General features: G+C 69.7%; 41 protein-coding genes, 1 pseudogene and 1 CRISPR repeat array (1 of these 43 running past the window's edge). Of the genes and pseudogenes, 24 read left to right on the top strand and 18 right to left on the bottom strand.

Going from position 1 to position 57,671, the window contains the following annotated elements; genetic code table 11:
• The 7 genes from ACZ53K_RS37305 to ACZ53K_RS37275 form a co-directional block, all read left to right on the top strand.
• Positions 1 to 314 carry the 3' portion of a hypothetical protein gene (locus ACZ53K_RS37305; RefSeq protein WP_468845956.1) on the top strand. 46 nt of this gene lie to the left of the window's left edge, so the window shows 314 of its 360 coding nt (coding positions 47-360); the start codon falls outside the window, past its left edge; the stop codon is at positions 312 to 314.
• A gap of 55 nt (positions 315 to 369) precedes the next feature.
• The gene (locus tag ACZ53K_RS37300) at positions 370 to 924 is read left to right on the top strand and encodes an RICIN domain-containing protein (protein WP_468845954.1); all 555 of its coding nucleotides are present in this window, start codon (positions 370 to 372) and stop codon (positions 922 to 924) included.
• A gap of 127 nt (positions 925 to 1,051) precedes the next feature.
• Positions 1,052 to 1,603, top strand: coding sequence for an RICIN domain-containing protein (locus ACZ53K_RS37295; RefSeq protein ID WP_468845951.1), 552 nt, complete (start codon positions 1,052 to 1,054; stop codon positions 1,601 to 1,603).
• Positions 1,604 to 1,951: 348 nt separating this feature from the next.
• Positions 1,952 to 4,519 carry a DUF4118 domain-containing protein gene (locus ACZ53K_RS37290; RefSeq protein WP_468845949.1) on the top strand — a complete coding sequence of 856 codons (2,568 nt, stop codon included), beginning with the start codon at positions 1,952 to 1,954 and terminating at the stop codon, positions 4,517 to 4,519.
• Positions 4,520 to 4,643: 124 nt separating this feature from the next.
• A complete protein-coding gene (locus tag ACZ53K_RS37285) occupies positions 4,644 to 5,327 on the top strand; it encodes a response regulator (RefSeq protein ID WP_468845947.1) in 684 nt (227 codons plus the stop codon).
• Between the two features lie 100 nt (positions 5,328 to 5,427).
• On the top strand, positions 5,428 to 5,826 hold the full coding sequence (locus ACZ53K_RS37280; protein ID WP_073760467.1) for an OB-fold nucleic acid binding domain-containing protein: 399 nt from the start codon (positions 5,428 to 5,430) through the stop codon (positions 5,824 to 5,826).
• Between the two features lie 3 nt (positions 5,827 to 5,829).
• Positions 5,830 to 6,681 (top strand): DUF3159 domain-containing protein, encoded by an 852-nt coding sequence (locus tag ACZ53K_RS37275; protein ID WP_468845944.1) that lies wholly within the window; start codon positions 5,830 to 5,832, stop codon positions 6,679 to 6,681.
• An 84-nt stretch (positions 6,682 to 6,765) separates the two neighbouring features.
• On the opposite strand, the gene ACZ53K_RS37270 is transcribed toward ACZ53K_RS37275, so the two are convergent.
• Positions 6,766 to 7,434: a potassium channel family protein gene (locus ACZ53K_RS37270; protein ID WP_030021240.1), complete on the bottom strand. Its 669-nt coding sequence runs from the start codon at positions 7,432 to 7,434 to the stop codon at positions 6,766 to 6,768.
• On the bottom strand, positions 7,431 to 8,099 hold the full coding sequence (locus ACZ53K_RS37265) for a potassium channel family protein (protein WP_398174995.1): 669 nt from the start codon (positions 8,097 to 8,099) through the stop codon (positions 7,431 to 7,433). Before ACZ53K_RS37265 ends, ACZ53K_RS37270 begins: the two co-directional genes overlap by 4 nt.
• A 380-nt stretch (positions 8,100 to 8,479) precedes the next feature.
• Between ACZ53K_RS37265 and ACZ53K_RS37260 the strand changes: the two genes are divergently transcribed.
• The 7 genes from ACZ53K_RS37260 (at position 8,480) to ACZ53K_RS37230 (ending at position 23,605) form a co-directional block, all read left to right on the top strand.
• Positions 8,480 to 10,507 (top strand): NAD-binding protein, encoded by a 2,028-nt coding sequence (locus tag ACZ53K_RS37260; RefSeq protein ID WP_468845990.1) that lies wholly within the window; start codon positions 8,480 to 8,482, stop codon positions 10,505 to 10,507.
• A 114-nt stretch (positions 10,508 to 10,621) separates the two neighbouring features.
• Entirely contained in the window at positions 10,622 to 11,713 is a 1,092-nt protein-coding gene (locus ACZ53K_RS37255; protein WP_468845941.1) for a PucR family transcriptional regulator, read from the top strand.
• A gap of 189 nt (positions 11,714 to 11,902) precedes the next feature.
• Positions 11,903 to 12,505 (top strand): hypothetical protein, encoded by a 603-nt coding sequence (locus ACZ53K_RS37250; protein ID WP_468845939.1) that lies wholly within the window; start codon positions 11,903 to 11,905, stop codon positions 12,503 to 12,505.
• 95 nt (positions 12,506 to 12,600) lie between these two features.
• Positions 12,601 to 14,610 carry a flotillin family protein gene (locus ACZ53K_RS37245; RefSeq protein ID WP_468845938.1) on the top strand — a complete coding sequence of 670 codons (2,010 nt, stop codon included), beginning with the start codon at positions 12,601 to 12,603 and terminating at the stop codon, positions 14,608 to 14,610.
• Positions 14,611 to 14,834: 224 nt separating this feature from the next.
• Entirely contained in the window at positions 14,835 to 19,817 is a 4,983-nt protein-coding gene (locus tag ACZ53K_RS37240) for a DNA repair ATPase (RefSeq protein ID WP_468845935.1), read from the top strand.
• 271 nt (positions 19,818 to 20,088) lie between these two features.
• Positions 20,089 to 22,140, top strand: coding sequence for an APC family permease (locus tag ACZ53K_RS37235; RefSeq protein ID WP_468845933.1), 2,052 nt, complete (start codon positions 20,089 to 20,091; stop codon positions 22,138 to 22,140).
• A gap of 136 nt (positions 22,141 to 22,276) precedes the next feature.
• Positions 22,277 to 23,605: a class I SAM-dependent RNA methyltransferase gene (locus tag ACZ53K_RS37230; RefSeq protein ID WP_468845931.1), complete on the top strand. Its 1,329-nt coding sequence runs from the start codon at positions 22,277 to 22,279 to the stop codon at positions 23,603 to 23,605.
• A gap of 476 nt (positions 23,606 to 24,081) precedes the next feature.
• Here the strand turns inward: ACZ53K_RS37230 and ACZ53K_RS37225 are convergent, their stop codons facing one another.
• From ACZ53K_RS37225 to ACZ53K_RS37215, 3 genes are all read right to left on the bottom strand, one after another.
• On the bottom strand, positions 24,082 to 24,879 hold the full coding sequence (locus ACZ53K_RS37225) for a transposase (protein WP_468845928.1): 798 nt from the start codon (positions 24,877 to 24,879) through the stop codon (positions 24,082 to 24,084).
• Between the two features lie 404 nt (positions 24,880 to 25,283).
• Positions 25,284 to 25,433: a hypothetical protein gene (locus ACZ53K_RS37220; RefSeq protein ID WP_468845925.1), complete on the bottom strand. Its 150-nt coding sequence runs from the start codon at positions 25,431 to 25,433 to the stop codon at positions 25,284 to 25,286.
• Positions 25,434 to 25,802: 369 nt separating this feature from the next.
• On the bottom strand, positions 25,803 to 26,699 hold the full coding sequence (locus ACZ53K_RS37215; RefSeq protein WP_468845922.1) for a tetratricopeptide repeat protein: 897 nt from the start codon (positions 26,697 to 26,699) through the stop codon (positions 25,803 to 25,805).
• Positions 26,700 to 27,088: 389 nt separating this feature from the next.
• Between ACZ53K_RS37215 and ACZ53K_RS37210 the strand changes: the two genes are divergently transcribed.
• The 6 genes from ACZ53K_RS37210 to ACZ53K_RS37185 all read left to right on the top strand — a co-directional run bounded on the left by ACZ53K_RS37210 (position 27,089) and on the right by ACZ53K_RS37185 (position 36,860).
• Positions 27,089 to 27,592 carry a hypothetical protein gene (locus ACZ53K_RS37210; RefSeq protein ID WP_468845920.1) on the top strand — a complete coding sequence of 168 codons (504 nt, stop codon included), beginning with the start codon at positions 27,089 to 27,091 and terminating at the stop codon, positions 27,590 to 27,592.
• 232 nt (positions 27,593 to 27,824) lie between these two features.
• A complete protein-coding gene (locus ACZ53K_RS37205) occupies positions 27,825 to 31,160 on the top strand; it encodes an ALF repeat-containing protein (RefSeq protein ID WP_468845917.1) in 3,336 nt (1,111 codons plus the stop codon).
• Positions 31,161 to 31,584: 424 nt separating this feature from the next.
• Complete coding sequence (locus tag ACZ53K_RS37200) at positions 31,585 to 33,033, top strand: FG-GAP-like repeat-containing protein (protein ID WP_468845914.1); 1,449 nt, start codon at positions 31,585 to 31,587, stop codon at positions 33,031 to 33,033.
• Positions 33,034 to 33,316: 283 nt separating this feature from the next.
• Positions 33,317 to 35,209, top strand: coding sequence for a DNA/RNA non-specific endonuclease (locus ACZ53K_RS37195; RefSeq protein ID WP_468845911.1), 1,893 nt, complete (start codon positions 33,317 to 33,319; stop codon positions 35,207 to 35,209).
• A gap of 46 nt (positions 35,210 to 35,255) precedes the next feature.
• The gene (locus ACZ53K_RS37190; RefSeq protein WP_468845908.1) at positions 35,256 to 36,305 is read left to right on the top strand and encodes a hypothetical protein; all 1,050 of its coding nucleotides are present in this window, start codon (positions 35,256 to 35,258) and stop codon (positions 36,303 to 36,305) included.
• A gap of 192 nt (positions 36,306 to 36,497) precedes the next feature.
• Positions 36,498 to 36,860 carry a hypothetical protein gene (locus ACZ53K_RS37185; RefSeq protein ID WP_468845906.1) on the top strand — a complete coding sequence of 121 codons (363 nt, stop codon included), beginning with the start codon at positions 36,498 to 36,500 and terminating at the stop codon, positions 36,858 to 36,860.
• Between the two features lie 106 nt (positions 36,861 to 36,966).
• Here the strand turns inward: ACZ53K_RS37185 and ACZ53K_RS37180 are convergent, their stop codons facing one another.
• Both ACZ53K_RS37180 and ACZ53K_RS37175 read right to left on the bottom strand, forming a co-directional pair.
• Positions 36,967 to 37,308 (bottom strand): hypothetical protein, encoded by a 342-nt coding sequence (locus tag ACZ53K_RS37180; protein WP_468845903.1) that lies wholly within the window; start codon positions 37,306 to 37,308, stop codon positions 36,967 to 36,969.
• 285 nt (positions 37,309 to 37,593) lie between these two features.
• Positions 37,594 to 37,986, bottom strand: a complete 393-nt coding sequence (locus ACZ53K_RS37175) for a hypothetical protein (RefSeq protein WP_468845900.1) — start codon at positions 37,984 to 37,986, stop codon at positions 37,594 to 37,596.
• 298 nt (positions 37,987 to 38,284) lie between these two features.
• Here ACZ53K_RS37175 and ACZ53K_RS37170 point away from each other — a divergent pair, with 298 nt between their 5' ends.
• Positions 38,285 to 39,310 (top strand): LAETG motif-containing sortase-dependent surface protein, encoded by a 1,026-nt coding sequence (locus ACZ53K_RS37170; protein ID WP_468845897.1) that lies wholly within the window; start codon positions 38,285 to 38,287, stop codon positions 39,308 to 39,310.
• A gap of 137 nt (positions 39,311 to 39,447) precedes the next feature.
• Here ACZ53K_RS37170 and ACZ53K_RS37165 read toward each other — a convergent pair.
• A pseudogene (locus ACZ53K_RS37165) lies at positions 39,448 to 39,737 on the bottom strand (transposase); the annotation flags it as partial.
• Between ACZ53K_RS37165 and ACZ53K_RS37160 the strand changes: the two are divergent.
• Positions 39,703 to 40,140, top strand: coding sequence for a hypothetical protein (locus ACZ53K_RS37160; RefSeq protein ID WP_468845895.1), 438 nt, complete (start codon positions 39,703 to 39,705; stop codon positions 40,138 to 40,140). The pseudogene ACZ53K_RS37165 and the gene ACZ53K_RS37160 overlap by 35 nt on opposite strands.
• Here ACZ53K_RS37160 and ACZ53K_RS37155 read toward each other — a convergent pair.
• The 3 genes from ACZ53K_RS37155 to ACZ53K_RS37145 form a co-directional block, all read right to left on the bottom strand.
• The gene (locus tag ACZ53K_RS37155; protein WP_468845892.1) at positions 40,082 to 40,870 is read right to left on the bottom strand and encodes a hypothetical protein; all 789 of its coding nucleotides are present in this window, start codon (positions 40,868 to 40,870) and stop codon (positions 40,082 to 40,084) included. The genes ACZ53K_RS37160 and ACZ53K_RS37155 overlap by 59 nt on opposite strands.
• Before the next feature lie 277 nt (positions 40,871 to 41,147).
• Positions 41,148 to 41,414, bottom strand: a complete 267-nt coding sequence (locus ACZ53K_RS37150) for a hypothetical protein (RefSeq protein ID WP_468845889.1) — start codon at positions 41,412 to 41,414, stop codon at positions 41,148 to 41,150.
• Between the two features lie 564 nt (positions 41,415 to 41,978).
• Positions 41,979 to 42,812, bottom strand: coding sequence for a hypothetical protein (locus ACZ53K_RS37145; RefSeq protein WP_468845886.1), 834 nt, complete (start codon positions 42,810 to 42,812; stop codon positions 41,979 to 41,981).
• A 479-nt stretch (positions 42,813 to 43,291) separates the two neighbouring features.
• Between ACZ53K_RS37145 and ACZ53K_RS37140 the strand changes: the two genes are divergently transcribed.
• Together ACZ53K_RS37140 and ACZ53K_RS37135 are read left to right on the top strand one after the other, a co-directional pair.
• The gene (locus ACZ53K_RS37140; protein ID WP_468845883.1) at positions 43,292 to 43,741 is read left to right on the top strand and encodes a hypothetical protein; all 450 of its coding nucleotides are present in this window, start codon (positions 43,292 to 43,294) and stop codon (positions 43,739 to 43,741) included.
• A gap of 802 nt (positions 43,742 to 44,543) precedes the next feature.
• Entirely contained in the window at positions 44,544 to 45,437 is an 894-nt protein-coding gene (locus ACZ53K_RS37135; RefSeq protein WP_468845880.1) for a DUF5655 domain-containing protein, read from the top strand.
• 169 nt (positions 45,438 to 45,606) lie between these two features.
• On the opposite strand, the gene cas3 is transcribed toward ACZ53K_RS37135, so the two are convergent.
• The 7 genes from cas3 to ACZ53K_RS37100 all read right to left on the bottom strand — a co-directional run bounded on the left by cas3 (position 45,607) and on the right by ACZ53K_RS37100 (position 57,152).
• Positions 45,607 to 48,375 carry a CRISPR-associated helicase Cas3' gene (cas3, locus tag ACZ53K_RS37130; protein ID WP_468845877.1) on the bottom strand — a complete coding sequence of 923 codons (2,769 nt, stop codon included), beginning with the start codon at positions 48,373 to 48,375 and terminating at the stop codon, positions 45,607 to 45,609.
• 1,707 nt (positions 48,376 to 50,082) lie between these two features.
• A CRISPR array of direct repeats spans positions 50,083 to 50,722; the repeat unit is 29 nt; unit sequence CGGTTGATACCTGCGCGTGCGGGTCAGCC.
• Positions 50,723 to 50,811: 89 nt separating this feature from the next.
• Positions 50,812 to 51,510, bottom strand: coding sequence for a type I-E CRISPR-associated protein Cas6/Cse3/CasE (gene cas6e / locus ACZ53K_RS37125; RefSeq protein WP_468845874.1), 699 nt, complete (start codon positions 51,508 to 51,510; stop codon positions 50,812 to 50,814).
• 38 nt (positions 51,511 to 51,548) lie between these two features.
• On the bottom strand, positions 51,549 to 52,283 hold the full coding sequence (gene cas5e, locus ACZ53K_RS37120) for a type I-E CRISPR-associated protein Cas5/CasD (RefSeq protein ID WP_468845871.1): 735 nt from the start codon (positions 52,281 to 52,283) through the stop codon (positions 51,549 to 51,551).
• Positions 52,280 to 53,446 (bottom strand): type I-E CRISPR-associated protein Cas7/Cse4/CasC, encoded by a 1,167-nt coding sequence (cas7e, locus tag ACZ53K_RS37115; RefSeq protein WP_468845868.1) that lies wholly within the window; start codon positions 53,444 to 53,446, stop codon positions 52,280 to 52,282. Before cas7e ends, cas5e begins: the two co-directional genes overlap by 4 nt.
• Positions 53,443 to 53,973 carry a type I-E CRISPR-associated protein Cse2/CasB gene (casB, locus tag ACZ53K_RS37110; protein ID WP_468845866.1) on the bottom strand — a complete coding sequence of 177 codons (531 nt, stop codon included), beginning with the start codon at positions 53,971 to 53,973 and terminating at the stop codon, positions 53,443 to 53,445. The genes cas7e and casB overlap by 4 nt, the downstream gene beginning before the upstream one ends.
• A 74-nt stretch (positions 53,974 to 54,047) precedes the next feature.
• Positions 54,048 to 55,616 carry a type I-E CRISPR-associated protein Cse1/CasA gene (gene casA, locus ACZ53K_RS37105; protein WP_468845863.1) on the bottom strand — a complete coding sequence of 523 codons (1,569 nt, stop codon included), beginning with the start codon at positions 55,614 to 55,616 and terminating at the stop codon, positions 54,048 to 54,050.
• An 897-nt stretch (positions 55,617 to 56,513) separates the two neighbouring features.
• Entirely contained in the window at positions 56,514 to 57,152 is a 639-nt protein-coding gene (locus ACZ53K_RS37100) for a ScbR family autoregulator-binding transcription factor (protein ID WP_468845860.1), read from the bottom strand.
• Positions 57,153 to 57,671: the final 519 nt, after the last annotated feature.

Here is a 57,671-nt window from a genome sequence, read left to right as displayed (position 1 = left end):
GGCTGTCGGTCGGTGCCGAGACCGGTGACGAGCAGTGGACCGACGCCGCGTCCCTCTCGCGCCTCGACCCGAGCGCGGACGTCCTCCTGCTCGGTGACCATGACTTCGTACGCGAACTGATCCGCCTCGCCCCCGCTGACGCTCACGGGATGGGGCTGTTCGAGGCCGCCCGGGGGCCGGGAACAGCCGTGTCCCGGCGGACCGGCAGCCATTCCGCGCTGCGCGGCCGGTATGCCCGCCAGACCGGCCGCGTCACCGCCAAGGACTTCGCCCGCGACGCGACGTGGAAGACCTCCACCCCGCTCGCCCGCTGACCACTGCCGCTGAACTCACCCACGCCACTGACTGAGGAAGAAGATGAACCCCACCATGTCTCGGAGCATCCGAGCCGCGCTGGCCATTGCCGGCAGCGTCGCCGCGCTGGCCGGCGGTGTGACCACCGCCCACGCGGACCAGGCCACGCCCCGCGCCGCCGCCTCCGCGCCCACCTTCGTGCAGCTGCAGGTCGCGCACAGCGGCAAGTGCCTCACCATCGACAAGGGCAGCTTCGCCAACGGTGCCAACGCGGTGCAGCAGACCTGCGCCGACGACCTGGACAACCAGGTCTTCGAGCTGGTGCCCACCGGGTCGGCCAGCTTCGAGGTGCGGGCCCGCCACAGCGGCAAGTGCCTCGAAGTGGAGAACAGTGGCCAGCAGGCCGGTGCCAACGTCCAGCAGTGGTGGTGCACCGGAAATCCCCAGATGCGCTGGGAGATGAACATGGTCGACATGACCAAGGGGCTCTACGAACTGCGTCCCACGCATGTTTCTGACCGCTGCCTGGACATCGACCACGCCAAGACGAACGACGGCGCGAACGCACAGCAGTACCCCTGCAACGGGACCAACGCCCAGCAGTGGCGCATCCTGCCGGTAAAGGCCTGAAGGCCCCACCGGTATTCCTGAAACGCGCAGAGCCGGTCGTCTCGGAAATCGGCTCTGCAGCGCCAGGCAGAGCATCATGCCCGGCTGTCGCGGGCAACAACGACTATCAAAGGATACGGATTCCACGATGTCTCGGACCATTCGAGCCACGCTGGCCATAGCCGGCAGCGTCGCCGCGCTGGCCGGCGGCGTGACCACCGCCCACGCAGAGACTGCCTCCCCCCGGCTTGCCGCCGCCGACGAGGGAACGGTCGTGCAGTTGAAGGTGGCGCACAGCGGCAAATGCCTGGACCTCGACCACGCGAAGAAGGAGAACGGCGCGGGGGTCCGGCAGAACACCTGCGACGGGACCATCGCCCAGCAGTGGCGTGCGGTTCCCGTCGCGAATTCCGCCTTTGAACTGCGGGCCGTGGCCAGTGGGAAGTGCCTTGAGGTCGAGAACAGCGGCAAGCAGGTCGGTGCCCGTATCCAGCAGTGGACGTGCAGCGGCGGCCCCAACATGCAGTGGCGGTTCTTCCTCGTCGACCCGGTGAAGCATCTCTTCCAGCTGCGTCCCATGCACGTCGAGAAGCGCTGCCTGGACATCGACGACGCCAAGATGACGGACGGCGCGAAGGCCCAGCAGTGGTACTGCAACCAGACCGATGCCCAGCTCTGGCAGTTCGAGCCGGTCAAGTGAGTTTCCGCCGCCTGACGTGCGAAGGCGGCGGACCCACGTCGTGAGTCGTCAAGGGACAGTGCCGTACGGACGGCACTGTCCTTTTTCGTGTCTTCTTTCGCTCGCCGGCCACCGCTCGGCCCATTGGAAGCCTGCGTGCAGCGGCACGCCACGGCCACCGCGCACGGTGTCCCCGGCCGGTGCCGTCCTCCGGGCGGCGCCGGCGCGGCCGTCCCCGTACCCCGTATCAGAGTCCCGTAAAGACCTGCCCCGAAGCCGTCACCTGCGGCTTTTGTGAGGGTGTGGGGTCGGTAGGGTCGGCTCAGGTCCAGCCCGGTGGGGGCGGCCTTCACGTAAGACAATGGGGCCATGGCACGCGGCAAGCTACGGATCTATCTCGGCGCTGCACCGGGCGTCGGCAAGACGTACTCGATGCTGTCCGAGGCGCACCGGAGGGTGGAGCGCGGTACGGACGTCGTGGTGGCGTTCGTCGAGCACCACGGCCGGCCCCGTACGGAGGTCATGCTCCACGGTCTGGAGCAGACCGGGCGTGCGGAGCTGGAGTACCGGGGCTCGGCCTTCACCGAGATGGACGTGGACGCGGTGCTGCGCCGTGATCCGGCCGTGGCGCTGGTCGACGAGCTGGCGCACACGAATGTGCCCGGCTCGCGCAACACCAAGCGCTGGCAGGACGTCGAGGAGCTGCTGGAGGCCGGGATCGACGTGATCTCGACGGTCAACATCCAGCACCTCGAATCGCTCGGTGACGTCGTCGAGTCGATAACGGGTGTGCGGCAGCGGGAGACCGTACCGGACGAGATCGTCCGCCGGGCGGACCAGATCGAGCTGGTCGACATGTCGCCCGAGGCGATCCGGCGCCGGATGGCGCACGGCAACATCTACAAGCCGGACAAGGTGGACGCCGCCCTGTCGAATTACTTCCGGCCGGGCAATCTGACCGCACTGCGGGAGCTCGCGTTGTTGTGGGTGGCCGACCGGGTGGACGAATATCTCCAGCAGTACCGCTCCGAGCACAGCGTGTCCAAGATCTGGGCGGGGCGGGAGCGCATCGTCGTCGGTCTCACCGGCGGCCCCGAGGGGCGGACGCTCATCCGTCGCGCCTCCCGGATGGCGGCCAAGGGGTCGGGCAGCGAGGTCCTCGCCGTCTACATCGCACGCAGCGACGGGCTGACGTCCGCCTCGCCCAAGGAACTCGCGGTGCAGCGCACCCTTGTCGAGGACCTCGGCGGGACGTTCCACCACGTCATCGGCGATGACATACCGAACGCGCTGCTGGAGTTCGCCCGCGGGGTCAACGCCACCCAGATCGTGCTGGGCTCCAGCCGCCGCAAGACCTGGCAGTACATCTTCGGGCCGGGCGTGGGCGCCACCGTCGCCCGGGACTCCGGGTCCGACCTCGACGTCCATATCGTCACGCACGACGAGGTCGCCAAGGGGCGCGGCCTGCCGGTGGCGCGCGGCGCCCGGCTCGGGCGGACCCGGATCATCGCCGGCTGGCTGGTCGGCGTCGTCGCGCCGGTGCTGCTGTCGTTGCTGCTCACCGCCATCGACAACGGCCCGGGGCTGGCCAACGACGTCCTGCTCTTCCTCTTCCTGACCGTCGCCGCCGCACTGCTCGGCGGGCTGATGCCGGCGCTCGCCGCGGCCGCCGTCGGCTCGGTGCTGCTGAATTTCTACTTCACCCCGCCCACCCACTCGATCACCATCGCCGATCCCAAGAACATCGTCGCCATCCTGATCTTCTTCGCGGTCGGCGTCTCGGTCGCCTCCGTCGTCGACCTGGCGGCCCGCCGTACCCACCAGGCGGCGCGGCTGCGCGCCGAGTCGGAGATCCTCTCCTTCCTGGCGGGCAGTGTGCTGCGCGGTGAGACGACGCTGGACGCGCTGCTGGAACGGGTACGGGAGACGTTCGGCATGGACTCGGTCGCGCTGCTGGAGCGGGCCGGCGACGTCGAGCCGTGGACCTGCGCGGGCCGCGTCGGCGGCACCGGGGACGGCGCTCCGGAGGCCAGGCCGCTGCAGCGGCCCGAGGACGCGGATGTGGACATGCCGGTCGGCGACCACATGGCGCTGGCGCTGACCGGCCGGGTGCTGCCCGCCGAGGACCGCCGGGTGCTGGCCGCCTTCGCCGCGCAGGCCGCCGTCGTACTGGACCGCCAGCGGCTGGTCGGCGAGGCCGAGCGGGCCCGTGAGCTGGCCGAGGGCAACCGTATCCGTACGGCACTGCTGGCCGCCGTCAGCCACGATCTGCGGACGCCGCTGGCGAGCATCAAGGCGTCGGTGACCTCGCTGCGCTCCGACGACGTCGCCTGGTCCGAGGAGGACGAGGCGGAGCTGCTGGAGGGCATCGAGGCGGGCGCCGACCGGCTGGACCACCTGGTGGGCAACCTGCTGGACATGTCCCGCCTGCAGACCGGTACGGTCACCCCGCTGATCCGTGAGATCGACCTGGACGAGGTGGTGCCGATGGCGCTCGGCGGCGTCCCCGAGGGCAGCGTCACCCTGGACATTCCCGAGGAGCTGCCGATCGTCGCCGTGGACCCGGGGCTGCTGGAGCGTTCCGTCGCCAATCTGGTGGAGAACGGCGTCAAGTACAGCCCGGAGGGTGAGCGCGTCCTGGTCTCCGCCAGCGCTCTCGGCGACCGCGTCGAGCTGCGGATCGCGGACCGCGGCCCCGGCGTGCCGGACAGCGCCAAGGACCGCATATTCGAGCCCTTCCAGCGGTACGGGGACGCCCCGCGCGGCGCGGGCGTGGGCCTGGGCCTCGCCGTCGCCCGGGGCTTCGCCGAGGCGATGGGCGGCACGCTCGCCGCCGAGGACACCCCCGGCGGCGGCATGACCATGGTGCTCACGCTGTGTGCCGCGCCCGGCGGGCCGCCGGTGCGGCCCGATCTCCCGGCCCAGGCGACGACGTGAGCGCGCGTCCCGCCGCCCTGGGAGCGGCCCCGCGCGGGACGCCGCCCGGCCCCCTGGAGCCGCCTTCCAGCCGACACCCCGCGGGCGCGGCCCGGCGGGTTTCCCCACCACGAGGAGAACGACAGTGAACCGGGTGCTTGTGGTCGATGACGAGCCGCAGATCGTACGGGCCCTCGTGATCAACCTGAAGGCGCGCAAGTACGAGGTCGACGCCGCCCCCGACGGGGCCACCGCCCTCAAGCTGGCCGCGGCCCGCCACCCCGACGTGATCGTCCTGGACCTCGGGCTGCCCGACATGGACGGCGTGGAGGTGATCAAGGGGCTGCGCGGCTGGACCCGGGTGCCGATCCTGGTGCTCTCCGCCCGGCAGACCTCCGACGAGAAGGTCGAGGCGCTGGACGCCGGGGCGGACGACTATGTCACCAAGCCGTTCGGGATGGACGAGCTGCTGGCCCGGCTGCGGGCCGCGGTGCGCCGTGCGGAGCCGACCGGGCCCACCGAGGACGAGGTGGTCGTGGAGACCGACGGCTTCACCGTCGATCTCGCCGCCAAGAAGGTCAACCGGGACGGCCGGGACGTACGCCTTACGCCGACCGAGTGGCATCTGCTGGAAGTCCTGGTCCGCAATACGGGACGTCTCGTCAGTCAGAAGCAGCTCCTCCAGGAGGTCTGGGGGCCCTCGTACGGCACCGAGACCAACTACCTGCGGGTCTACATGGCACAGCTGCGCCGCAAACTGGAGAGCGATCCCTCGCACCCCCGGCACTTCGTCACCGAGCCCGGTATGGGCTACCGCTTCGAGCAGTGAGAGCCCGGCGCCCGCTCCGGCCGCCGCCCCGGGGCAACCGGGCGGTGCGGCGTCGTGCGCGGCCGTGATCCAGGGCCCCGGGCACCGGTACGCTGGCCTCATGAGCGCTGGGACCCGATCCGAGAAGCCGGCAGGCCGTTTCCGCCGGATGCTCGACAGGCTGTCCTCCTCCGAGGAGGAGCTGGAGTCCGCCGAGCTGCAGCAGGATGCGCAGAACACGGGCTGCACCCGCATCTGCGACTGCGACGACCGGCAGATAGTCAAGGTCACCGGCACCCTGCGGCATGTGACGCTGCGGCCGCGCGCTGGTGTGCCCGCCCTGGAGGCGGAACTGTTCGACGGCTCCGCCGCACTGGACGTGGTGTGGCTCGGCCGGCGTGCCATCACCGGCATAGAGCCGGGCCGCAAGCTCATCGCCTCGGGCCGGATCTCCATGAGCCATGGACGCCGGGTGCTGTTCAATCCGAAATACGAACTCCGACCACTCGGACAGGAGTAGCCGGTGACGTCTGACGACCGACCGAACCGAACCACCGGACCGGCCCACGGGCCGGCCCAGGAGCAGGACGCCGCGCCGGACGGCAGAGCCGTCACCGAAGCCGCCCTGTTCGAGGCCTTCGGCGGCGTGCGCGGCATGGTCGAGACCGTGCTGCCCGGCCTGCTGTTCGTCACGATCTACACGGTCAACAAGGACCTGCACAGCTCCGCGATCGCCGCGCTCGCGGTCTCGCTGGTGCTGGCCGTGGCCCGCCTGGTGCGCAAGGACACCGTCAAGCACGCCTTCGGCGGCGTCTTCGGGGTGGCCTTCGGTGTGGTCTTCGCGATGATGACCGGCAACGCCAAGGACTTCTACCTGCCCGGGATGCTCTACACCCTGGGCCTGGCGGTCGCCTACATCGTCACCACGCTGGCCGGCGCGCCGCTGATCGGTCTGATCCTGGGGCCGGTGTTCAAGGAGAACCTCTCCTGGCGCACCCGCAATCCGGGCCGCAAGAAGGCGTACGCCAAGGCCAGCTACGCCTGGGGCGCGATCCTGCTCGCCAAGTGCGCGATCCTCTTCCCGCTGTACTGGTGGGCGGACACCACGCATCTGGGCTGGGTGCTGATCGCGCTGAAGATCCCGCCGTTCCTGCTGGCGGTCTGGCTGACCTGGCTGTTCCTGGCCAAGGCGCCGGCGCCCATCGACGTCTTCGCGGAGATGGAGGCCAAGGAGAAGGCGGAGGAAGAGGCGAAGGCCGCGCGAGAGGGCGAGAACGGCGTCCTGGACGGGGTGGCCGGCGACCTCGCCAAGGACATCACGCCGCAGGCACTGGCCGCCGAGCAGCGCGACCGGACGCCGCAGCACCGCCGCTGACGCCGGACCGTACGCACGCCGAAGGGCCCGGGAACCGCTTGGTTCCCGGGCCCTTCGCCGTCAGGTGGTGTCACCCGCCCGCGGTCACGCCTCGCGGCGTACCGACAGCAGGTCCTCCAGCTGCTCCTCGCGCGACTGGGCGGCGACGAACAGCAGCTCGTCCCCGGCCTCCAGCGCGTCCTCCTTGTTGGGGGTGAGCACCCGGTTGCCGCGGATGATCGTGACCAGGGAGGTGTCCTCCGGCCACTCGACGTCCCCGACCCGGGTGCCGGCCAGCGCCGCCTCCGGGGGCAGCGTCAGCTCGACGAGGTTGGCGTCGCCGTGGCTGAAGCGCAGCAGCCGTACGAGATCGCCGACGCTCACCGCCTCCTCGACCAGGGCCGACATCAGGCGCGGGGTGGAGACGGCGACATCCACGCCCCAGGCCTCGTTGAACAGCCACTCGTTCTTGGGGTTGTTCACGCGGGCCACCACCCGCGGCACGCCGTACTCGGTCTTGGCGAGCAGCGAGACGACGAGGTTGACCTTGTCGTCGCCGGTCGCCGCGATGACGACGTTGCAGCGCTGCAGCGCGGCCTCGTCCAGCGAGGTGATCTCGCAGGCGTCGGCCAGCAGCCACTCCGCCAGCGGCACCCGCTCGACCGAGATCGCCGTCGGCGCCTTGTCGATGAGCAGGATTTCGTGCCCGTTCTCCAGCAGCTCGCCCGCGATGGACCGGCCCACCGCGCCCGCGCCCGCGATCGCGACCCTCATGCGTGCGCCTCCTCGGGCCCTTCGGCGAACACCGCTTCCACCTTCTCGACCTCGTCGGTCCGCATCATCACGTGGACCAGGTCGCCTTCCTGCAGCACGGTCTGCGAGGTCGGCAGCATCGCCTCACCCAGCCGGGTGAGGAAGGCGACGCGTACGCCGGTCTCCTCCTGCAGCCTGCTGATCTTGTGGCCCACCCAGGACGGCGAGGTGTGCACCTCGGCGAGCTGGACGCCGCCGCTCGGGTCGCGCCACAGCGGCTCGGCCCCGGAGGGCAGCAGCCGGCGCAGCATCTGGTCGGCGGTCCAGCGCACGGTGGCGACCGTCGGGATGCCCAGGCGCTGGTAGACCTCGGCGCGGCGCGGGTCGTAGATCCGGGCCGCGACGTTCTCCACGCCGAACATCTCGCGGGCCACCCGGGCCGCGATGATGTTGGAGTTGTCGCCGCTGCTGACGGCGGCGAAGGCGCCCGCCTCCTCGATTCCGGCTTCGCGCAGGGTGTCCTGGTCGAAGCCGACCCCGGTGACCCGGCGGCCGCCGAAGCCGGAGCCCAGACGGCGGAAGGCGGTCGGGTCCTGGTCGACCACCGCGATCGTATGACCCTGGCTCTCCAGGGTCTGTGCGAGCGCGGAACCCACCCGCCCGCACCCCATGATGACGATGTGCATCGGCCCCTACCTCGCACCTTTCCCTGTGCTGTGACGCCGGCTGCTTCGACCTGGCGTGTTCGGCGACCACGCTACCTGGCGTGGGGACCGCTGCATCCACGCAGTTCGCCCGCACGGCCGTCCCGGGCGTTAAGAACGCGACAAGAGAGCATAAGGGGAGGGTAAGTTTCCTTGCGGTACGGCCGGGAATCTGGTCGCCTCTCAAGAGGCGGGGTGTTGTGTGGCGGGCGCGCCCGGCCCGTCCCGGACCGGCCCCCTTCGCCCTGGTCCGCGGCCGGCGACCGGCCGTGGCCGGGTGCGCCGGGCCCGCTCCGTGCGGCACGCTGAGCACCGTGTCCACCGTGCCTCAGCAGCCCCAACAGGGCCCGCCCGCCCCACATATGGTCGTCTGTGGCGACGACGCCCTCGCGCGTCGCCTCGCCGCTGAACTCAAGGACGTCTACCGGGAGCGGGTGACGCTCGTCATCCCCTCCGCCAGAGAACCGCACCGCCCCCGCATCCCGCCGCCGGCCGGCGCCCTGGGGCGGGCCCAGGCCCTGCTGGGGCGGGTCTCGGCCGCCATGGTGCGTACGCCGACCGGCACGCCCGACGCGCCCGGCGCCGAAACCGGGGGTGCCGAGGAGCCGCCCGACGAGCCCATACGGGTCCTGGAGGCGGCGGAGGCCGACGACGACACGCTGGCCGAGGCCGGGATCGGCGCGGCGGGCGCGCTCGCGCTGGTGTACGACGATGACGAGACCAACATCCACGCCGCGCTGCGTGCCCGGCGGCTCAATCCGCGGCTGCGGCTGGTGATCCGGCTCTACAACCGCAAACTCGGCCAGTATCTGGAACAGTTGCTGGACCAGGCGGCGGCGGTCGGCGCACCGGACGCCGAGGGGGCCGACGCGTCCACCACGGTCCTGTCCGACGCCGACACCGTGGCGCCGGCGCTGGCGGCCACCGCCGTGGCGGGCACCAGCAAGGTCATCGAGGCCGACGGGCTGCTGCTGCGCGCCGTGGAGCGCGGCGCCGCCCGGCAGGGCCCGGCCGCCGCCTCCGGACTGTGCCCGCTCGCCGTCCTGTCGGCGACGGCGGACGTGGCCGCGGATTCCCCGGACGCGCCGGGCGGGGACGGACCGTCCGCCGACGACGGACCCGACCTCCTCCCCGACGAGGCCACCGCGGCGGCCGCCGCCGGGCGCGGCACCGTCGTCCTGGAGACCATCACCTACCAGGGCCGCCAGTCGCGCCCCGGCAGCCGGAACGACCGGGGACGCACGCAGCGGCGCGGCGGCGCGGGCGTCCGGTGGGGGCTGGGCAGTCTGCGCGGCCGGGGCGTGCCGCTGGGCTCCTTCTTCTCCCGCAGGCTGCGCTGGTCACTGGCCGGCGTCGTCGGTGCCGTCCTCGCGCTGGCCGTCGCCTCCTCCCTGACCACCGGCGACTCCCCGCTGCACGCGATGTACCTCTCGCTCCTCGACCTCTTCGCCATCAACGAACCGGCCATCGGCGAGCCGGTCTCGCGCAAGGTGCTGCAACTGCTGTCCGGTCTCACCGGTTTGCTGCTGCTGCCCGTCCTGGTGGCCGCCGCGCTGGAAGGGCTGGGCACCTTCCGTAATGCCACCGCGCTGCGCCGTCCGCCGCGTGGGCTGTCCGGGCACGTCGTGCTGCTGGGGCTCGGGAAGGTCGGTACGCGCGTACTGACCCAGCTGCATGAGCTGGGCACCCCGGTGGTGTGTGTGGAAGCGGACCCCGAAGCGCGCGGCATCGCACTGGCGCGTCGGCTGCGAGTGCCGACCGTGGTGGGGGACGTCACCCACGAAGGCGTACTGGAAGCCGCGAAAATCCAGCGCGCGCACGCCCTGCTCGCCCTGACCAGCGACGACACCACCAATCTGGAAGCGGCCCTCTACGCCCGCTCGGTCAAGCCCCAGCTGCGGGTGACACTGCGCCTGTTCGACGACCGCTTCGCCACCGCCGTCTACCGCACGCTGCGGGCCGCCCATCCCCGCGCGCGGACCCGCAGCCGCAGCGTCAGCTTCCTGGCCGCGCCCGCCTTCGCCGGAGCGATGATGGGCCGCCAGATCATCGGCGCCATCCCCGTCGAGCGGCGGGTCCTGCTCGTCGCCCGGGTCGAGGTGCGCGGCCACGCCGCCCTGGAGGGCCACACGATCGCCGACGTGTTCCGGCCCGGCCTGCTGCGCGTGCTGGCCGTGGACACCTCAGCGCCCGACGGCCCGCCGGACGCCGCGCCCGGCCCTGCACAGGAGGCGCCGGAACGCGGCCGCGCCCGGCTCGTACAGGAGCTGGGGGATGGGTACGCACTGCGGCCCCAGGACCGTGTCCTGCTCGTGGCCACCCGGGAGGGGCTGGGCGGGCTGGTCTCCCGGCACGCGCGCACGGCGGGGGCGGTCCGGCAGGAGGCGTAGGGCGCCCGGCCCGCGCTTTCCGGGGCGCCGGGTCCGGCAGGATGGACGGTGCCCCGAGAGCCGGGGCGGTGCACGGCGCGGTGGCAGGGAGTACGGACGGTGAAGGACGGCGGGATGTCCCCGGAGTATCTGGAGGGGTACGCCACCCTCCTCGCCGAGGTGTCCGACACCGGGCGGCTGCCCCGGCGCGCGGAGCTGGACGCGCTGCGGGAACTGGGGGAGCGGGCCGCCGAGTCGGGGCACGGGCTGCGGGAACTGGTCGGCCTCTTCCTGGGGGAGACACGCCGGGTGTGGGGCACGCTGCCCGGGGTGGCGCGGGCCGCAGGCGCGGCGGAGCGGGCCCGTACCGGTGACGCCGTGCTGGGCGCGGTGGACGCCGCCATCGCCGCGTTCGGCGAAGGGCACGAGCGTGCGCAGCGGCTCGCCGTACGCCAGGAGGAGGCCGCCCGGCGGGAGTTCGTCGACGACCTGCTGTACGGGCGCAGTGATCTGGGGCGGCTGGCCGAGCGGGCGGAACGCTTCGGGCTGCGGCTCGCCCACGAGCACGCCGTCGCGGTCGCCGAGGGCGACGAGCCGTTCGACGACATCCATCCGGTCGCCCGCCGGGTCGAACGCGAACTGCTCGGCCGGTTCGGCGACCGCGACGTACTGATCACCACCAAGGAGGGCCGGCTGGTCTGCGTCGGCGCGAGCCGCGAACGTACGGTGCTGGACGCCTTCGCCACGTACGCGCGCTGGCCCGACGTGGGCCGGCCCGGCGCGCGGCGGGTCGCCATCGGCCGGGTGCACTCCGGCGCGGGCGGGGTGGTGCACTCGTACGAGGAGGCGCTGGGCGCGCTGGAACTGGCCGAGCAGCTGGAGCTGGACGAACCGGTGCTGCGCGCCGCCGACCTGCTGGTCTTTCCGGTACTGCTGCGCGACCGTGCCGCCATGGCCGATCTCGTCCGTTCCGTCCTCGGGCCGCTGACCCAGTCGCGCGGCGGCGCCGGGCCGCTGCTGGAGACGATCGGGGCGCTCGCGGCGTCCGGGTACGTGAACGCCGAGGCCGCCCGCCGCCTGAAGGTGAGTGTGCGCACCCTGTCGTACCGCCTGGCGCGCATCAAGTTCCTGACCGGTTACGACCCGGCGGACGGCCTGCAGCGCTTCACGCTGGAGACGGCGGCGATGGGCGCGCGGCTGCTGGGCTGGCCGGACAAGCCGCTGTAGGACGCGGAAAGGGTGGAATCCGGCCGGTTCCCCTACCGTCCGGCCACCCTTGGAAGCAAGACCGTGTCCCGTTAACAGGTGATTAGGAACGCATAAAGATTGCCGGGATCCGGCAATGTGCGACTCCCTGCGGCCCTGCCACGATCTGGGAACCGGCAGAAACACACGCGAACGGGGGGACGGACAGCCATGGGTGACCTTGGAGCGTTCACACGAGCCGCACTCGCCTTCCCGGCCGTGTTCTTCACCTTCGCGCTGCTGGTGGTGGCCGCGTACTGGCTGCTGGTGCTGATCGGCGGGGCAGGCGTCGACATCCTCGACGGGGGTGAGGGTGTCGACGGCGGCTCCGCCGGCACCGCCGGACTGCCCGTGACGGTCACCCTCTCGCTCGGCGTGCTGATCGCCTGGGCCGTGTCCCTGGCCGCTGCCGCGCTGACCGGGAACGTACCGCTGCGCGCCGCCGCACTGGCGCTCGCGCTGTGCGCGGCCTGGGCCGGCACCCGCGTCGCGACGCGCCTGGCCCGCCGCCTGCTGCCTCCTGAACGGGTCGCCTCCCGCGACGACTTCGTCGGCCGGGTGTGCGTCATCCGCACCGGCCGGGTCTCGTCCGGCTTCGGCCAGGCCGAGGTACGGGCCGACGACGGCTCCACGGCCATCGTCCAGGTCCGTACGGAGGAGACCGGCCTCGCCGCCGGCAGCAGTGCGCTGATCTTCGACTACGACGCCGAAGGCGAGTTCTTCCGGGTCGCGCCCTTCGACGCCGCCCTGGACCCGTACGGCACGGGCGCCTGAGCGCCGAACGACCACCGACCGGAGCGCGCCGCGCCCGCCGCGTGCGCCGCCGCGCCCGTCGAACTCCCCGACACACCGCAGGGACTGATGTACCGATGGATGCCATCACCGTAGGAATCGGCGTGACCGTCGCCGTGGCCGTACTGATCGTGCTCGTCACGGTCCTCGCCCTCACCCGCCTCTACCGCAAGGTCCACCAGGGCCAGGCGCTGATCGTCTCCAAGTACCGCAAGGTCGATGTGACCTTCACCGGCTCGGTGGTGCTGCCGGTGCTGCACAAGGCCGAGGTGATGGACATCTCGGTGAAGACCATCGAGATCGGCCGTACCGGCCACGAGGGCCTGATCTGCCGGGACAACATCCGCGCCGACATCCGCATCGCGTTCTTCGTACGGGTCAACAAGACCCGCGAGGACGTGGTCAAGGTCGCCCAGGCCATCGGCACCGAGCGCGCCAGCGACGTCGGCACGCTCCAGGAACTCTTCAACGCCAAGTTCTCCGAAGCTCTCAAGACCGTCGGCAAGCAGCTGGACTTCCAGGATCTCTACACCAAGCGCGACGAGTTCCGGGACCGGATCATCGCCGTCATCGGCACCGACCTCAACGGCTACAGCCTGGAGGATGCGGCGATCGACTACCTGGAGCAGACACCGCTGGAGCAGCTCGACTCCGCCAACATCCTCGACGCCCAGGGCATCCGCAAGATCACCGAGCTGACCGCGATCGAGCACGTCCGCACCAACGAGTACCGGCGCCACGAGGAGAAGGAGATCACCCGGCAGAACGTCGACGCCCGGGAAGCCGTCCTGGAGCTGGAGCGCCGGCAGGCCGACGCGGAGATCCGCCAGCAGCGCGAGATCGCCACCGTACGCGCCAAGGAAGAGGCCGAGACGGCCCGCGTCCAGGCCGAGGAGCGGCTGCGCTCGCACTCCGCGCACCTGAAGACCGAGGAGGCGCTCGGCATTCAGAACGAAAACCGCGAACGCGAGGTCGCGGTGGCGCAGAAGAACCGCGAACGCGTCATCGCCATCGAGAACGAGCGCATCGAGAAGGACCGCCTCCTGGAGGTCATCGCCCGCGAACGGGAGACCCAGCTGACGAGGATCGCCGCCGACAAGGAGGTCGAGGCCGAGAAGCGGGAGATCGCGGACGTCGTACGGGAGCGGATCGCGGTCGAGAAGACCGTCGCCGCCCAGGAGGAGGAGATCAAGAAACTCCGTACCGTCGAGGAGGCGGAGCGCGAGCGGCAGTCGCTGGTCATCCGCGCCGAGGCCGAGGCGCAGCAGCGGCTGGTCAAGGACATCAAGGCGGCCGAGGCCGCCGAGCAGGCCGCGGCCCACCGCGCCGCCGAGGCGCTGACGCTGGCCGAGGGCCGGCGCAAGGCCGCCGACCTGGACGCCCAGGCCAAGATCCGGCTCGCCGAGGGCACCCAGGCCGAGGCGGCGGCCGCCGGACTGGCCGAGGTGAAGGTACGGGAGAGGAACGCGGCGGCCGTCGAGAAGGCCGGCCGGGCCGAGGCGGAGGCGGCCGAGGCGCTGCTCAAGGCCGAGGCGGCCGGACTCACCGAGAAGGCTGCGGCGATGGCGGCGCTGGACGCGGCGAGCCGGGAGCACGAGGAGTACCGGCTGCGCGTCGCGGCCGACAAGGAGGTCCGCCTCGCGGGCCTGGACACCCAGCGGCAGATCGCCGAGGTGCAGGCGAAGGTGCTGGCCACCGGCCTGGAGAACGCGAAGATCGACATCGTCGGCGGGGAGAGCGTCTTCTTCGACCGGCTGGCCGGCTCGATCGGCGCGGCCAAGGGGCTGGACGCCCTGGTCGAGCGCTCCGAGACGGTCCGTACGGCCGCCGGCCCCTGGCTGGACAAGAACGGGTCCACCTTCACCAAGGACCTGACCACGATGCTCGGCGGACTCGGCGCGGCCGGGCTGCGCGACCTGACCCTGGCCGGAGCCCTGACCAAGCTCATCGACCGGGGCGGCCCGCAGTCCGGGCAGCTCCAGAGCCTGCTGGACGCCGCGCACGCCAACGGCCTCGCGGACACCCGGATCGCCGAGGCGGTCACGGGACCGTCCCCGGCCAACGGCGCGGCGGTGGCGGCGAAGTAGCCGCCGCCCGGGGCGGGTCGGGTCGCGGGGGAGTGCTTCCGGGGGATGCACTCGCCACCGCGTCCCGACCCGCGGCGGGGACAACGGTTGCCTACGGGACGGACCCAGCCCGTACGCAGCCACGACACAGAAGTGACCACTGGTGGACGGCGAGCGCGCGCAGGCGGGCGCGGGGCCGGGCGGGCCGGGAAATGGTCCGCGCGCAGGGACAGGAGAGGCATCTCGTGCAGAACGACCTCGTGACGGAGACCGGTGGCCGGGACGGACACGGCCCCGACGGCACGCCGCAGCAGGACACCGCGCACGGCACGGAACTCGCCGACGGTACGTACGAGCTGCTGCGCGACCGCCTCGCCGGTGCCGCCGCCGACCTCGCCGACCGGGCCCGTACCCTCAACGCCCGCCGCGTCGACACCTTCGGCGGCACGGAACTCGCCCTGCTCGGCACCGACGGCCTGCACACCGCCGACGCCGCCGTGATCCGGGACATCGCGCAGGTCGGCGGGCTGCTGCTGACCGGCCGCAACGGCCGCCCAGAGCCCGGCGCGCCCGCGACCACCGTCCCCGACGTCTTCACCCTGTACCGCCTCCACGCCACCGGCGACGCCGTACGCCTGGAACCGGCGGAGCCCGGCACCCTGCCCGGCCTTCTCGACGACCCCCGCTTCCAGCGGGACTTCGAGGAGCTGTACCGCTACTACCGCCAGGCCCGGCTGCTGCGGCTGTACCGCACCGGCGCCCTGCTGCTCGCCGTCTTCCGTACCGGCGAACGGCTCGACGACATCCGCGTACTGCGCTGGAAGATCACCACGTCGGGGGACGGCGCGCCCGTCTACCTCGACGCCAAGGGCGAACGCGACCACACCGCCCCGCCCTCCCACGACTTCACCTGGACCCCGGCCATCCGCGAGGACCACGTACCCGGCCGCTGCCCGCTCCTGTCCGTCCAGGGCGAGGTCTTCCTCTCGACCGCCGGCGGCTCGCTCACCCTGAGAGCCGAGGCCGACACCGAGACGGACGACGAAGGCCTCTACTCGGAGCCGGTGGACGAGCCCCTGCAGTCCCTCGCCGACGCCGAGGTCGCCCACGCCCGCGTCGGGCCGCTGGTCCTGCTGCGCGTCCGCCCGTACAACGAGACCGCCGACCGCTACCTGGTCTTCAACACCCGCACCCGCGACGTACGCCGGATCGACGCGATCGGGCAGGCGTGCCGGGCCCTTCCCGAGGACCAGGGCATCGTCTTCCCCGGCGGCCACTACCTCACCAACGGCACCGCAAGGACCTTCGACACCGACACCACCGGCCTCGCTTTCGACCGCGAACACCGCTCCCCGAACGGTGAGGACGTCCTCTACGCGTTCCACGACCGCGCCGAAGGCCGCACCCTGCTCCTCCCGTACAACATCGTCCGCGAGGAGGCCGCCACCCCGCTGACCGCGTACGGCCACGCACTCCTCGACGACGGCACCCTGGCCGTACTGCGCGGCTCCCGCGAGCCGGCCCGCGTCCACCCCGTCCAGGTCTGGCGCACCCCCTTCACCTCCGACGCGTACACCGCCGCACAGCCGGCCGCGGGCGGCCCGCTGGCCCGGATCGGCAACGCCGAGCTGGTACGCGGCGTGTCCGACGCGCTCTCGGTCGCCCGGATGGCCACCGACATGGCCCCGGCCGGCCCGGTGTTCGAGGCCATCGCCGCCGCGGCCGCCCGGGTCGCGGACCGCCACCACTGGCTCGGCGAAACCGCACTCGGCGCGCTCGGCGAGCCGCTGGAAGCCGTACGGGCCGCCGCTGTACAGGTCGTCGAGGAGTTCGCGCGCGTCACCGAACTGCGCCGCCAGGCCGCCACCGCACTGGAGGAGGCAGCGGACCGCACCACCGCCCTGATCCGGCGGGTCCGCGGCGAACAGCCCGCGAACGCCGACGCCTGGGTACGCAACCTCACCGCCCTCCGCCACGCCCAAGGCCGCCTGGAAACCCTGCGGGAAACCCGGCACATCGACCCGGACCGTCTCGCGGAACTCTCCGCGGACGTCGCCGACGCCCTGGCCGCCGCCGGACGCCGGGCCATCGCCTTCCTCAGCGGCGAGGACGCCTTCACCGCCACTCACCGCGCCGTCGCGGAGCTGACCGACGAAGCCGCCGCGGTGGCCACCGCCGCGGACGCCGAACCGCTCGCCGCGCGCATCGACGAACAGGCCGAAGGACTGCGCGTCGTCACCGAGATCGCCGGCACCCTCGACCTCGCGGACACGACCGTACGGACCGCCATCCTGACCCGCGCCGGAGAAGTGCTCGGCGCCGTCAACCGCGCCCGCGCCACCCTGGACACCCGGCGCCGCGACCTGCTCGACGCAGAGGGACGCGAGGAGTTCGCGGCCCAGTTCGCGCTGCTCGGACAGGCCGTCTCGGGCGCACTGGCCGCGGCCGGAACCCCCGAGGAATGCGACGACGAACTCGGCCGCCTGCTCCTGCAACTGGAAAACCTCGAAGCGCGCTTCGGCACGTCCGACGCCCACCTGGAGCGGATCACCGCCCAGCGCGAGGAGATCCACGACGCGTTCTCCGCACGCAAACAGGCCCAGCTCGACGCGCGCGCCCGGCACACCGAACAGCTCACCGGATCCGCCGAACGCGTCCTCGCCACCGTCGTCCGCAGGGCCGCCGCCCTCACCACCCCCGACGAACTCAACGCCTTCTTCGCCGCCGACCCGCTCGTCACCAAGGTGCACGCCACCACCGGCGAACTGCGCGACCTCGGCGACGGCGTACGCGCCGACGAACTCGACGGACGCCTGCGCGCCGCACGCCAGGAAGCCGCCCGCGCCCTGCGCGACCGCACCGACCTCTACGACACCACCGGCACCATCCGGCTCGGCCGCCACCGCTTCGCCGTCAACACCCAGCCCGTCGACCTCACCCTGGTCCCGCACGGCGACCACCTCGCGTACGCCGTCACCGGCACCGACTACCGCGCGCCCGTCCACGACGCACGGCTGCTGGCCCACCGCGCCTTCTGGGACCAGCCGCTGGTCTCCGAATCGCCGCAGGTCTACCGGGCGGAGCACCTGGCGGCGCTGATCCTGGCGGGGGCCGAGGAAGGCGCGGGCACACGGAGTGCCGACGCGCCGATTCCGGGCCTCGCCGCGCTCCGGGAGGCGGCCGCCACCGACACGCTCCTCCCGCTCGTCCGCCAGGTGGCCGAGACCCGTTACGACGAGGGGTACGACCGGGGCGTCCACGACCACGACGCCGCCGCGATCCTCGCCGCACTCCTCCGCCTGCACACCGCCGCCGGACCGCTCCGCTACCCGTCGCACCTGCGCGCGGCCGCACAGCTCTTCTGGGCGTACGGCACCGACGACCGCACCCGCGCGCTGTGGACCACCCGCGCCCACTCCCTGGCGCGCGCCCGGTCGGCCTTCGGGCCACCGGCGGCGTGGGGCGCGCTCGCCGCGGAGCTGGGCGGGGCGGCGTACGAATTCCTCCGGGAGGCGGGCGTGGAACTCGCCGGAGAGACGGCCGGCCCGTCGTCGCCCCTCGGCGACTACCTGATGGCCGAGCTGGCCGAACCGTCCGGGCTGACCGAACCGGCCGCCGATCGCCCCCGCTTCGCCACCAGCGCCGCCGCCCGCGACCTGCTGGCCGGATTCCGGGAGGCCCTCGGCGGGCCGGACGCGCCCGCGGTCAAGGAACTCGCCGAAGACCTGCGCGCCCTCGACGGGGACCTGGCCGCCCGCCACCAGCTCGTCACCGCCTGGCTCGGCGCGTACGCCGAGGCGCGCGGCACCGCGCCGGACGCGCTGCCCGAAGCCGTCGCGATCGAGGTGTGCGGCCCGGCCCTGGGCCGCCGGGAGCTGACCGCGCCCACTGGCGACGCCGTACGCGGCCTGCTCGGCAGCCACCCGCGGATCGCCGCGGGCGGCACCCTGCCCGTACGGCTGGACGAGCTGCTCGCCCGGACCGAGGCGTTCCGCCGCGTCCGCGTTCCGGCGCACCGCGCCTACACCCACCGCCGCGCCGAGCTCCTCACCGCCGAACGCGACCGGCTCCGCCTGGACGCGTACCGCCCCCGGGTCATGTCCGGCTTCGTCCGCAACGGTCTCATCGACGAGGTCTACCTGCCGCTGATCGGCGACAACTTCGCCAAACAGCTGGGCACGAGTACGGGGCCGGGCGCCGCGGGGGAGCAGCGCCGTACCGACAGCCAGGGCCTGCTCCTGCTGCTGTCGCCGCCGGGCTACGGCAAGACGACACTCATGGAGTACGTGGCGGCCCGCCTCGGCCTCCTCCTGGTGAAGGTGGACGGCCCGGCCCTCGGCCACCGCACCACCTCCCTGGACCCGGCCGCCGCCCCCGACGCCGCCGCCCGCCGTGAGGTCGAGAAGATCTCCTTCGCGCTGGAGGCGGGCAGCAACGTCCTCCTCCACCTCGACGACATCCAGCACACCTCGCCCGAGCTGCTCCAGAAGTTCATCCCGCTGTGCGACGCCCAGCGGCGGATGGACGGCGTACGGGACGGCGAGGCTCGCACGTACGACCTGCGCGGCAAGCGCTTCGCGGTGTGCATGGCGGGCAACCCGTACACCGAGTCGGGCCGGCGCTTCCGGCTGCCGGACATGCTCGCCAACCGCGCGGACGTGTGGAACCTCGGCGACGTCCTCAGCGGCAAGGAGGCCCTGTTCGCCCACTCGCACATCGAGAACGCGCTGCCGGCCAACCCGGTCCTCGCCCCGCTCGCCGCCCGCGACCGCGCCGACCTCGGGCTGCTGGTCCGGATGGCGGAGGGCGACGACTCCGTACGCGCCGACCGGCTCGCCCACCCCTACGGCACGGCCGAGCTGCGCGAGATCGTCTCCGTACTGCGCGGACTGCTCCAGGTGCGCGAGGTGGCGCTGACCGTCAACCGCGCGTACATCGCCTCCGCCGCACAGGCGGACGCGACCCGCACCGAGCCGCCGTTCCTCCTCCAGGGGTCGTACCGCAACACCAACAAGATGACGGCGCGCCTCATCCCCGTGATGAACGACACCGAGCTGGCGTCGCTCGTCGACGATCACTACCGCGGCGAGGCACAGACCCTCACCACCGGTGCCGAGGCCAACCTCCTGAAGCTGGCCGAGCTGCGCGGCCGCCTCGGCCCCGGGCAGGCGCGGCGCTGGGCCGAAGTGAAAGAGATGTGGAGATCGCGGCCGGCCGGGACGGCGTGAACCGGTGTCGGTCACCCGGCCCGTTAAGAAACCGTAGAAATCCCGGGGCGCCGGACGCCGCTCTTTGCGAAGTCATGGAAAACCCGCGGCGTTAAGAAGGCGTAGGGAAGAAGAAGGAGCCGGGGAGCGTCGGCCCGTGTTGTGCAGGGACGATGAAAGCGCTGGTGGCCACAGCGCCCCCGGAATTCGGTCCGGGCATACGGACCCATCGCCGCCGCCCGCTCGGGTGGCGGGTGGGCGACCACCTTGACGAAGGCTTAGCATCCTCTGCGTGTCCAAACTGACCGACGTGCCCAAACGGATCCTTATCGGGCGCGCACTGCGCAGCGACAAGCTCGGCGAGACCCTTCTCCCCAAGCGCATCGCGCTCCCCGTGTTCGCCTCCGACCCGCTGTCGTCCGTGGCCTATGCCCCGGGCGAGGTACTGCTCGTCCTGTCCGTCGCGGGCGTGTCGGCGTACCACTTCAGCCCCTGGATCGCGCTCGCGGTCGTGGTGCTGATGTTCACGGTCGTGGCGTCCTACCGGCAGAATGTGCACGCCTACCCGAGCGGCGGCGGTGACTACGAGGTCGCCAACACCAATCTCGGACCCAAGGCCGGCCTCACCGTCGCCAGCGCCCTGCTGGTCGACTACGTCCTGACCGTCGCCGTCTCCATCTCCTCCGGAGTGGAGAATCTGGGCTCGGCGATCCCGTTCGTCACCGAACACAAGACGCTCTGCGCCATCGTCATGATCGCGCTGCTGACGGTGATGAACCTGCGCGGCGTCAAGGAGTCGGGCAAGCTCTTCGCGATCCCGACGTACATCTTCGTCGCCGGCGTCTTCATCATGATCATCTGGGGTGTGGTGCGCGGCGCGGTCATGGGCGACACCATGAAGGCGCCCACCGCCGACTTCACCATCCACGCCGAACAGGGCGGCCTCGCCGGCTTCGCCCTCGTCTTCCTCCTGCTGCGCGCCTTCTCCTCCGGCTGTGCCGCGCTCACCGGCGTCGAGGCGATCTCCAACGGCGTCCCCGCCTTCCGCAAGCCCAAGTCGAAGAACGCCGCCACCACCCTGGCGCTGATGGGCGGCCTGGCCGTCACCATGTTCTGCGGCATCATCGGCCTGGCCATGGCCACCGACGTGAAAATGGCGGAGACCCCGGCCAAGGACCTGCTGCACAACGGCGTCCCGGTCGGCTCCGGCTACGTCCAGAACCCGGTCATCTCGCAGGTCGCCGCCGCGGTCTTCGGCGACGGCACGTTCTTCTTCGTGGTGCTCGCCGCCGCCACCGCCCTGGTCCTCTTCCTCGCCGCGAACACCGCGTACAACGGCTTCCCGCTGCTCGGCTCGATCCTCGCCCAGGACCGCTACCTGCCGCGCCAGCTGCACACCCGCGGCGACCGGCTGGCCTTCTCCAACGGCATCGTGCTGCTGGCCGGCGCGGCCATGATCCTCGTCTACCTCTACGGCGCGGACTCCACCCGCCTGATCCAGCTCTACATCGTCGGCGTCTTCGTCTCCTTCACGCTCAGCCAGATCGGCATGGTCCGGCACTGGAACCGACACCTGCTGGCCGAGAAGGACCCGGCCAAGCGCCGCCGGATGCACCGCTCGCGGGCGATCAACGCCTTCGGCGCCTCCCTCACCGGCCTGGTGCTCGTCGTCGTCCTGCTGACGAAGTTCAGCCACGGCGCGTGGGTCGCCGTCCTCGGCATGGTCATCTTCTACGCCACCATGAGCGCGATCCGCCGCCACTACGACCGGGTCGCCGAGGAGATCGCCGCCGAGGACGTACCGGGTGACGAGGCGGTCCGCCCGTCCCGCGTCCACTCGATCGTCCTCGTCTCCAAGGTCCACAAGCCCACTCTCCGAGCCCTCAGCTACGCCAAGCTGATGCGCTCGGGCACCCTCGAAGCGGTCAGCGTCGACGTGGACCCCGCCGAGACCAAGGCCCTCAAGGCCGAGTGGGAACGCCGCAACCTCGACGTACCCCTGAAGGTCCTGGCCTCCCCTTACCGTGAGATCACCCGCCCCATCATCGATTACGTCAAATCCCTGCGCCGCGAGAGCCCGCGCGACGCCGTCTCCGTCTACATCCCCGAGTACGTCGTAGGCCACTGGTACGAACACCTCCTCCACAACCAGAGCGCCCTGCGCCTCAAGGGCCGCCTGCTCTTCACGCCCGGCGTGATGGTGACCTCGGTCCCGTGGCAGCTCGACTCCTCCGAAGCCGCCAAGAAGCGCGCCCGCAAGCGCGCCGAATGGAACGCGCCGGGCGCGGTGCGCCGCGGCCCGGTCGCCCAGCCGAAGAAGGAAAAGGCGGCCACGCGGAAGTAAGCGGACCTCCGGGAGCTCGGCCGGGCCCGGCCCGCCACCCGGCGGGTTCGGGCCCGGCCGCTTTGCCCCGTAGACTTGCAGGTCGGCATCCGCCGTCCCGCCCTCTTCCACGTCCCACCCCAGGAGCCCTCCCACCATGCAGACAGAACCCAAGAAGTCGCTGGTAGGCGAGGAGTACGAGGTCGAGGTCGGCCCCGTCGCGCACGGCGGCCACTGCATCGCCCGAACGGACGAAGGCCAGGTCCTCTTCGTACGGCACACCCTCCCCGGCGAACGCGTCATCGCCCGAGTCACCGACGGAGACGAGGGCGACCGGTTCCTCCGCACCGACGCCGTCGAGATCCTCACCCCCTCCAAGGACCGCGTCGAGGCCCCCTGCCCCTTCTCCGGCCCCGGCAAGTGCGGCGGCTGCGACTGGCAGCACGCCGCCCCCGGCGCCCAGCGCCGCCTCAAGGCCGAAGTGATCACCGAACAGCTGTCCCGCCTGGCCGGCCTCACCCCCGAGGAAGCCCGCTGGGACGGCACCGTCGAACCGGCCCCCGGCGACAAGGTCCCCAAGGGCGAGGTCCCGGCCTGGCGCACCCGAGTCCAGTACGCCACCGACCCCGAGGGGCGCGTGGGCCTGCGCAAACACCGCTCCCACGACATCCAGCCCATCGACCACTGCCTGATCGCGGCACCGGGCGTCTCCGAACTCGGCATCGAAAAGCGCGACTGGCCCCAGATCGCCACCGTCGAGGCCATCGCCGCCACCGGCTCCAACGACCGCCAGGTCGTCCTGACCCCCCGCCCCGGCGGCCGCCTCCCCATCGTCGAACTCGACCAGCCCGTCTCGGTCCTCCGCGTCCACGAGAAGGACGGCGGCGTGCACCGCGTCCACGGCCGCCCCTTCGTCCGCGAACGCGCCGCCGACCGCACCTGGCGCGTCGGCAACGGCGGCTTCTGGCAGGTCCACCCCAAGGCCGCCGACCTCCTGGTCGAGGCCGTCATGCAGGGCCTGATGCCGAAGAAGGGCGACATGGCCCTCGACCTCTACTGCGGCGTCGGCCTCTTCGCGGGGGCACTGGCCGACCGCGTCGGCGAAAAGGGCGCCGTCCTCGGCATCGAATCCAGCAAGCGCGCGGCAGAAGACGCCCGCCACAACCTCCAGGACCTCGACCGCGTCCGCATCGAACACGGCAAGGTCGAGCAGATTTTGCCGCGCACGGGAATCTCGGACGTGGATCTGATCGTCCTGGATCCTCCGCGCGCGGGCGCCGGCAAATCCACCGTCACCCACCTCGCTTCACTGGGAGCCCGCCGCATCGCTTACGTCGCGTGTGACCCGGCTGCCCTGGCCCGCGACGTGAAGTACTTCGCGGGGGAGGGATATGTGCCGCGGAGGATGCGGGCGTTTGATTTGTTTCCGGTTACGCATCATGTGGAGTGCGTTGTCATCCTCGAGAGGGCGGTAAAGGGCTCCTGACCTGCGATTTTGTGTGTGCGCATTATGTGCGGTGTGGGCGTTACGGGCGAAATCTTGACGCTGAAATGACGCTCGTGACGCTCATTTGACGCTCGTCCTGATTGGGCGTCAGGCTCTGCTTGCTGCTGGTCAGGCGGTCTGCCGACTGCGCGGACATGGCGGGTTGCCGGGAAAGGTGTGGATTCAGACAGCCTTGATGGTGTGGGCGACCTCGGCGGGTTCTGGCCGTACGCGGTCATTCGCGTTGGCTCGTCGCGTCGGGGGGACAGGCTGCCTCGTCACCGAGTCGACACCGCCAACACCGCGCGCGGCAGACGGTCGCTTTTGAACAGATGATCAGTACTCGGAAGTCAATCGGTTCATCCCCGGCCGTACAGAGTTGGGCTCCTCCACCAGCCGCCCGATCGGCAACCACGCCGGTTCTTCCCCGGCCGTGCGGGGTGCCGCATAGCTCATAGCTAACCCGCTGTGCGGGTTTAGTCAGTGACGAGTTGCGCGAAGCACAGTGGTGGAAGTCCGGTGCGCTGGCACAGCAGTACGGCGATGGTGTGGCTGAGGAGTTTGCGCTGCCAGTCCACACGTCGGCGCCTGCGGGTCAGGGCGTGTGGCAGGGGTGCGGCTGTGCGCGGCTTGCCGTGCGGTGGCGCGGGGAGATCCAGCCCGTGGGCGTGGAGCTGGGCGACCAGGGCCGATCCGCCGTAGGCGCTGTCGGCCAGGGCCCAGCCCTGCGCGCCGCGCAGCAGGTAGGGTGCCACCGCCTGGTCAGCAGTGCTTGCCGGGGTGAGCCTGCCGTCGACGATGACGCCGGGCCAGCAGATCCGCAGGTGGGCGCGTAATCCCAGGAAGGTCTGCTTGGCGGTCTCGTCGCGGCCGAAGGCGGCTACCTCGTGCAGGCGGCGGTAGCGGTAGGCGCGGCCGCAGCGGCAGATCGGGATGGGCGTACTGTCCAGGATGGACAGCAGCGGGTCACAGCCCACCTGTGCCAGCAGATGCAGGCGCAGCTCCGTCTTGACCCGCCACAGGTTCGCCGCCTGGCGCACGAACGTGGTGCGATGGATCCGACGCAGACCGGGAAACCACTCACTCCACCAGCGGCGGAAGTGGTCATACAGACCGGAATCGGTGTCGATGCCGAAGAACTCGCCGACGCACTCGATGGTCAGTACCTCGCTGTCAGCGAGTATCGGACGCGGGCCACGGCGGCGCAGCCGCCGGTCGTGCAGCCAGTCGTCGGCGAAGCAGAACACTTCGACGACGAAGGTCGTAGCATCCATGGCGAGACCCTCGTGCGAGCAGTGACAGCCAATCACCTGCAGCGTACGAGGGTCTCGCGCATGCTCACCCGAACCCGCACACCGGGTTAGCTACGTCGGACTTGGATCGGGTCATCCCCGGACGCACGGGGTGGCTGGCGGCGGCAACTTCGGAAAGGTGTGCTGCACCGGTTCATCCCTACACGCGCAGGGCGGACGCCGGGGATGGCGGTAGAAAGGTTTGGGGGACCGGTTCACCCCCGGACGTGCGAGGTGGCCATTGCCACGACGGGCGAGCACAAGGCCGAATCCGGTTCATCCCCGGACGTCTTTTGGAGGGCTCGCGCAAGGGAGGAGGGATCGGTTCATCCCCGGCCACGCGCGGCGGACGCAGACAAAGTCAGTAACGCCGCCAACTTGACGGTCTACCGTGAAGCTTCCGACGCCTGGCCAGGGCGGTCGGCCAGCACCGAACCGCCTTCGGCGAGACGCGGGACGGCGGAGATCAGCATGGCCGGGAGCTGTGGCAGGTCCTCGAAGACCTCGCCCTCCCGAACGGGCCGGGAGAAGCGCACCCCCCTGCGGGTGCTTCTGGACGAGCACTGGAACAGCCGTATCGAGTCCGGTAGGCGTTCGCCAAGGCACAGTGCCTGGCCGCGGCCGATCACGCACGGATATGCACAACGCCCTACGCAGGAAGTCGCGTTCACGTAGCCTGACGCCCAGGCAGCAGCGAGTCCTGACTTCCTCACTCCCTCGCTCCTAAGCAGTTCCGTCAGGTGGAGATGAGGAGGCAGTGCATGACCGGTAATCACCGGTGTGATTGAGAGTCGTTGCTGTCGAGGCTGCGAAGGACCAGCCGCTGGTTACCGGTAGTCCGTTAATCCCTGCTACTGCCGGGTGTAACGGACTACCGGTAATACCTGGGGCTCATCGCACACCGGTCATGATTCGAAGCCATGGCTGTCGCCGTCGTCAATGCGACCGAGCAGTGCGCGGGCCTCCGCGACGCGAAAGTGGTGCATGCCGAAGGCTGCCAGGGCCGCATCGTAGGCAGCCGTGGCACAGGCACGGGCCTCGCTCTTGCGGCCCAGCCCCAGAAGGGCTGTGGCCTCGATCAGTCCGGCCGCGCCGCTCCCGGAATTGCCCGGGCCGTCAGGCGCATTCCGGCGCAGTTCCTTCGCATGCGCCACCTCGGTGAGAGCCTCATCGTGGCGTCTCTGACCGTTCAGGCTGCGCGCCAGACCAAGCCGCAGAACCCCCTGGAGCTCTCCCGTGACGCGGGGGTCGGCGAGGGGCCCGTATCTGAACGCGCGCAACGCGAGCGTTTCGGAGGCGAGAGCCTCGGCTTCCGCGTAGTGTTCCTGCGCGTTGAGAACGTGGATCAGGCCGTGCCGAGCGGTACCGGCCAGGATTGTCAAGCCCGGGTCCGCGTCGCGGCCGCGATCCACGATGCGGGCGACGGCTGCGCACTCCGTCTCGGCTTCGGCATACCGGGCGACCAAGGCCAGTGCGTGGGCGCGCTGCACGCGCAGGTTCAAGGTGTCGAAGTCGTCGGCGCCGAAGGCTTCGACGAAGACCGGCAGCACCGCGTCATACTCCGCAAGGGCCTCAGCGTGGCGGCCCTGGGAGTTCATCGCATTCGCGGCCAGACACAACGCCAGCGCCGAACCCACCTTGTCGCGCCGCCGGGACCGGGCCTCGGCAAGGGACCGGGCCTCGGCCTCCGCCTCGGCGTGACGTCCGGCCCGATCCATGGCCTGGGCCGGGGCCAGGGCCGAGCGGGAACGTTGCCTTTGCCGCTGCGCACCGTCTCGGCGGCGCCATCGCAGGAGATTCATGACTCAAATCATAGGAAGGCCGCGAACGCCTCTCCGACGGGCCATGCGTCAGGCACTCACCGAGCAGCGCTTCAACTGCGCCGCCGAGTGCCGGCACCAGCTGCGCCAAGAAACGGTGGTCGGCTGGACAAGCCGAGGACGCACTTGCGGAGATTTCACGAATCTTTTAACGCCAGAGCCTACAACCATATCCAACGGTGGCATGAATCACAGCAGAAATGACCGTTTTGCGCGTTATGTCATGCATTACTGGATGGATCTTCTTTTGATGTTCATTGATACTCATTGGCCGGTAATCACCCTGCGAGTCTGCGGGTGCCGGCTCGCAGGGTGACGCGCCCCGCGCGGGCGAGCCCGCAGCAACTCGACAAGATTTCAGAAAGAGAACAATGCGCCGACTGGCCCGAATTGGGTTGCTGAGTGGTTTCGTCTTCGCGCTTGCGTTGTACTTCCTGCAGGCCGTCCCGGGGGTATCCCGCGCCGAAGCCAACGGGCAGGCCACAGCAGATGACATGCCGTATGCAGTCGAGGACCTCAACTACCCGAACGCCGACAAGGTTTTCGCCGAAACGGGAATCAAGCTGAAGCGGGGGGACGGGCACATCACACTGGCATCCTGTGGAAGCGAGCAGGGGCTCCTGGAAGTCTGGTCCCGGAAGAACAATAAGGTCTGCTTCCGTGCCACGGGGAACTCCGGCTACCTGACCCTGGAAATCCCGAAGGTCTTTGCCTTCAAGGGAAATGATTACCAGACCACTGTCGACATGACCGTCGCCGAAACCGGTGAGGAGAAGTCGTTCAACGTCAGGAAGAATGCGTGGACGCCAGTAGGGGAGACAGCGGACAACGTCGGCGACGCACACACACTGGTCGAAATCTCGACTAAGAAATAAGGCGCACCTCGCTCCCCCGGTGGCGCACTGCTGAAATCGCCGATTGCCCAGCGTGCGCTTCCCTGTTCCGTGTGCGGTGACGGCGCTTTCGGAGAGAACCACCCGGCCGCTGACTGCCTTTCCGGCAACCGCTGCAAACAGTTGTTGTCACCGGGCCCTGCCAATGTCCGACGGCAGAGCCGGGGGATGCTCCTTCTTCCTTTCTGACGACCATGACTAGACAAGGTTTTTCGTGCAGACAACGTTCTGGAATCGTCGTCGCTTCGCCGCCGCTCTAGCGGCCACTGCGGCTGCCTCGTCGACGCCCCTGCTGTTCACAACCCCGGCCCGGGCCGCCAGCGCTCCCGGGGACGCGACTCCCCTGGCCCTGCCGGACACGGACCGGGCGAAGGTGGTCAAGGCATGGGTAACGGGCGGCAAGGCGGTCAAGGAGGCCGCCGCCTACGCCCTCAGCGGCACCGACAACGACATCACCGTATTTCTCACCGAGGAGTTGCCCAAGGCGACGCTGGAGGACAATCGAGTCGCCGTTCTCACCTACCTCGCCCACGGCGGGAAGGGGACGCGTCGGGACGCGGACAAGGCCCTGGAGGACGGTGACGATGCCATCGCCGCCTTCGTGAAAGACGGATACCGTTCGTCCATCATGGAAGACATGCGGGTCTCGACCCTTACCGTGATGAACACCGGCGGCACCGCCGTCCAGCGGGAGGGCAATGCCGCGCTGAACGCCGAGACGGAACAGGCTCTGGAGAAGTTCCTCACCGTCGGCCAGTACGAGGCCCGGCTGGAAGACATGCGTGTGGAGATCACCCGCAGTCTCAAGACTGCCGGCCCCGAGGTGACGAAGTATGCGAACCGTGCACTGAGCGGCACTGCGGATGACGTCCAGTGGTATCTGGACACCGGCCAGCACATCGCACGGGCCAGGGACCAGGAAGCCGCCACGATCGATCAGCTTCTCGCCATCGTGACGCACGAGGCCAAGACCGCCCGGCAAAAGACCGACCTGGCAGTGGAAGCTTCCCAACGGGCCACCACCGCTGCCAACAAGGCCAAGGCAGCGGCCGAGGAGGCCAAGCTGCAGGCGGAGGCGGCAAAAGACAACGTGAAGCTGTCGGCCGACGCTGCCCGCAAGGCCGCCGCCGCAGCAAGCGGCGCCGCCTCCGCTGCCCGGACCGCCATCAGTGCGTCCAACGCCGCCGTCACCGCCTCGCGCCGGGCCTCCCTGGCCGCCACCGCCGCCTCGCAGGCGGCGGCCGCAGCCGGGTCCGCTGCGTCGCGCGCCTATAACGCTGCGATCGCCGCGTCCAAGGACGCCTCGAAGACCAGCCGGGCCAAGGACGCTGCTGTCGCCGCCCGCGATGCGGCGGCCAAGGCACGCGATTCAGCTGCCGCCGCTGAGCAGGCGGCCATCGCCTCGGACCAGGCGGCCAGCGCCGGCGCTTCGGCTGCGTCTGCTGCGCGCAATGCCTCCGCCGCCGCCAACGCCTCCGCCCAGGCAGCCTCCTCGGCGGGTGTGGCCCAGTCCAAGGCGGCTGTGGCCAAGCGGCAGGCCGCGATCGCCTCAGCTGCCGCGGACCAGGCCACCAGCGCCGCCTCCCGGGCCCAGGCCCTGGCCAGCGCCGCAGCGACGAACGCCCGCACCGCCCACAAGGCAGCCAACGCCGCCGCCGAGCACGCGGAGAAGGCCGCTGACGCAGCCGACGAGGCGGTCAAGTACGCCGGGCAGGCGGTCGATTTCGCCAACAAGTCCACCATGTACGCCGAAGCAGCTGTCAAGGCAGCCAACGCCGCCACCCAGGCCGTCGAGGAAGCCGTCAAGGTGGAGCGGAAGGCCCGTGAGGCGGAGATGGCCCGCCTGGAGGAGGACCGCAAGCAAGGGATGCAGGAGGCCGCAGCCCTCGCGAAGATCGACGCTGCCGACCGCGCGGCCGCTGCGAGCAAGCGCACCCAGGAGCAGCAGACCGACCAGGCCACCAAGGACCTCATCGCCAAGGCCGAACAGGCACTCGCACGCGACGATCTCGGGGTCGCCGCCACGCTCGGCCGCAAGGCGGCCGTGGCGCTGCTGGACGCCAAGGGAAGCTGGACCCGTGAGGCCGCCCGCTTCGCCCTGTCCGGGAGCGACGACGATGTCCTGTCCTGGATCGACGTCGACCGGCCGGTCGCTGCCGCCCAGGATGACCGAGAAATCACACTGTTCATGGCGCAGGTTTCCGAGCCTGCTGTCGCGAGTGCGGCGGCAAACGCGCTGGCTGGCGACCGCCCCACGGGTGACTTCAACACCTCTGGTGTGATCAGGGCGCGGGAGATGGAAAACCGCGTCAACATCGTCCGCATCTTGTCCACCAAGACTGGCAAGGCGGTCACCGCCGCGTGCAACAACGCACTCGACACCGACACACCGGAAGCCCTGCAGAAGTTTTTCGACGTCGACCTTCCTGCCGCGGTCGAGGAGGACGACGCTGTCACCACCGTGACGATCCTGGCCCGCGGCGGCGCCTACTCCAGGGCATACGCCGACGTTGCCGCGGAAGGACCGGCGTGGATGCGCCGGAAGTTCGTCGACTCCATCCAGCACCTCGCCGCGCAGCTCGACTACGACTCCCTGTGCCATGAGGCCGCCATGAAGGCGTCCATCGCCACGGCAGCCAAGATCGCCCAGGATGCCCAGCGGGACGCAGCGCTGGCCAACCAGGTTGCCAAGGAAGCCCGCGGCAAGGCCGCCGAGGCCCAGCAGTGGGCCCAGAAGGCGATCGACTCGGCCAACAAAGCCCGCGACTACGCCGACGAAGCCAAGAAGAACGCCAAGGATGCCGACAAGTCGGCCGCCGACGCGAAAGCCTCGGCGGACAAGGCCCAGGACGCGGCCGCCACCGCCCGCAGCGCCTCCCGCTCGGCGAACTACTCGGCGAACCGCGCCGTCGACGCCGCTCGCCGCGCTCTTGCTTCCTCCTACAGCGCCAGCACTTCCGCGGCCAACGCGCGTCAGTCCGCGACCGCCGCCGGCCGGGACGCGAAGGACGCCGCTGCCGCTGCCAGCCAGGCCCGTAAGACGGCTGCCGACATGCGGACAGCTGAACTGAAGAAGGCCGCCCAGGAGGCTGCCCGGCAGTCACAGAAGGACCGGGACAACAAACACAACCCCTCCGACTCCGGGAGCAACGACAAGGTCAACCCGCAGGGGACCGAATCCGGTAAGAAGGACTGGTGGAAGGACCCCAAGTGGTGGGCCGACACCGCCGACACGGTGAGTGTGGCAGCAGGGCTCCTCGGCGCCGGATTCGCGGTCGCCTGCGTGTTCTGGCCGGCAGCGCCGATCCTCGGCAGCATCTCTGCCATCTGCTTCGGCATCTCGGGCATCGCCGCGGGCGTCAGCGCCATCGCCACCGGAATGGAGTACGGCTTCACGAGCGGGGAATTCGTCACTGCCATCGGTCGCCAAGCACTGAGTTTTGCGACGCGCGGCGCAGGAAAGGCGGTTTCCGCTGTGAAGCCGGTTATCCACAAGGTCGAAGAAGTAGCCGGAGACGCCATATCCACCATCACCAAGATTTTCGCCTAGCAATGAAATAAAAGGAAGACATCAGGTAAGGTCCACCGGCGGGGTCTCATTCCTATTTCCGTGAACGGCAGGCGCACACCGGAAAGCTCAGGCAGCACTTTGCCCGTGTAGTGAGCGTGCGAGTTCCACGGGAAGGCCATTCTTCGGAATAATCCCCGCCGGTGGCAGTGCTGGATGCCGACCCCTGGCCATGGAACGGGCAGATCGCCCCAGAGGTTACGGAACACCCTGACTCTTGCAAGACAGTATCGGAGCGCAGCTCTGCACCTTCGAACCGACTTGCGCAATCCCCCTACCGAATTTTTGACCACTCTTAAACAGGAACATCGCCATGCTTACCAGACGCTCTCGCGTCGGCCTTGCCGCATTCAGTGCCGCCGCCGCCATCACCGCCACCCTGACAACTGCTCCCATCGCTAATGCCGTGGTAGGCACAGTCGCCAAGGACGATGCCTCCCCCGCCGCGGCGAACCTCAACATCGGCGGCACCCGCAACTGCTCGGCCGTGCTCATCGATGAGCAGTGGCTGCTCACCGCCGCCAGCTGCTTCGCCGACAACCCCGCCCAGAGTCTCAAGATATCCGCGGGCGCGCCGAAGCTGAAGACCACCGCCACCATCGGCCGCACCGACCTGACGCAGAGCGGCGGCAGCATCACGGACGTCGTCGCTCTAGTCCCCCGCGGGGACCGTGACCTGGTCATGGCCAAGCTTGCCAGCCCGGTTACCGGCATCGCCCCCGCATCTGTCGGTACCGCTACCCCGCGTCAGGGTGAGGGTCTGACGGTCAGCGGCTACGGCCGTACCAAGGACCAGTGGGTGCCCGACCGCCTGCACAGCACGCAGTTCTCCCTGCAGACACTGCAGGACACCTCGGCCGGCATCGCCGGCACCTCGGACGGCGCCGCGATCTGCGCCGGCGACACCGGCGGCCCCGTTCTGCGCAAGCACGACGGCGGCTATGAGCTCGCCGGGGTCAGCAGCCGTTCCCGGCAGGGCGGTTGCTTTGGCCACGAGGACGAGAAGCGCACCGACGCCGTCATCACCCGCACCGACGACATCGCCGACTGGATCCAGACGGTACGTCTGACGACGAAGTTCCACAACGTCAGCGACGTGCTCACCTCCGCCGACTTCAACGGCGACGGCCGCACCGATGTCGCCGCGGTGATGACCGACGGCAACCTGCACGCCTTCTACGCCAAGCCGGACGGCACCCTGCAGTACGGCCGCGAACTGTGGACCCACGACGGCACCTGGGGCAGCTACCAGCAGCTCATCGGCGGCGACTTCAACGGCGACGGCCAGGGCGACATCATCGCCCGCCGCGACGACGGCCAGATGTTCCTCTACGCCAGTAAGGCCGACGGCACGCTGTCCCCGCGCGTCCCGGCCTGGTACGACGCGTCCTGGAAGACGATGCGGCAGATCGTGCGCTTCCGCGCCGACACTTCCGGGCGCGACGGCCTGGCCGCCATCTGGGGCGACGGCTCGCTGCACGCCTACACCACCAAGGCTGACGGCACCCTCAGCGGGGCCAAGCGCGACCTGTGGCATGACAAGTCCTGGGACGGCATGCGCATCCTGTCCAGCGGCGACTTCAATACCGACGGCAAGGACGACATCGTCGCCACCGACCCCGACGGCGGCTTCCGCCTCTACACCGGCAACGCCCAGGGCACCGTCACCCGCGCCCCCGACCTGTGGCACGACAAGTCCTGGAGCAGCATGCGCGCCCTGCTCGGCGGCGACTTCAACGGCGACGGCAAGGCCGACATCGCCGCCCGCTGGGGCGACCGCAGCCTGCACCTCTACCTCGGTGACGGCAAGGGCTCCCTGGCGGCCGGGCCCGCCATGTGGCCCACCGCCTCCTGACCGGGCGGAGTACCTGCGTCTCGTGGTGAGCGCCGGCTTTTGCAGCCGGGCGCTCACCACATGAGCAACGTCCGCTTCTCCACAAGGCCACGGACATGTGAGGCCGTGAGTCTTCGGCGCTTTCCCGTCCACTGCTGTGCGGGCGCGCCGCATATCCGGTGTGTCCGTTGCCCCTCCACCAAGACAGAAGACAAAGAAGAGAGACCTGACGAACGTGCAGATACGTCCCATAGACGCAGCTCGAAGACGTGCCCGGTCGACCGTACTCGCCGTACTGACCACGGTGACGCTGGGGCTCACCACGACTGGCATGGCCCCGGTGCAGCAGGCCGTGGACGAGAAGCCGCAGCAGGTCGGCGAGGTGAACTGGACGGGCCGGTCCGACACTCCGGCCCCCGTCACCGAAACCAGCGCCTTCCCGAAGGAATCCGCAGCACACTGCGAGCCCACGAAGACAGGCTCAAAGGAGCGTCTTGCGGGCGCCGTTAAGGCATGTGTGAGCGTCAGCCCCGCCTCGTCACGGATCGCCTCGTCACGGACCGCCTCCGTACGGACCGCCTCCGTACGGCCGCTCGTCGGCGGCAGCTGCGACATCACCAATCCCGGCAGCTACTCGTACGAACGCTTCAGATACTGCGTGACCGGGGTGAATGTCCTCTACACCCTGCGCGACAGCGACGGCGCGGAGATCGGGCACGGCACCCTGGAGATCTCCACTGATGCGACACTGCCCGCGAAGGGCAAGACGTGGAACGAGCAGGTCACCGTGAAGATGACCGGTGCGAGCGGAAAGGTCAATGCCCTCAACGCCAAGTTCCGCGCCTCCTGCACGGCCGGCTGCACAGCGACAAAGACCGCGCCCTGGTACGGCGGCGCCCTCACCGTGGGGCAGTCGCACACCGGCTCCGTCGCCTACTCTTCGGCCCCCGCGGCGGGCGCCGTCGCGGAGTTCAACACCTCCTACAAGCTGTACGTGACGTCCCCGGGCGCCACGGTCGTCGACCCGACCGCGGCGTGGGCGAACCCGCGCAAGATCCGCTGTGATGACGCTGTCCGGGACGTCGCGGCCAATCCCACCGCATCACCGGGCTGCGTCATCCCCTCGGTCATGCCCGAGGTGCCGGTCAGCACACGGGGATCGGACCAGGGCGCTGCCGTGGCGGCCTACCTGTGGGCCCAGAAAAACCTCGCCGACCGCTGGGGACGCGATACGCCGTTGACTCGGGCGAAGAGCGGCGTGGCCGACCGTACGAATCGCACCTGTGGAACTGCGTCGTCGAAGCCGTTCGCCGACGCAACGGACCTCATTCCGAGCGACAGCTGTGCCCAGTTCCCCTTTGCGGAGACCAAGGAGGGAGGCGCAGATGGCGCTCAGTGCGCTGAACTCATCCCGAACCCCGGCAACAACGGGTGGGTCATATTCGAGCTCGGCGGCGGTTCGAGCCTGGACTCCTCCAGGCGCTGCGTGCGTGCCCATGTATCGGCCGCCCACAAGAAGTTCGCCGAGGGCCAGCTGCACGACGGCTTCGAAAGTCAGCGGGTCATTGACGCCGAGCAGTTCAAGCTGGGGCTCGCGGCATCGATCGACTCCGCACACGCCGAGTGCCTGGGGGTCTCGCCGAAGGGGGCACGCCCGGCTGGCAACGGGTGGATCTTGAACACCACGGAACCGGTTGTCCACGTCAACAAGACCACCAACCCGCTGGGCCCAGCCGGCACCCGGGCGTCCGCGGCGCAAGCATGTCTGGGGAAGACGATCGGAGCGGGCAGCGCGGCCGGGGGAGACATCACCGGCTGGCAGGATGCGGAACTGTTCGCCCGAGCGAACCAACTTGACGCCGGGCTCTCCCGGTGCCACCTGATAGCCAACATTCTGGGCGGACGGATCTCGAAGAACCTCGTCCCCTGCTGGCAGGTAGGGATGAACACCGGCCCGGGCAGTATGTGGGATTACGAGTCCAAGATTCGTGACGAGGTGGCAAAACTGTCGTTCGGGGAGGACGACGCGATCCTGTACCAGGTAACGCCCAAGTACCTCGACGCCACCAGCACGATTCCCGTGGGAGTTACGATGAGTGCCAAGATCGAACGGGAAGACGGATCGGTGGATCGGTTGTTCCCCGATGTCTACATCCCCAATACCCAGGGCAACGGGCAGTTCAACCTCGGTAACTGATCCGCCCTCTCGCCCTTTTCATGCTGTTCGTCCACCGGGAGCCGGTATGAGCTTCACTACCCCGCCGCGGCCGCTCGACGTTGCCGCGCTCTTCCCTCAACTGGCCCCGCTGGCGCGTACAGCGACCCGGCTGCATCCCCGCCCCGGGTCTCCGTCCGCGCACGACAGTTCCGTCGGCGGGCCGCTCCTGTGGCCCGCCGACGAGCCCTGGCCGTACTGCGCAGGGCCGCACGTCAGGAGCAGCCTGGCGCAGGGAGTCCTCGCCCCGGAGGACGTACGGGTATTGCGGCGCATCCGGGCGGCAGTGGCGAGCCGGCGGAATCTCGGCCGCCAGGCATCCCGGCCTACGCCGGAGGAACTGGCGACCGAGAAGCGAATCTCTGAAGGCCGCCCGTGGCCCGAAGGCCCGGTCGCCATGCTGCCCGTGGCCCAGCTGTACCTTCGTGACATCCCCCAGCTCCGCACGTTCGAGCCGCCCGGGGCAGACCTCCTCCAGGTCCTCTGGTGCCCCTTCGACCATCCGGAGAACCCCAGAACTGCGCTGTTCTGGCGGTCCGCCGCCGAGGTCACCGATGTCCTCGCCGCCGCTCCCGAACCGCCCGTAGTCCAGCTCTCCGACTACCTGCCCGAGCCATGCATGCTCGCACCAGAGCAGGTCACCGAGTACCCGCACCTTCTGGAGCTGCGCAAGGAGGTGCAGAACCAGCTGGGCAACTGGGATACATGGCGGGCAGCAGATTCGGAGGTGGACAGCTCCTACGCATCCGCCCCGAAGGAGTTTTACGCGGAACACCTGTCAGTCGCCCCTGGCTGGAAGGTCGGCGGCTGGAGCCGCTGGGGACTCACCGACCCCATGGCCCGGCGCTGCCCCGAATGCGCCACCGAGATGGATCCGCTGCTGACGATCGCCTCGACCGAATGGAACGCCAGCAGCAAGAGCTGGGCCCCCGAAGAAGAGCGGACCAACCCCACGCCGCTCCTCCCCGGCACCCCTCCGGCGAACTTCACCATGATCACCCTGGCCCGGGGCTACGACCTGCAGCTCCACTCCTGTCCGGCAGCCCCGCACCATCCGCACATTGAGCTGATTCAGTAGGCAAGTCCGACACCCACGAAGGCGCCTCACGCCGGCCGGCCTGGTCGGACGGTCAGCTCAGCGCAGCGCTCGGGTACTGGAGTGGGCGTGGTCATGGCGGTCGGGTACTGCTAAAAGAACCGATTTCCCACTCTGGTATTTCCGGCGCGGGCGATCGGCTACCTACAACGGAGGGGGTAGCTGCTGGCGCGGGTGCTGGAGAACGCGCCGCCTGCCCTCGGCCCCGTCTCCGCGGTGCTGGCCACCTACAGCCGGTGCCCCTTCGACCCCGACGGCCCCCGCGGCGGGGGCAGCCCGCTCGGGTGGGTGCTGGAGTCCCTGCGGGCCCAGGCCGGCACGGCGCTGGGCGGAGATTGTCGTCGTCGACGGCGGAGTGCCAGTGCGGACGGTACGGCTGGACGGGCGCCGAGGTTGGGTACGGCGGCGGCGCGGACGGCCCGCGCCGTCGTCATCGCCGAGATCTTGGACGAGGACGGCGAACGCACCCTGTCCGTGATCGCGGTCCGCGGGACGGACCACTCACCTTCGACGACCGGACCACCCTTTTCGAAGTGAAGCCGGACCAGATGCCTGATCGCCATCCGCCCCTCCGCGCCCCCAACAGGACCAGGGCGTCCCCATTGGTGCTCTTTCAGCTCACCCATGAGCTTCTGCGTCCCGGCTAGTCGCCCACCAGGAGGAGATAGCTGCCGGGAGTGGAGGCGCAGTCCTGCAGGTGTGCGGCGAGGTCGCGGACGGCAGCGGTTTCGGAGCTGTCGGTGCAGCGGTCCAGGAGGTCTGGAATCTCGCGGAGTGCGGCCTCGGCTTCTTGCTCGTTGAGGAGGGTGTCGTTGTACGGGTCGACCGTCGAGAGCTTCCCCGACGTGTTGGAGGGAAGCGTGGCGATGAGCTGAGCCAGGGCTTCGCCATGCTCGTGGGACTGGCGGACCAGTGTCGGCTTGCGCTTCGAGCGCCGGCCGGGCCAGTGTGGGCGGCCGTTGTGCAGTTGCAGGTCGATCCCCATGAGCTGATTGTCTCGCAGCCGCACCCGACGCCAACGCGGGCATCCGCTCTTGAAGGGTCAGTCGAACTCGGTCGACCCGGCGCACTGAGACCGTGATCATTCTGGTTCTCTCACCGCTGCTGTACCGGGCGTGGCTGAGCACCGCTGACGGGTGCATAGCCACGCCCGCTTCCGTCGCGGGCCGGGTCAGAGCACAGAGCCTCATCGGGACGCGCCGACGTCGGGAATGACGGGATACGCAAGGGCCGCCGTACCTGCCACGGCATTGCGGGCCCAGGGGAAGACCTACTCCGAGGCGTGCCTCAGCACTCCGCTCGTGTGGAAGGTGGCGACGATCGGCGTCGAGGCCATGCCGTCAAGGTGCTGCTGCCCGCGGACGGCATGGTCGTAGGAGCGGCGAAGACCGGCGGGGACCAGGCCCAGACGCTCATCCGGAACGGGGTGGTCCTGGGCCTTGGCCCAGGCGCGGACAGCGTCGAAGTCCCGGGCGGGTGCCCCGTTGACTGCGTGACGGGGAAGCCGGTCGACGGTGAAGGCGGTCCGGGGCAGGGTGAGGCCGAAGCGGTCCTCGAAGACGGCCAGGGCACGCCGCTCGCGATCGCCGGCGTCGTCACCCTCATCCTTACGAAGACCGGTGCCGTCGGCCGTGAGGATCCGGGCGGCGACGAGATCAGGCACCAGCAGATCCGGCTCCTCACCCCGCCAGCGGGCAACCATGGAGCCAGCTGGCGTCACGCGTTGCGCCCCGTGTGACTGTGCCTTACCCAAGGCGTCGGATCAGGCGGGGCGCTGGCAGGCCACGCCCCGAGGACGGGCTGACCTGCGGACGCGTCCGGTGAGCACCGTCACACCGGGCACGTCTGCTCGGTGCACAACCATTCGATGGCCTCGCCGGTCACCTACCTGTTCGCCTACGGGGCCGTACCGCGCTTGCCCCACCGTCGGCCGTCAGTCCGGCTCCCCAAGAAAGGTTTCAATGAAGCTCCACCGTGTCCTGGCGACCGCAGTTGTCACGGCCGTCATCAGCCCCCTGACCCTGCTCGCGGCCCCCGCCGCGTCTGCGACGGATCAGGCACCGACGCCCAGTGCCACGCCCTCCGCGTCGGCCCCGGCCACCGCCTCGTCGACCGGCGCCGACGGCACCCACGGCGGTGACAGCGCTGCCGGTGACATGGGCAGTGGCAAGGCCGCCGCCGAGCGGCCGGCCGCTGAGCCGACGCCCACTGCCTCGGCCTCGGCGAAGCCGAGCACCACGCCGTCCCCCACCGAAACCCGCTCCACCTCCTGCTTCCCGATCTTCAATGTAGACCGCGGCAAGACAGGGCTGGCCGGCCTCCCGAGCAAGATCGTCGCCAATTCCGGCTGGCATGAGTTCACCTACCGCGTCACCAACGTCTCCAAGATTGCGGTGAGGGCGACCGACATCTCCCTCACCCTGGGCACCGCCGACCCGAAACTCAGCGACATCGCCGAACTGGACGTCACAGTGCAGTGGTTCAACCCGAAGACACACGCCTGGAAGCCCATCCAAGGCGAGGGCGCCAAGTTCCAGGACAACGACGACTTCGCCACCATCAAGCAGCTGAAGCCGGGCGAATACGCGGACGCCAAGCTGCGCATCAAGGCCGGCGGCAAGGCCAAGGCCGGCACGGGGTACTTCTTCACCATCGGGTACTCCTACGGCGAGGACGACCAGTGCGGCTTCGACAACATCAGCCAGTTCGACTTCACCGTCCTGTCCCCACACAGCAGGCCCGGCCCGGTCGACGATGCCAAGGGCAAGCCCGTGGACGGCAAGGGCAGGCCGGAAAAGCCGGGCACCGCCGGGAATCAGACGGCGTCGCACGGCGGCCATGACGAGCTCCCGGTCAGCGGCACGCTCGCGGAAACCGGCTCCTCGGACAGGCTGCCGACCCTTGCCGCCATCGGTGGCGCCGCCGTCCTCGCCGGTGCCGGGGCCGTCGTCATCACACGTCGCCGCAGGACCGGACCCCAGGCATAAGGAGCCGTGCACCCTGCGTCCGCTTCCACGTGGGCTACTCCCACTGCTACAGCGGTAGCGGGCGGTGTCGCTGAGGCACTGGGCTCCGCCAACGGGGCCCCGGGTGCCGATGCGATGCTGTTGGTCTTTTCGGGGTCCTACGCCTTCTTCGCCCCATCGATCGTGTGGTCGGCGGGGCGAAGTCGTGCGAAGTGGCTGATGCGGGTGCGGGCTCGGGGTGTGTCGGTGAGGTGGGCGTCGATGCGGACGAGGTTGATCGCGGCACCGGTGAGCTGGTGCTGGAGGCTGGTCTTCGAGAGGCCGCGGGAGCGGGATCTGCGCAGCCCGCAGCGCTGGACGCCCTGGGCGATGGTGCCCTCGCCCCCGCACGGACCTTGTAGCGTTCCTTCCACGTGTCGGTCTTCTGCTCGGCCCGTGCCGTCTGGAGTGGTGATCCCCGGGCCAGGGCCTACTACCAGACCACCCTGGCCGAAGCGGTCGCGCTCGACGGCGACCACCGGCTCGCCACCCGCACTCTGGCCGCCTCGCAGGCCAGCATCGAATGCACCGCATCGGCGCCGACCACCGCCTCGTGGGCCAGCCACTTCACCATTGGCCGCTGGGCCTACGCCTCCGGCATGATCCTCGCCAAAATGGGCGACTTCCGTGCGCCGCGCGGTGATTCGTTCCAGCAGCTCGGGATCCAGCATGCACAGGACCGCCCGGCCTCATCGGTCAAAAACAGCGATGCGCCCGCGCTCCGCACTGGAGAAGGCTTCAAGCAGCTCGTCGTCAGTGCGCCCAAGGCAGACGAACCGCCTCGATTTCACTGTCGTTCAACGATGCGTTGATGAGGGCAGGGGGCCCGGTAACCTTGGTGGCCCACAGATTGTAGTCGGTGCACAGGACCCACGAGCGGTCATCGGCCCAGAGGTTGGACAGGCTGAAGTCAGCCTCGGACTGGTCGTACAGGATCTCGGCGTCGCCGAGCCGGTCCGTACGCATGTGGAGGTTGTCGAAGTCGATGGCCCCGAGCATCAGCGGGTTGTAGTAGGCCAGGCAGCGAGTGTCCGGGCCCGCAGGACTGAACTGGGTGAGGGTGGCGATCAGCCGGTTCCAGGTCTCACGGTCCAAGCTCCCCTCGGTCGGCGGGCCCACGCCCAGCGGCCAGCTGCCCTCCTTCTTGGCCGTGGGAAAGCAACGGTAGGAGGGCATCAGCCCGTCGGGCACAACCGGGTCGCCGTTGCGCCGGGCCAGTTCGGCCGCCGCCAGCCGGGGCCCGGGTGCTGGGCACGGCCCAGCCCCCTCCCGTGGTGATGCCCACGGCGTCGAGGTCGATGCCTCCAACGACGTGCGGCTGGACACTCCCGTCCGCCAGCCGCGCCTGGTGGTACTCGTGGTACGACACATCGGCCGACCCCTGCTGTGCTCGTACATGGCGTTGAACACCCACACGGCGTCAGGCATCGCCGGAGGCATGAACCCGGTGATGCCATCACCACACAGCTCCAGCAGCCAATCGGCGGCCTCGGAGGGCACGAGCGGCCACAGGCTTGATATCAGGTTCGGCCCTTCGGGCATGCGCCCATGATCCCAGGCGCGAACCGCCCTCCCGCAAAGGGCCGGCACGAGTACCCCGAGAGCCGGTCACACCAGCCCTTTGACCTGCTACTGCAAGTTGGCGGCAGCTCACTGCGTTGCCCGTAACCCTATGGATCGTGACCGGAGTCGGCCACCCCGGTCTCGATCGTGCGAGGCAGCCCGCTGCCCGCTGCCCACGTCGGGCGGTCCCGGACGGCCATGGTGGTGAGGCACCCAGCAGCCGGGTCAGCCGCAGGTTGCCGGTGACAGAAGACGATCAGCGTACGGGGGTTCCCTTGCGGCTGGCGATCGCCACCTCGATGTCGTTGCGGCTGAACTCGCGGAGGCTCTCGACGCCGTCCGCGGTCCATCCTCGGATGATCGGCTTGAGGGCATGGGAGTAGCCGAAGATGCTGCGGTAGCTGCGGCCCGCGTGCTCTTGTGTGCCCTCGCCGCGCACGACCTCGACCCAGGCCCTCAGCTCCTGCGCGATCGTCTCGGGCGGAGCGCCGAGTTCCTGTTCCAGTCGTATCTGCTCCGGCAAGGTACTCGGAGACGGGGAGAGCGGAAGCAGGTCGGTTCTCGACCGCACGTCGTCCGTGGACGCGCACATGGAGCGGCGGGTCGAACTAGAATTGCGTCCACGACTGGGTCTCGGCCCTGCGGCCGTGGGTCGCCACGTGTGTATGCCCCCCGCGGCAGCGTCCTTCGACGAGTAGCGGGTTGGCCTGGCGCAACCCGCTGGCTCCTGGAGCACGACGTCCTCACGGACGACGTCCAGCACGGCCTACACCTCATCGACTCCCTCGAGACGACTACCTACTGACATACCTCATGGCAGAACCGCTGACATCTCGTAGCAGAGTCCACTGCCATCTCCATGGCAGACGACACGGTGTAATGCGAGGCGGCTTCGAAGGCATACGGCGGCCGTGACGCTCGTTTGACGCTCCGGACCTTCGACACCCTGCCTTATGTGCCAAGAAATGCCTCCTGACCTGCATTTTTCCTAGCCTTTGGCTGAGGCGACGCGTTTCCGTTACAACTACCGCCGACCCCACACCGGCATCAACGGCCGCATCCCAGCCAGCCGCGTTACCAACCTCTCCTAGAACTCTGTGGCCGCCCCGCCGGTTCCGACCAGGAAGGTGCGTACCGAGCTGACGAACGCCCCGCGGGACTCGTCATAGCCAGTGCGAGGACGCAGCCAGCGGTCCTCAGCAGCAAGGAGGTCCCACGAAACCGGATTGCCGGCGACGGCCAGGAGCCAGTGCAGGTCGTCTTCCGTCAGCACACCGCTCTCCGCCGCCGCGCCGTCGCCTGCAAGGACGCCACTCTCCCGGATCAAGTACTCCAGGTGGTCAAGGTCGTCGGGGCGGTCGTCGTCGTCCCGGTTGCCCCAGCCTTCGAGCATCACATGCGCCAGCCAGGCGCAGCTGTGCGCGTCACTGACCTCGCATCGCTCCTCGCACCGCTCCGCGTTTCCCGGACACCACCGTCGCTCCAGGGCGTCCAGCGCGGATCGCACCACGGCCCGCCTGACCGCATACCGTTCCATGCACGCGCACCGCTCCCATACCGCCTCCGCGTGCCGGACAACGACGTCGGGGCCGAGGAGCCGTAGTTCCGAGCACGCTTCCATCAGTGCCTGATATCTGGCGCGCAGTTCCTCCGCCCGGGATCGCGAGTCCACCTCTCTCAGCCGCCAAACCGCGTCGACGAACGCGTCCGAAGCCCGCAGGAACGCTGTCCACACCTCGCGCCGCTGCGCCTCCAGCTGCAGCTCCCGCTCCACGGCAGCCTGCGAACTCATCGACTCCAGGGTGAGGCGGCGCCCGAACTTGGTCTGCCAACGCACCACCACGACCATGCCGAGGGCCGCCACCCCCGAGAAAACCGCCCCGAGCGCCGTGAAGGCGGCGAGCACATCCTGTACGTCCACCGGTCCACAGTGCCCTCTGGCGGGCGCGTGAGCGCGGCCAAGACCGAACGGCACGCACCTTGTCACTGAGCCGGGCAGGAACGTGTCGCTCCATGTTCACAGCTGTTTGTTGGGCAAGAGACAAGAATTCAGCTCGCATGGGCTTGATCTGGGAGCTGAACTCTTTGGCGCGCAAGTGATGGCGGTGACCTGCGCACTAAATTGTTCAATGCGCAGGTCACACGGGGTGCCCCTCAAGTGTGGCCGCACCGCCGTGTGTGATTGCCAGCCACGTACCGGCTTCGGGCCCCTCCAGCTTCCTTCAGCCTCGGATGCGAGGTGGGTGGTAGCGACGGAGCTTGCGCGCTTCCGTGGCTTCGTGCCCTCCGGTCGGCAGAATCAGTGCTGGTTGGCCCGTTGGGATCTGGTGGCAGCCCTATCCCAGTGAAACATTCGGGTGCATGGGGAAAAGTGAAAGCCACCAGCCGTGGCCCACCTTCGTGGCCTTCGTCCGCATCACCGACGGCGATGTCGCCGAAGCCTCACTGACTCCCCGAAGGGGCCGGAAGTACATCAAGGTCCGCCTGACGACGAACCTGGCCGGACTCGAAACCCTTCTCGACCGCCTGAAAGCCGGAGAAGGCATACGCGTGACGGTCCCGGATCCGCCCACGCCTGTGGGCCAGATCGTCATCACGCGCAGTGTCCGCCGGGGCGCCCTGGTGGCGGGGTCGCAGAAAGGGAAGGGCCAACAGGCGCTGATCGAGCTCGTGACGTCCGCGGTGGAGATGCACCACGAGACGAAAGCTGTCCGACAAGCGCACGAGGCGGCGAAGAGCCGTGAGCAAGAGCGGCTGCGGGCGGCGCACGGACGGCCGGACGAGCGGATCCCCTCGGTCAGCCTGCGTACGGTTTCCGGGGGCCTGCCGACCCTGGGGCGCCGCAGGTGAGGAGCCGCCCGTCAGTGTGCGTCGGCTGTCCGGGCGAGGGTTCTGGGCCGCGTTGAAGGCGGCGGTGGGGTCTGGTGCCGACTCACGCGAAAGTGTCCTGCATTTTTGCAGTTCGTGTTCCGGGTGCCTCGCACCCGCTGCGCCACACGGCCCGACGTAAGCGCATGTCAGAGCCCCTGCTGTCAGGACACCGGCGTGAGAGGCCAACGGATGCTGAGCCGCGAGTCGGCAGTGGCCATCGTCGCTGTGCACGATGACATGGCACAGGGCTGCTTTTGCCATGTACGGTTGAAACAGAGCGGAGTTGAGGCGCATGCACGACCCGCATCCCCACAGCGGCGGTCGGGATTCAGGCAGTGAGGCTGTGAGGCTGTGAGGCTGTAGTCAGTCCTGCTGGCCATGGCTGAGGTACAGGCGTTGATGTTCGCGAGCCGTTTGGAAGATCCGATAGTCCTTGAAGCCCCGTTCGTGAGCAGTGTTCGGAGTCGGAAGACGGCTTCGGCCCCTTCGATGCCCCAGCGGGGACAAGGGCAGGGCTCGAACCTGCGGCCAAGTGCTTAGAAGGCACTCGATCCATCATCGAGTGCATGGCGCCTGACCTGGGCAAACGCGCTCTTCCCGAGCTGTCCTCCGGGGCGCGGGGGACGCATGGGGGAACGGCAGGCTTTCGATGTCTGGGGGACACGAGAGGTCCGGGTGCCCGCTGTCAGGCTCTCACATCATCTTCACCGATTCGCGGCTCTCCGCAGAAACAATCGTGGCTCTCGTAGGCGTTGCAGGTCGCGGAGTCGAAGAGGGGAAGGTGTCGGGGCTGAAGTTGTTCCACACGACGACCGGGGGTGTGAGCGAGGTCGCGCCGCGTCTTGCTGAGGTCGAGGCGGATGTGCAGCATCTCATCGAGGCGCACATGGAGACGATGCTGGGCGTGCGGTTCCTGGCGAGCGAGTACAGCACCGGGCCGGTGCACGGTGGACGGATCGACTCGCTGGGTCTGGACGAGAACGACGCGCCGGTGGTCGTCGAGTACAAGCGCGGCACGGACGCGGGCGTGATCAACCAGGGCCTTTTCTACCTGGCGTGGCTGATGGACCACCGTGCCGAGTTCGGGCACCTGGTCCGTGAGCGCCTGGGGGCGGCTGCCGCGTCCCGGGTGCGGTGGAGCGCGCCGCGGCTGATCTGCGTGGCGGGCGACTTCACCCGCTACGACGTGCACGCCGTGCGAGAGCACCGGCGCAGCATCGACCTGGTCCGCTACCGTTTCTACGGCGAGCAGCTCGTCGGCCTGGAGACGGTGGCCTCCGTCACGGGGCAGACGGCGACACCCGGGACGGCCCGCCGCCGGCGCGCGGACGCGAGGACGCGCGGGCACCTGATGCAGGGGGCGATGGCCGAGCTGGCCGCCGCGGTCGACGAGACGCTGCTGGGTCTGGGGCAGGACATCACCACGACCGAGAACCGCCTCTACCGGGCGTACCGGCGGCTGCGGAACTTCGCCTGCGTGTGCCCGCCGCAGCAGACCAAGCTGCTCGTCTACCTCAAGGCCGACCCGAAGGAGACCGGCCTGGTTCCCGGCTTCACCCGGGACGTGACGGGGCTGGGCCACCACGGCACCGGCAACCTGGAGGTCCGGCTGCGCACGGAGCGGGACCTGGAGCGGGCCCAGGACCTGTTCCGCCTCAGCTACGCCGCGGCGTAGTGAGGACGTTGCCGGGGACGTCGCGGACGCGGTGAAGTTGTACCTGGGGCAGTGGCGCGGCCTTTTGACGGTTACGGGTGGAAGTGGTGGTGGACTCTCAATGATGCGGTGGATCCCCGGTTTGGCTAACCGGGGATCTCGCGCTATACGGGCCGCTGCGGGAGGCGTGTCAGAGGCCGGCGCGACGGACGAGCCCCAGCTCGGCGTCCAGACGCAGGGTGTGCTGGGATGCTTCGTACGCTCCGATGGAGCCGTCCTGAGCGACGGGGTGGGGCAGCAGTCGCAGGTCGCGGGCGGTGGGGGTGCGTTCCCATTCCTTCGGCGGGAAGGTGTCCTGGTCGTCGTGGGGCAGATAGCTGCCGGGGGCTTGGACGGTCAGGCGCACCAGCCGGGCGACGGTGTCGCGGTCCAGACGCTGCTGCGGTGCTGGGGGCACCGGCAGCGGCTGGGAGCATTCCGGGTCGAGCCATCGACGGCCGTCGGCAGTGGTGTAGATGGGCAGGAGCCGTTCGGAGTCGGCGCCCAGCCGCGTGGTGACCGCTGCCGGATCGATCTCGCGGTCGGTCAGCGGGTAAAGGTCCGTGACCTGGTGCGGGGCGGGGATGGCGACGGCATCGGCCGCGGCGGCCTGGGCGGTCTCCCGCACCGCTCGCTGCCGGTCATCGGAGAGTGCCTGGTCGGCCAGGTCGTTGACGTCGGCGTAGACCATCTCGATTGCCTCGGCCACCTCGCCGGGCACGTCCAGGGGCCGCCCGGCCCGGTCGGTGAGCAGGTCGCGCGTGCGGCGCAGCAGCGCCGCGTCGTAGACCTCCCCCCAGGCCGGCGGCGGCAGCGATCCGCTGGGGGAGCAGACCACCAGGCGGGGGACGCGGGCCCAGGAGGGGCGCGCGCCGCGTTCGCCGAGCTGGTGACGGTGACCGCGGCCGGCTCGCTGCAGCAACTGGGCCAGCGGCGCCAGGTCACTGATCACCAGGTCGAAGTCCACGTCCAGGGACTGCTCGGCCACCTGCGTCGCGACGACGATCAGCGGCTCGTCCGGACGCGCCGCCTTGGGCCCCAGCAGGCCCAGCAGCATCTGGGTGGTGGCGTCGCGCTGCCACACCGGCATACGGGCGTGCAGCAGCAACAGCCGCGGCCGGCGCGAGCCACGGCGTTCTTTCAAGGCGAGGAACGTCTGCTGGGCATCCGGCACGGTATTGCACACCACCAGCACAGCCCCAGGATCCTGCCCGGCGTCATAGAGCGGAGCGAGCTCCTCGGCCAGACGCTGCGCCCGGCCGTCGCAGCGGTCCGGATCGTGGGTATGCCGCACCTCGTGAAAGTCGATGACGAGCGAGCGCTGTCGGCGGCTTTCAATGACCGGCGAGGCGGTCACGGCGCCGGATGCGGCATCGGCGAACAGCCAGCCCGGATATGCGGGGGCGACGTCACCGGCGCCGGGGTGCCCGGCCCCGCGCAGGTAGGCGTCGACCAGGCGGCGCGCCAGCGAGCCGGCCAAGGTGGCGGACAGCAGGACCACCGGCACCCCCAGGTGCCCCAGCCACTCCAGCAGACGCACGGTGAGCGCATGTCCGTACGCGTCATAGGCATGGGCCTCATCAATGATCAGCGTCTTGCCGGACAGGCCGAGCCAGCGCAGCACATTGAACCGCACCGGCAGAGTCGCCATCGCCGCCTGGTCCCACGTACCCACCGCGACGCCGGCGACGAGTCCAACGTGTCGCCCGCGCAGGAACTCCCCGGCCGTGGTAGAGACGCAGCCCTCCCCGAGCACGGCGTCGCTGCCGTCCTCGGCGTATTCCTCATTCAGCCACGCCAGGCCGTGCAGCAGCGTGACCGGAGTGTCCGTCTGGGTGCTGCGCGCGACGTAGTCGCGCACGCGCTGCCACATCGCCTCGGTGGTGGCCATGGTCGGCAACAGCACGGCCAGACCCGCCCGGCCCGAGGCGGCCCCCAGCACCCGAGCCCCGTAGAGACCGACCTCGGTCTTGCCGTCCCCGGTGGGAGCCGTCACCAGCAACAAACCCGCCCCCTTCGACACCACCCTCGGCAACCGCAACCCGACATCGCTCTGCAGCGGATAGGGCTGACGAATAGCAGGGAAGACCTCGCCGAAGGAATCCGCCGGATTCCAAAGGGGCGCAGCCAACTGGGCATCCGCCACCGCCCGGGCCGCATGGCCGACCGCCCGCTGATAGTGCGCCTGCCAATTTCCCTCAGCAGCCCTCCATTCGGCGAGCCGTGCACGCACCCAGCCGACTTTGGAAGCCAGCCAGTCGGCCAGCACCACAAGCGCGGTGACCATGACAGCCGCACCGGCCGGCGCCACCTGTACCGGAGCCACCGGCCGTCCGGTCGCCTCGTAGAGCATCCCCACCAACGCGGCCCGCTGCCGCCTCCAGCCCGCTGCCGCCCCCACACGCGGCTCGCCATGCTCCGGGGCGGCCATCAGCACCCGGTCGAGCATCGCTCCGTAGACGCCGTGATGGCCACCGAGGATCTGCGCCACCTGGTGGGCTACCGACCTGCTCGGACGCGACGCCGCGTCATACCCGTACGGCGCCAGAAGCGAGGGCAGCACCAAATGCGTCACCCGCCCGTGCCGCACCGCCCCCTCAAACATCCAACCGGAAGGAGCGGCGAAATCCGGCTCCTTGAGGAATGCCGGATCAGGGCCCGACGGATTGCCCTGGAACGAGGGGCAGCACTTGCCCAGGTCGTGCAGCCCGGCCCAGAAACAGACCATCCCGCGAGCATCTGCCACCGGTACACCGAATGCGTCGGCGATGGCGGCACGTTGCTGTTCCGTGAGATAGGCGTCCCAAAGTTCTCCTGCTATTGCGGCAGTGTCGAGGAAGTGGCAGCCCAAGGGGTAAGGGAAGAGGAGGCCGTTCCACTTTCCCCACACGTCTTGGTCTGGGTTGAAGCTGTCAGTCATGAAATCTCCGAACGTAACCAAATCGGCCTGACGGTGAATGATTCAATTGGTAGAGGCAGGCACCCATGCGTGTGGACAGGGAGTCGTCACGTCGGCGTCGCGGGAGGCGGACAGCACCTGGGCGTGCGGGTCGAACGCTGGCACCGACGTCATTACCGCCCTGCTGATCGGCGAATACCTGCGCGTGCGGTCGGCCCTGGCCAACTCGGGGTGGTGTGCTCGCCGATCGGTTAATACCTGCGTGTGCGGGTCGGACCTGCTGACCGGTACCACTCCGGGTGTGTGCCGTGGTTGATACCTGCGCGTGCAGGTCGGCCCCCGAGGAGCGTGCCCCCACCGAGAGGGCCCGCGGTCGATACCTGCGGTGCGGGTCGGCCTTTCTTGGCGAAGAACCCCAGATCAGACACCACGGTTGATACCTGCGCGTGCGGGGCGGACGCCAGCCTGCTCTACGGGCACGGCGCGAACGCCGGTCGATACCTGCGCGTGCGGGTCGGACGAGGCGTCGGCGGGCGCGGTGTGGCCCATGTCCGGTGGATACCTACGCGTGCAGGTCGGACTGCGGAGACGGCGTGAAGGGCGATGTCCCCTGCGGTTGATACCTGTGCGTGCGGGTCGGACTGGCCCGGTGCGTGCTCGTCGGCGCTGGCCTCCGGTTGACACCTGCGCGTGCGGGTCGGACGGTTCGTGCTGATAGAGCACACGGAGCGGCGCCGGTTGATACCTGCGCGTGCGGGTCGGACGATGAGCACCTGGCGCTGCTGGAGACCGAGATCGGTTGATACCTGCGCGTGCGGGTTGGACAGGAACGCGTGCGGGTCGGACAGGAAGATGCCCACCGGGATGTAGGCCATCAGCGGGTGATACCTGCGCGTGCGGGTCGGACTCTTTCCCGTTCCGCGTGCGCTACCGCGCCTACGGGTGATACCCGCGCGTGCGGGTCGGACGCCCGCTCGATCGACAGCAGCGGATCCATCCACGGTTGATACCTGCGCGTGCGGGTCGGCCGTCGATCCTGTGACAGAAGCGCGGCGCACCGTCGGTTGATACCTGCGCGTGCGGGTCAGACTTCGTCGCGATGCTCGCGGCGATGCGCGGCACCGATTGATACCTGCGTGTGCGGGTCGGACGCGGTCGCCAAGCGCGCCCTGGCCGGTGTTTCCGGTTGATACCTGCATGTGCAGGTCGGACCCTAAGCCATGGCCGCCCGTGGCCACCAAGGGCGGTTGATACCTGCGCTGCGGGTCGAACGAACCGAATCTCGCTCCGGTGTGCCGCCTCGTCGGCGATACCTGCGCGTGCGGGTCGGACGCCGCCGTGTCCGTCTTCGAGGTCGCGAACGGCGGTTGATACCTGCGTGTGCGGGTCGGACTGGCTGTTCTTCGGCCGGGGCATGGTCGACGCCGGCTGATACCTGCGCGTGCGGGTCGGACTTCATCCGCTTCGACCTGGCCGGCGTTGACTACGGTTGATACCCGCGCGTGCGGGTCGGACGCCGATGGAGTACGGGCGCAGTGCGGCGAGGGCGGTTGATACCTGCGCGTGCAGGCCGAACCTGCTGGTCGGCCCGGTTGGGGCGGGCAAGAGCGGCTGACACCCGCACGTGCGGGTCGGACTACCACTGAGGCCCCTCGGGGCGCTGTCCGCTCGGCTGATACCTGCGTGTGCGGTCGTACCTCGCGTTCGTCTCCCGAGCACCCGGGTGGAACGGTTGATACCTGCGCGTGCGGGTAGGCCGAGCTGGCTGGCTACACCAACAACGTGCTGGTCGGTTGATACCTGCGCGTGCGGGTCGGCCCACCGCCCCAGCAGGGGTCACGCGATTTCGTGCGGTTGATACCTGCGTGTGCGGGTCGGACAGCGCGCCGCATCGATTCCATGCCACCTGAGCCGGTTGATACCTGCGTGTGCGGGTCGGACACGGGCGACAGCAACGGGAACAGCCTGTCCCCCGGTTGATACCTGCGCGTGCGGGTCAGCCAGGGTGACGAGCCTGGTCATGGCGTCGGCCCGCGGTTGATACCTGCGCGTGCGGGTCAGCCTTCGGCCGGGGGTGGGCAGGCGTCGGCTACAACGGTTGATACCTGCGCGTGCGGGTCAGCCGCCGTCGTGTCCCTGCTGTCCATGCCGTTCGGCGGTTGATACCTGCGCGTGCGGGTCAGCCATGCTTCTCGGCCATGTCGCTCCGGAGATGGACGGTTGATACCTGCGCGTGCGGGTCAGCCCGTTCCCCGGAACCCCATGAAGATCCGGTGCGCGGTTGATACCTGCGCGTGCGGGTCAGCCCAGCGGGTGCGGCACGCACGCGAACGCAAGGGCGGTTGATACCTGCGCGTGCGGGTCAGCCCCTTCGCGACCTGGGGCGTTTAGGTGGCTTTGCTATTTCGTTATCAAGGTTCGTGTCGGGCGGTTGGCCCGGGGATGTGGTCGTCAGGGTTACCGGGATGGGGCGATGGACAGGAGTCCTGCTCCGTAGGCGCGGGCGCGGCCTACTCCGGTGGTGATTGCTGCGCGGAGGGCGTCGGGATCGGTGATGATGGCGTGGCCTTCGAAGCGGGTTACCGGCATGTGGAAGCGCATCCGGCCGGGTTCGTGCGGGTGTTTCTTGCGGCCGAAGATCGCGGGTTGGCTCGCGGTGAGAATCGTGTCGGGGGCGAGGGTGAGGCCGGCTTCTGTGGCTTTGCGGTACCACCAGGCGGTGGCTTCCTCGCCGTACAGGGGGAAGAGCTTGCCGCGGTGGCGGCGGCCTTTGGCGTCGGTCGTGGTGGAGGGCTGGGAGCGTTGGGGGGCTGCGTCGAGCCGGTAGCGGATGGCGCGGCCTTCTTGGCACCAGGTGAGCAGGGGGGTGATGTCGCGGTGGTCGGTGGCGGTGGCGTAGTCCGCCGGCAGCTGGGTCAGGTCCAGGGGCGTGGTGGACTGGATGAGGAGGGTGTGTTTGGTGCGGTCGCGTTCGAGGCGGTAGAGGACACCGGCGGTCTGCCGTGTTCCGGTGCCGGGCGGGTTGGGGGTGAGGCTGAGGACCCGGTGGTGGAGGCGTTGGGCGTTGGTCAGGTCCGGTCCCGCATCGTCGGATCGGGGGTTGATTTGGATCTTGGTGAGGTGTGCGGTCGTGGGCGGTGCGAGGGTGGTGGTCATGTCGGGTTCCGTTGCGGTGCGGACGGCGGGCTCGGTGGTCAGCGGCCCTGGCGGTAGTGGGTCAGGCGGCGCAGGTAGGCGGTGCCGGTGCCGGCGCACAGGTCGCTCGGCAGGTGGCGGCGGGTTTCCCAGAGGTTGCGGGAGCCGAAGGTCCGGTCGGGCAGGGGGACGTCGCGCACGGCCCGGGTGGCCGGCAGGAGCGGCTCGTCCTTGGGCGGGGCTTCGCTGAGGAAGGTGACCTCGACGCTGTCGGCGCGCTGGGGTGCCCGGCGGTGCAGCGGCAGGTGCTGCAGGGCGTGCTCGGCGTCCTCCGTCTGTCCGATGAGCACGGGGGTGTCCGGCGGGCAGGCCCGGCGGCCCAGGTGCGGCGGGTAGACGGGGTGGTGCAGGGCGGTGGCGGCCTGGGTGATGAGGTCGGCGGGTCCGGTGACGGCGACGCTGAAGGCCGCGTCGTTGAGGTACCAGTCCTCGAAGATCAGGGCGGTGCCGCGGCGTCCGCCGTTGGCGTTCATGACGGTGTGCTCGGCGGGGTAGCCGCCTCCGACGGTGTGGAAGTCCATCAGGCGCTGTCCGGGCCGGTCGATGCGCACGGTGAAGCTGAGGCAGGCCAGGTCGCTCAGGTCGGCGCCGCGGGGGCGTCCTTGGGCGGCGGCGATCAGTCCGGTCAGGCCGCTGCGGGTGGGGTGTGCGTGGGTGTCGCGTACCCGCCCGCCCTGGGGTCTGCCCCAGCACTGCTGCGGCGCGGAGAGGTGCAGCAGGAGTCCGGCACTCACTTCGGAGTCTCCGTGTCGAAGGCCGCGGTGGTGATGGCCTCGGCCAGGTCGGACAGCTGGGGTATGTGCCGGCCCAGTGCGGTCAGGGAGCCGAGGTTGGCGGCGGTGCCGGTGTGGGCGGCGGCGATGACGGGCTCGGGGCCGAAGAAGGCGTGGACGGCCTGGGCGTGCTCGTCGAGCTGCTTGATGCTGGGGGAGGTCCAGCCGGTGGTCTCGTCGGCGACGACGGGGGCCTCGAAGGCGCCGGCCAGGCTGACGGGCCGGTCACTGCGGACGGTGACGTAGGCCAGGGCCGGAGGCGTGAAGGGCGCGGTGCTGTTCTTCTTGGCCCGGGGCACGTGCACGGCGAATTCGGCGAGGTAGGCGCGGACCAGTTCCCGGGCGGCGTCGCGGTCGTGGCCCAGGTTGGTGATGAGACCGTCGAGGCTGATGGAGCTGTACTTGTAGAAGGTGCCGGAGGTGTAGGCGCCGTGGCCCATGTGGGCGGAGCCGTTGTCGTCGCCGGGGACGTCGTCGACGGCGGTGAAGAAGTCGCTCTGTTCTTCGGTGGCGTGGGTGGTGATGGCGTGCGCGACCGAGATGGCGCCGTCGACGGTGACCTCGGGCGCGTTGGCGAGCATCCGGCCGAAGGCGGCGATGGAGGCGTTGCGGGTGGCCAGCACCGCCTGGATCTGCGTGGCCGTTTCCTCGTGTGCCTTGGACGTCTTGGTCTTCTTGCTCTTGCCGGCCTTGGCTTGTTCGAGGGCGCTCTTGGCCGCGGCGTCGATCTGCGTCCGCTGGTCTTCCACCAGGTCGGCCAGGGCGCCGATGGCTGCGGCCGGCAGGTAGAGCATGACGTTGGTGGTGCCGGCCTCCTCGATGCCCAGCCCGCCGACGCCCGCGGCCAGCGCCACGTTGCGTCCGGCCTCGGCGGCCTCGTCGGCCGTCCAGCCGCGGGATTCCAGCTCGGCCGCGACCTGGCCGGGCACCCGGCGGGTGCGCAGCGCCTTGTCGCCCAGGAACTTCTCGATCTCGGTGCGGGAGCCGCGCTTGAGGGCGGCCGAGGCGATGCGGCCACGTTCCACACCGCCGTAGACCGCCACCTTCGGCGAACCGTAGTAGTCGCGGTTGAGGTTGGACAGCGGGAAGCTGTGGACGATGTGTTCGTCGATGAAGATGCTCATGCGGTGTGCTCCTCTGCAGTGTCTTCGGTGGTGTCGTCGTAGTGGCTGGACATCCACTGGTCCGCCACCTCGGTGCGGTAGCGCGTCCAGCGGGTCAGATCGCGCAGCAGGTGCGGCCACGACAGGGGGACCTGCGCGGCGGCGAGCCGGTCGACCAGGGGCTGCAGGTGGTGCAGCAGGCCCGCAAGGCGGCGCTGGCGGGCCATCAGCTGCAGCAGTTCGGTGGCGGTGTCCTGGGTCAGCAGCCTGCTGTGCACCGCCCGGTTCAGCGACCAGCCGAGGTTGCCGTGCTGGGCGTCATACACGCTGGCGGACTTTGCGGTGGTGCTGGATGGGCTGGGGGCGTGGGCGGCGAACATGGCCGCCACCGCCAGATAGGCCGTCTTGCGTTCCCGCAGGCCGCGCGGGAGGCGGGACTGCAGGTGCGGGAGCATGAGCCACGGCTCGGCCAGCCCCCGGCGGGTCTGCCCGGTGCGCAGATCGCTGCGTCCCCCGGGGCTGCTGCACACCTCGGCCACGTGTTCCATAAAGGCAACGTGGCGGGCGAGCCATTTGGGAGGTGCTGGCGCGCTGTCGGTATCAGCGGTGGCGGCCGTGGTGCTCATCGCGTCCTCTTCCTGGTCGAACGGCTTGCGTGGGTACGGGGGCGGGTCAGCTGGGCCCGGGCTTTGGCGACCGCGCTCATCCCGTGCACGGTGGACTTCAGCGTCGCCGTGGCCTGGTCGAACCGTTCGAGGGCCAGGCGCCGGAAGGCGGGCCGACGGTCCGGTTCGAGGACGCGGACGGCCTGCCAGAACTCCTCCTCGGCGCGTTCCCAGAACTGGGTGCGCGCCGCCTCCACGAAGCCGTGACGCTGTTGGGGATCCCGCTTGACGTGGATGCCGAGCCAGGCCGCCGCCAGGGCGCGGGCCAAGTCGCCGGCAACGGCCTCGGCACTGCGCCGGGCGGCGGCGATGGCCGCTGCGCCCTGCGGATCGGACTCTTCGATGTGCTGCAGGACAGGGGGCGTGGTGGCGGCGTACCACTGGTTGTCCTTCTCCTGACGGTCCTGGTCCCAGGCCAGCACCCGCACCCCCAGCTGACGCTGGACCGCCGGGGGAAGCTCGGCCACGGCGTCGAAGACCGCGGGTCGCCGCAGCGTGCTCTTCGAGCCGGGCTGGGACTTCATCAGCAGGGCGTCCAGGTCGCGCCAGGCCGAGCGGGCCCGGTCGGCGCGCAGCGGCCCGCCCTTGGTGCGCTCGATGACGTAGGGGTCGACGGCGGCCGGCAGGTCGACCGCGGTATTCCAGGTGATCTTGCAGCCGGTAGTCTGCCCGGCGCTGTCACCAGTGAGCAGCAGCGCGTGGGCGGTGCGGCCGGTCAGCAGCGACACCGGCCCGCACGCCGGGGCCGGGGCCAGCGGGTCGGCAGGCTCATCGGTCTCCCACGGCGCCTGGTCCGGGCCCGGACCGGTGGGCCAGGCCGACGGGCCGGGCACGGAAGCCACCAGCGACATGAACAACCGCTCCGGCGCGTGCGGGAAGTAGGAGACGAGCGAGCGGTACGGCCCGGCCTTACAGGAACCACCCTTGCGGGAGCCGTGGGTGCGGTGCGTGCCGGTTCCGGACGGGCCGTATCCGTACCAGGCCAAAAGCCACTGCACCGCATCCGGCCCGGGCACCGGCACGTCCTGGGCGATGTGCGTGGTCCACACCGCGTTGCTTCCCGAGGGGCGGTCCATCACCAGCCGGCCGGGCGCCTGTCCCTTGCCGCACTCCTGCGCGAGCCGGATGTCCTGGAGGAACGGCTGCGTGCTGTCGTACAGGTTCAAACGGTGCGCATGGGTCTTCAGGTACTGGTCCACGCGAGCCGTGTCGAATCGCCCGGTGGCCAGGAGGTCGTCACGTGCGTCAGTCCACTGGTGAGCGGTGCCGGTGTCCAGGCCCGCCACTCGTGCGGTCACCGCGGCGAGCAGGCGACGTGCGACGGCTTCGACCGGAGGGACCGTGAAGTCGAGGTCGGCGAACAGGTGGGCGCCCTGGAAGAGGCATCGCAGGCCCACCTGGGCGCATCCTCCGGCACTGGCTTCCGGCAGCAAGGACCGCAGTTCCTCGGTCTCGCCGGCGTCCAGGTCGGAACGAACCCGCACGGGAATCCAGCCGTTATCGGCCACGGGAAACGGGTAGGGCATGCCGCCTTCTCTTACTTGATGGACAGGCAAAAGGGGCTCGCCGGCGCCAGAGGGGCGGGCGAGGTGGCCGATATGCAAGCAGGGCAGGCCAGGGCGCGCAAAATGATCTTTAGGCGGTGATCGAGGCGTTGTCAGTGGGAGCCGTTAGGGTCCGCGCCGCCGTTGCGTCACCTCTTCATGCCCAATGGTGCACAGGCTTAGCGACACCGACGGGGGCACGAGGGCCTAGCGGAACGAACTTGCGACTTGATGGGTCATCAAATGCCCAACGAACTCGGGAGCTGACCAGCGATCAGTACTCCTCGGCGAGTCATCATGGAGGCTCGGCTTGATCGCTGTGATTCGCCTCGGGATATCAGGCTGTACGGCAGGGCGCCTTGCTTGCCCCATATCGTTGGTGCTTCGTCGAACTCAGGGCGCCGCGCCTGGCTGCAATGCGTGTGGGATAGCACACAAGGGAGCGCCAGGGTGGTACGGGCGGCAGAGTTGATGGCCTACCTCAATGGCGTGCGACGCGCAGGTTTGAGTAACCAGACGCGTACTGCTGCACAGCGCTAGGGGGGGCGGAAGCGCCGCCCCCCGATGCGTCACTTGACGAAGGGTATCGTCACGGTATGCGAAGCGGTTCCTACCGCCCGCCACTATGGGGTGTTCCAACGGCGCGGGGAGCCCGCATTGGCGTGGCGTCTTCGCATTCCTCTTGGCCGTGCTGGTGCTGTGGTGCGGTGTCGTACTCGTTGCCCTCACGGACCAGTGGCTCGCATGGCTCCGGTGGGGCCTGACGTCAGCAGGCTCCCTTATGGCCTTCGGGCTGCTCTGTGTACTGGTCTTTCGCTATGTAACCAGGCGTGGTCAGTCCGGGCGTGCCGTGTGTGGCATGGCTCCAGCGGGTCTGCTTCACGCCGCTGGGTGGTCCCACTGGTTGCTGAAGGTCAACTGGGAGCGGGCGGCGGGGGTGGCGATTCCGGGTAGCAGGTAGCGCCACAGGGACACCAGGCGACGGTGCAGGTCGGTGCGGCCGGTGGCGATCTGGGAAAGGAGCTGCGTGCCGGAATAGGAGCTGACCAGCGTCCAGGCCAGTTCGTGCACGTCTACGTCCGCCAGCAGCTCGCCCTTTTCCTGGGCGGCGAGCAGCTGCGCGGCGAACTGGGCTACCCAGTATTGGTAAGGGGTATCGTCCGGAGCGCCGAATTCTCCCTGCTCGACAGCCAGCCGCACTCCGGCGCGCAGCGAAGAGTTGGTCTGCAGCTCGCCTGCGAGGTAGAGGTTGATGTCGATGAGGCGTTGCAGGCCGTCGTCGCCGGGGGGTACTTCCAGCCCGTCGCCCTGCTCAATCATGACCGCGTGGGCCAGAGCCTGCTTGCCGCGGAAGTGGAAATACAGTGCGCCGGGGGTAATTCCGGCCCGGTCCATGATTTTACTGACGCTTGCGCCGCTGTAGCCGTATTCATCGAACACTTCGGAAGCTGCTCGAATGATCCTCTCGCGCGTCGCGACTGCTCGCTCGTGCACTGACTGCACCGTCTCTTTCGTCATCCCTAGGCATGGTACGGAAGGTGTGCCTGGGAAGGACTGCGGGGGGCCGGGCGCAGGTCACGCTCTGGATGTTGCTGCCCAAATGTGGTCAGAGTGATGTCTGAGCGCAGATTCTCGGGTGGCTCTTTCTAGGCGCGGTCACAGACAAGGCTGGGGATCCCTGATACCGGGCGGCTGCCGATTGCCATGGAGAAGAGAGGTCGTGGGGCCCGCCATGAGCCATACCAGTAGGGGCTGGTGTCGTCGGAGTCGGTGAGGCGCAGGCCGCACCGGAGTCGTCGGCCAAGGCGGCGGTGCCGTCCTCGCACCGGGCCAGCAGGCCGACGTCGATCAGTCCGGTGACGGTTTCCATGGTGGGCTCGTTCTCGTTCACGGGGGCGGGGCCCAAATAACCCCACAACTACATCTTCGACCTCAAGGAGATGGGTGTAGCTCCGTTGTAGTGACCGTGCTGATCAGGCCGTGAGCCCGTATTGGTCCTGGTCGGCAGTTTGGTGGATGCGGTGGTGCTCCCGGGCG

This window comes from Streptomyces sp. NPDC033221 (assembly GCF_055577005.1).
Note: the sequence above shows the minus strand (reverse complement) of the source record. Positions and strands in the feature narration are given on the sequence as shown.

Excerpts from the sequence above, each read along its gene's own strand:
- ACZ53K_RS37265 (WP_398174995.1), bottom strand. The coding sequence starts at position 8,099 with ATGCACATCGTCATCATGGGGTGCGGGCGGGTGGGTTCCGCGCTCGCA.
- ACZ53K_RS37210 (WP_468845920.1), top strand. The coding sequence starts at position 27,089 with ATGCGCCGACTGGCCCGAATTGGGTTGCTGAGTGGTTTCGTCTTCGCG.
- ACZ53K_RS37170 (WP_468845897.1), top strand. The coding sequence starts at position 38,285 with ATGAAGCTCCACCGTGTCCTGGCGACCGCAGTTGTCACGGCCGTCATC.
- cas3 (WP_468845877.1), bottom strand. The coding sequence starts at position 48,375 with ATGACTGACAGCTTCAACCCAGACCAAGACGTGTGGGGAAAGTGGAAC.
- ACZ53K_RS37270 (WP_030021240.1), bottom strand. The coding sequence starts at position 7,434 with ATGAGGGTCGCGATCGCGGGCGCGGGCGCGGTGGGCCGGTCCATCGCG.
- ACZ53K_RS37295 (WP_468845951.1), top strand. The coding sequence starts at position 1,052 with ATGTCTCGGACCATTCGAGCCACGCTGGCCATAGCCGGCAGCGTCGCC.
- ACZ53K_RS37300 (WP_468845954.1), top strand. The coding sequence starts at position 370 with ATGTCTCGGAGCATCCGAGCCGCGCTGGCCATTGCCGGCAGCGTCGCC.
- cas7e (WP_468845868.1), bottom strand. The coding sequence starts at position 53,446 with ATGAGCATCTTCATCGACGAACACATCGTCCACAGCTTCCCGCTGTCC.
- ACZ53K_RS37255 (WP_468845941.1), top strand. The coding sequence starts at position 10,622 with ATGTCCCCGGAGTATCTGGAGGGGTACGCCACCCTCCTCGCCGAGGTG.
- ACZ53K_RS37100 (WP_468845860.1), bottom strand. The coding sequence starts at position 57,152 with ATGACGAAAGAGACGGTGCAGTCAGTGCACGAGCGAGCAGTCGCGACG.
- casB (WP_468845866.1), bottom strand. The coding sequence starts at position 53,973 with ATGGAACACGTGGCCGAGGTGTGCAGCAGCCCCGGGGGACGCAGCGAT.
- ACZ53K_RS37260 (WP_468845990.1), top strand. The coding sequence starts at position 8,480 with ATGGTCGTCTGTGGCGACGACGCCCTCGCGCGTCGCCTCGCCGCTGAA.
- cas6e (WP_468845874.1), bottom strand. The coding sequence starts at position 51,510 with ATGACCACCACCCTCGCACCGCCCACGACCGCACACCTCACCAAGATC.
- ACZ53K_RS37215 (WP_468845922.1), bottom strand. The coding sequence starts at position 26,699 with ATGAATCTCCTGCGATGGCGCCGCCGAGACGGTGCGCAGCGGCAAAGG.
- ACZ53K_RS37155 (WP_468845892.1), bottom strand. The coding sequence starts at position 40,870 with ATGCCCGAAGGGCCGAACCTGATATCAAGCCTGTGGCCGCTCGTGCCC.
- ACZ53K_RS37290 (WP_468845949.1), top strand. The coding sequence starts at position 1,952 with ATGGCACGCGGCAAGCTACGGATCTATCTCGGCGCTGCACCGGGCGTC.
- ACZ53K_RS37225 (WP_468845928.1), bottom strand. The coding sequence starts at position 24,879 with ATGGATGCTACGACCTTCGTCGTCGAAGTGTTCTGCTTCGCCGACGAC.
- casA (WP_468845863.1), bottom strand. The coding sequence starts at position 55,616 with ATGCCCTACCCGTTTCCCGTGGCCGATAACGGCTGGATTCCCGTGCGG.
- ACZ53K_RS37190 (WP_468845908.1), top strand. The coding sequence starts at position 35,256 with ATGAGCTTCACTACCCCGCCGCGGCCGCTCGACGTTGCCGCGCTCTTC.
- ACZ53K_RS37245 (WP_468845938.1), top strand. The coding sequence starts at position 12,601 with ATGGATGCCATCACCGTAGGAATCGGCGTGACCGTCGCCGTGGCCGTA.
- ACZ53K_RS37250 (WP_468845939.1), top strand. The coding sequence starts at position 11,903 with ATGGGTGACCTTGGAGCGTTCACACGAGCCGCACTCGCCTTCCCGGCC.
- ACZ53K_RS37230 (WP_468845931.1), top strand. The coding sequence starts at position 22,277 with ATGCAGACAGAACCCAAGAAGTCGCTGGTAGGCGAGGAGTACGAGGTC.
- ACZ53K_RS37180 (WP_468845903.1), bottom strand. The coding sequence starts at position 37,308 with ATGGGGATCGACCTGCAACTGCACAACGGCCGCCCACACTGGCCCGGC.
- ACZ53K_RS37280 (WP_073760467.1), top strand. The coding sequence starts at position 5,428 with ATGAGCGCTGGGACCCGATCCGAGAAGCCGGCAGGCCGTTTCCGCCGG.